The sequence below is a fragment of the Flavobacterium frigidum genome (genome assembly GCF_048286795.2).
Window position 1 is genome coordinate 1 of the sequence record NZ_JBLVPT020000002.1, and the last position, 57,671, is coordinate 57,671.

General features: G+C 34.6%; 48 protein-coding genes and 1 rRNA gene (1 of these 49 running past the window's edge). 15 read left to right on the forward strand and 34 right to left on the reverse strand.

Going from position 1 to position 57,671, the window contains the following annotated elements:
• Nucleotides 1–155 precede the first annotated feature (155 nt).
• Nucleotides 156–265: ribosomal RNA gene (gene rrf / locus ACNQGB_RS03590) — 5S ribosomal RNA — on the forward strand.
• Nucleotides 266–430: 165 nt separating this feature from the next.
• Here rrf and ACNQGB_RS03595 read toward each other — a convergent pair.
• From ACNQGB_RS03595 to ACNQGB_RS03610, 4 genes are all read right to left on the reverse strand, one after another.
• Entirely contained in the window at nt 431–976 is a 546-nt protein-coding gene (locus ACNQGB_RS03595) for an ISAon1 family transposase (protein ID WP_417948042.1), read from the reverse strand.
• Nucleotides 977–1,011: 35 nt separating this feature from the next.
• Entirely contained in the window at nt 1,012–1,209 is a 198-nt protein-coding gene (locus tag ACNQGB_RS03600; RefSeq protein WP_417948043.1) for a transposase, read from the reverse strand.
• Nucleotides 1,210–1,211: 2 nt separating this feature from the next.
• Nucleotides 1,212–1,379: a hypothetical protein gene (locus ACNQGB_RS03605; RefSeq protein WP_417948044.1), complete on the reverse strand. Its 168-nt coding sequence runs from the start codon at nt 1,377–1,379 to the stop codon at nt 1,212–1,214.
• Nucleotides 1,380–1,494: 115 nt separating this feature from the next.
• Nucleotides 1,495–1,812, reverse strand: a complete 318-nt coding sequence (locus ACNQGB_RS03610) for an ISAon1 family transposase N-terminal region protein (RefSeq protein WP_417948045.1) — start codon at nt 1,810–1,812, stop codon at nt 1,495–1,497.
• Between the two features lie 503 nt (nt 1,813–2,315).
• Between ACNQGB_RS03610 and pafA the strand changes: the two genes are divergently transcribed.
• Nucleotides 2,316–3,929, forward strand: a complete 1,614-nt coding sequence (gene pafA, locus ACNQGB_RS03615; protein ID WP_417944338.1) for an alkaline phosphatase PafA — start codon at nt 2,316–2,318, stop codon at nt 3,927–3,929.
• Nucleotides 3,930–3,994: 65 nt separating this feature from the next.
• Here pafA and lysA read toward each other — a convergent pair whose 3' ends face one another.
• From lysA to gltB, 3 genes are all read right to left on the reverse strand, one after another.
• The gene (lysA, locus tag ACNQGB_RS03620) at nt 3,995–5,215 is read right to left on the reverse strand and encodes a diaminopimelate decarboxylase (RefSeq protein ID WP_417944339.1); all 1,221 of its coding nucleotides are present in this window, start codon (nt 5,213–5,215) and stop codon (nt 3,995–3,997) included.
• A gap of 304 nt (nt 5,216–5,519) precedes the next feature.
• Complete coding sequence (locus tag ACNQGB_RS03625) at nt 5,520–6,974, reverse strand: glutamate synthase subunit beta (protein ID WP_417944340.1); 1,455 nt, start codon at nt 6,972–6,974, stop codon at nt 5,520–5,522.
• A gap of 2 nt (nt 6,975–6,976) precedes the next feature.
• On the reverse strand, nt 6,977–11,494 hold the full coding sequence (gene gltB, locus ACNQGB_RS03630) for a glutamate synthase large subunit (protein ID WP_417944341.1): 4,518 nt from the start codon (nt 11,492–11,494) through the stop codon (nt 6,977–6,979).
• Between the two features lie 405 nt (nt 11,495–11,899).
• Here gltB and sucC point away from each other — a divergent pair, with 405 nt between their 5' ends.
• Both sucC and ACNQGB_RS03640 read left to right on the forward strand, forming a co-directional pair.
• Nucleotides 11,900–13,093 (forward strand): ADP-forming succinate--CoA ligase subunit beta, encoded by a 1,194-nt coding sequence (gene sucC / locus ACNQGB_RS03635; RefSeq protein WP_417944342.1) that lies wholly within the window; start codon nt 11,900–11,902, stop codon nt 13,091–13,093.
• 163 nt (nt 13,094–13,256) lie between these two features.
• Nucleotides 13,257–14,822, forward strand: coding sequence for a protein adenylyltransferase SelO (locus ACNQGB_RS03640; protein ID WP_417944343.1), 1,566 nt, complete (start codon nt 13,257–13,259; stop codon nt 14,820–14,822).
• A 31-nt stretch (nt 14,823–14,853) separates the two neighbouring features.
• Here ACNQGB_RS03640 and ACNQGB_RS03645 read toward each other — a convergent pair whose 3' ends face one another.
• From ACNQGB_RS03645 to ACNQGB_RS03665, 5 genes are all read right to left on the reverse strand, one after another.
• Nucleotides 14,854–15,375: a hypothetical protein gene (locus ACNQGB_RS03645; protein WP_417944344.1), complete on the reverse strand. Its 522-nt coding sequence runs from the start codon at nt 15,373–15,375 to the stop codon at nt 14,854–14,856.
• Nucleotides 15,376–15,453: 78 nt separating this feature from the next.
• Nucleotides 15,454–16,110, reverse strand: a complete 657-nt coding sequence (locus ACNQGB_RS03650; protein ID WP_417944345.1) for an NAD-dependent epimerase/dehydratase family protein — start codon at nt 16,108–16,110, stop codon at nt 15,454–15,456.
• A 2-nt stretch (nt 16,111–16,112) separates the two neighbouring features.
• Nucleotides 16,113–16,580, reverse strand: coding sequence for a DUF1456 family protein (locus ACNQGB_RS03655; protein WP_417944346.1), 468 nt, complete (start codon nt 16,578–16,580; stop codon nt 16,113–16,115).
• Nucleotides 16,581–16,662: 82 nt separating this feature from the next.
• Nucleotides 16,663–17,673: a dipeptide epimerase gene (locus ACNQGB_RS03660; RefSeq protein ID WP_417944347.1), complete on the reverse strand. Its 1,011-nt coding sequence runs from the start codon at nt 17,671–17,673 to the stop codon at nt 16,663–16,665.
• Nucleotides 17,674–17,699: 26 nt separating this feature from the next.
• Nucleotides 17,700–18,521, reverse strand: coding sequence for an alpha/beta hydrolase (locus ACNQGB_RS03665; RefSeq protein WP_417944348.1), 822 nt, complete (start codon nt 18,519–18,521; stop codon nt 17,700–17,702).
• A gap of 56 nt (nt 18,522–18,577) precedes the next feature.
• Between ACNQGB_RS03665 and ACNQGB_RS03670 the strand changes: the two genes are divergently transcribed.
• Entirely contained in the window at nt 18,578–18,979 is a 402-nt protein-coding gene (locus ACNQGB_RS03670; protein ID WP_417944349.1) for an excinuclease ABC subunit B, read from the forward strand.
• On the opposite strand, the gene uvrB is transcribed toward ACNQGB_RS03670, so the two are convergent.
• From uvrB to rlmF, 5 genes are all read right to left on the reverse strand, one after another.
• Nucleotides 18,976–20,967: an excinuclease ABC subunit UvrB gene (gene uvrB / locus ACNQGB_RS03675; protein ID WP_417944350.1), complete on the reverse strand. Its 1,992-nt coding sequence runs from the start codon at nt 20,965–20,967 to the stop codon at nt 18,976–18,978. The two genes, ACNQGB_RS03670 and uvrB, sit on opposite strands and share 4 nt — an antisense overlap.
• A 127-nt stretch (nt 20,968–21,094) precedes the next feature.
• Nucleotides 21,095–24,532, reverse strand: coding sequence for a TonB-dependent receptor domain-containing protein (locus tag ACNQGB_RS03680; RefSeq protein WP_417944351.1), 3,438 nt, complete (start codon nt 24,530–24,532; stop codon nt 21,095–21,097).
• 161 nt (nt 24,533–24,693) lie between these two features.
• Nucleotides 24,694–25,803, reverse strand: a complete 1,110-nt coding sequence (locus ACNQGB_RS03685; RefSeq protein ID WP_417944352.1) for a FecR family protein — start codon at nt 25,801–25,803, stop codon at nt 24,694–24,696.
• An 87-nt stretch (nt 25,804–25,890) separates the two neighbouring features.
• Entirely contained in the window at nt 25,891–26,502 is a 612-nt protein-coding gene (locus ACNQGB_RS03690; RefSeq protein WP_417944353.1) for an RNA polymerase sigma factor, read from the reverse strand.
• Nucleotides 26,503–26,895: 393 nt separating this feature from the next.
• Nucleotides 26,896–27,855: a 23S rRNA (adenine(1618)-N(6))-methyltransferase RlmF gene (gene rlmF / locus ACNQGB_RS03695; protein WP_417944354.1), complete on the reverse strand. Its 960-nt coding sequence runs from the start codon at nt 27,853–27,855 to the stop codon at nt 26,896–26,898.
• 156 nt (nt 27,856–28,011) lie between these two features.
• Between rlmF and ACNQGB_RS03700 the strand changes: the two genes are divergently transcribed.
• Nucleotides 28,012–28,878, forward strand: a complete 867-nt coding sequence (locus tag ACNQGB_RS03700; RefSeq protein WP_417944355.1) for an alpha/beta fold hydrolase — start codon at nt 28,012–28,014, stop codon at nt 28,876–28,878.
• Nucleotides 28,879–28,881: 3 nt separating this feature from the next.
• Here ACNQGB_RS03700 and ACNQGB_RS03705 read toward each other — a convergent pair whose 3' ends face one another.
• The 6 genes from ACNQGB_RS03705 to trmD all read right to left on the reverse strand — a co-directional run bounded on the left by ACNQGB_RS03705 (nt 28,882) and on the right by trmD (nt 36,882).
• Complete coding sequence (locus ACNQGB_RS03705; protein WP_417944356.1) at nt 28,882–29,544, reverse strand: thiamine diphosphokinase; 663 nt, start codon at nt 29,542–29,544, stop codon at nt 28,882–28,884.
• A 258-nt stretch (nt 29,545–29,802) separates the two neighbouring features.
• Complete coding sequence (locus tag ACNQGB_RS03710; RefSeq protein WP_417944357.1) at nt 29,803–30,624, reverse strand: DUF4249 domain-containing protein; 822 nt, start codon at nt 30,622–30,624, stop codon at nt 29,803–29,805.
• A gap of 37 nt (nt 30,625–30,661) precedes the next feature.
• A complete protein-coding gene (locus tag ACNQGB_RS03715; RefSeq protein WP_417944358.1) occupies nt 30,662–33,043 on the reverse strand; it encodes a TonB-dependent receptor in 2,382 nt (793 codons plus the stop codon).
• 145 nt (nt 33,044–33,188) lie between these two features.
• Nucleotides 33,189–35,414 (reverse strand): NADP-dependent isocitrate dehydrogenase, encoded by a 2,226-nt coding sequence (locus ACNQGB_RS03720; protein WP_417944359.1) that lies wholly within the window; start codon nt 35,412–35,414, stop codon nt 33,189–33,191.
• A gap of 265 nt (nt 35,415–35,679) precedes the next feature.
• On the reverse strand, nt 35,680–36,030 hold the full coding sequence (gene rplS / locus ACNQGB_RS03725; RefSeq protein ID WP_073354306.1) for a 50S ribosomal protein L19: 351 nt from the start codon (nt 36,028–36,030) through the stop codon (nt 35,680–35,682).
• 174 nt (nt 36,031–36,204) lie between these two features.
• Nucleotides 36,205–36,882, reverse strand: a complete 678-nt coding sequence (gene trmD, locus ACNQGB_RS03730; RefSeq protein ID WP_417944395.1) for a tRNA (guanosine(37)-N1)-methyltransferase TrmD — start codon at nt 36,880–36,882, stop codon at nt 36,205–36,207.
• Between the two features lie 259 nt (nt 36,883–37,141).
• Here trmD and ACNQGB_RS03735 point away from each other — a divergent pair, with 259 nt between their 5' ends.
• The gene (locus ACNQGB_RS03735) at nt 37,142–39,214 is read left to right on the forward strand and encodes a M3 family metallopeptidase (protein ID WP_417944396.1); all 2,073 of its coding nucleotides are present in this window, start codon (nt 37,142–37,144) and stop codon (nt 39,212–39,214) included.
• Between the two features lie 162 nt (nt 39,215–39,376).
• On the opposite strand, the gene ACNQGB_RS03740 is transcribed toward ACNQGB_RS03735, so the two are convergent.
• The gene (locus ACNQGB_RS03740; protein WP_417944360.1) at nt 39,377–41,833 is read right to left on the reverse strand and encodes a M14 metallopeptidase family protein; all 2,457 of its coding nucleotides are present in this window, start codon (nt 41,831–41,833) and stop codon (nt 39,377–39,379) included.
• A 319-nt stretch (nt 41,834–42,152) separates the two neighbouring features.
• On the opposite strand from ACNQGB_RS03740, the gene ACNQGB_RS03745 reads away from it, so the two are divergent.
• Nucleotides 42,153–43,085 (forward strand): peptidylprolyl isomerase, encoded by a 933-nt coding sequence (locus tag ACNQGB_RS03745; protein WP_417944361.1) that lies wholly within the window; start codon nt 42,153–42,155, stop codon nt 43,083–43,085.
• 106 nt (nt 43,086–43,191) lie between these two features.
• Here ACNQGB_RS03745 and ACNQGB_RS03750 read toward each other — a convergent pair whose 3' ends face one another.
• Nucleotides 43,192–44,070 (reverse strand): alpha/beta fold hydrolase, encoded by an 879-nt coding sequence (locus tag ACNQGB_RS03750; protein WP_417944362.1) that lies wholly within the window; start codon nt 44,068–44,070, stop codon nt 43,192–43,194.
• 143 nt (nt 44,071–44,213) lie between these two features.
• On the opposite strand from ACNQGB_RS03750, the gene ACNQGB_RS03755 reads away from it, so the two are divergent.
• Nucleotides 44,214–44,552 carry a tRNA-binding protein gene (locus ACNQGB_RS03755; protein ID WP_417944363.1) on the forward strand — a complete coding sequence of 113 codons (339 nt, stop codon included), beginning with the start codon at nt 44,214–44,216 and terminating at the stop codon, nt 44,550–44,552.
• Between the two features lies 1 nt (nt 44,553).
• Here the strand turns inward: ACNQGB_RS03755 and ACNQGB_RS03760 are convergent, their stop codons facing one another.
• The 3 genes from ACNQGB_RS03760 to ACNQGB_RS03770 form a co-directional block, all read right to left on the reverse strand.
• Nucleotides 44,554–45,474, reverse strand: a complete 921-nt coding sequence (locus tag ACNQGB_RS03760; protein ID WP_417944365.1) for a hypothetical protein — start codon at nt 45,472–45,474, stop codon at nt 44,554–44,556.
• Nucleotides 45,475–45,569: 95 nt separating this feature from the next.
• Nucleotides 45,570–45,950 (reverse strand): PUR family DNA/RNA-binding protein, encoded by a 381-nt coding sequence (locus ACNQGB_RS03765; RefSeq protein WP_417944366.1) that lies wholly within the window; start codon nt 45,948–45,950, stop codon nt 45,570–45,572.
• Between the two features lie 71 nt (nt 45,951–46,021).
• Nucleotides 46,022–47,782, reverse strand: a complete 1,761-nt coding sequence (locus tag ACNQGB_RS03770; RefSeq protein ID WP_417944367.1) for an ABC transporter ATP-binding protein — start codon at nt 47,780–47,782, stop codon at nt 46,022–46,024.
• A 201-nt stretch (nt 47,783–47,983) separates the two neighbouring features.
• Here ACNQGB_RS03770 and ACNQGB_RS03775 point away from each other — a divergent pair, with 201 nt between their 5' ends.
• The 3 genes from ACNQGB_RS03775 (at nt 47,984) to yajC (ending at nt 50,483) form a co-directional block, all read left to right on the forward strand.
• Entirely contained in the window at nt 47,984–49,084 is a 1,101-nt protein-coding gene (locus tag ACNQGB_RS03775; RefSeq protein WP_417944368.1) for a Glu/Leu/Phe/Val family dehydrogenase, read from the forward strand.
• Nucleotides 49,085–49,271: 187 nt separating this feature from the next.
• The gene (nusB, locus tag ACNQGB_RS03780) at nt 49,272–50,183 is read left to right on the forward strand and encodes a transcription antitermination factor NusB (RefSeq protein WP_417944397.1); all 912 of its coding nucleotides are present in this window, start codon (nt 49,272–49,274) and stop codon (nt 50,181–50,183) included.
• Between the two features lie 27 nt (nt 50,184–50,210).
• Nucleotides 50,211–50,483, forward strand: a complete 273-nt coding sequence (yajC, locus tag ACNQGB_RS03785) for a preprotein translocase subunit YajC (RefSeq protein WP_417944369.1) — start codon at nt 50,211–50,213, stop codon at nt 50,481–50,483.
• Between the two features lie 74 nt (nt 50,484–50,557).
• On the opposite strand, the gene ACNQGB_RS03790 is transcribed toward yajC, so the two are convergent.
• From ACNQGB_RS03790 to ACNQGB_RS03805, 4 genes are all read right to left on the reverse strand, one after another.
• On the reverse strand, nt 50,558–51,013 hold the full coding sequence (locus ACNQGB_RS03790) for a hypothetical protein (RefSeq protein ID WP_417944370.1): 456 nt from the start codon (nt 51,011–51,013) through the stop codon (nt 50,558–50,560).
• A gap of 291 nt (nt 51,014–51,304) precedes the next feature.
• Complete coding sequence (locus ACNQGB_RS03795; RefSeq protein WP_417944398.1) at nt 51,305–51,499, reverse strand: YdeI/OmpD-associated family protein; 195 nt, start codon at nt 51,497–51,499, stop codon at nt 51,305–51,307.
• Between the two features lie 153 nt (nt 51,500–51,652).
• Nucleotides 51,653–52,906, reverse strand: a complete 1,254-nt coding sequence (pepT, locus tag ACNQGB_RS03800) for a peptidase T (RefSeq protein ID WP_417944371.1) — start codon at nt 52,904–52,906, stop codon at nt 51,653–51,655.
• 175 nt (nt 52,907–53,081) lie between these two features.
• A complete protein-coding gene (locus ACNQGB_RS03805) occupies nt 53,082–53,639 on the reverse strand; it encodes a hypothetical protein (protein WP_417944372.1) in 558 nt (185 codons plus the stop codon).
• A gap of 304 nt (nt 53,640–53,943) precedes the next feature.
• Between ACNQGB_RS03805 and ACNQGB_RS03810 the strand changes: the two genes are divergently transcribed.
• Nucleotides 53,944–54,966, forward strand: coding sequence for a quinone-dependent dihydroorotate dehydrogenase (locus tag ACNQGB_RS03810; RefSeq protein WP_417944373.1), 1,023 nt, complete (start codon nt 53,944–53,946; stop codon nt 54,964–54,966).
• Here the strand turns inward: ACNQGB_RS03810 and ACNQGB_RS03815 are convergent.
• A complete protein-coding gene (locus ACNQGB_RS03815) occupies nt 54,949–55,662 on the reverse strand; it encodes a DUF3307 domain-containing protein (protein WP_417944374.1) in 714 nt (237 codons plus the stop codon). The genes ACNQGB_RS03810 and ACNQGB_RS03815 overlap by 18 nt on opposite strands.
• On the reverse strand, nt 55,659–56,270 hold the full coding sequence (locus tag ACNQGB_RS03820) for a SatD family protein (RefSeq protein ID WP_417944375.1): 612 nt from the start codon (nt 56,268–56,270) through the stop codon (nt 55,659–55,661). The genes ACNQGB_RS03815 and ACNQGB_RS03820 overlap by 4 nt, the downstream gene beginning before the upstream one ends.
• A 193-nt stretch (nt 56,271–56,463) precedes the next feature.
• Here ACNQGB_RS03820 and ACNQGB_RS03825 point away from each other — a divergent pair, with 193 nt between their 5' ends.
• Nucleotides 56,464–57,327 (forward strand): hydroxymethylglutaryl-CoA lyase, encoded by an 864-nt coding sequence (locus ACNQGB_RS03825; RefSeq protein ID WP_417944399.1) that lies wholly within the window; start codon nt 56,464–56,466, stop codon nt 57,325–57,327.
• A 104-nt stretch (nt 57,328–57,431) separates the two neighbouring features.
• Nucleotides 57,432–57,671 carry the 5' portion of a hypothetical protein gene (locus ACNQGB_RS03830; RefSeq protein WP_417944376.1) on the forward strand. The gene runs 315 nt beyond the window's last position, so 240 of the gene's 555 nt are visible here — the first part of the coding sequence; the start codon lies at nt 57,432–57,434; the stop codon falls past the right edge of the window.

The window sequence follows — 57,671 nt, forward strand, 5'->3', positions numbered from 1 at the left end:
CTCCCGCTTCGGCGGGAGGAAGAAACTTTCTAGATCCTTTACAGGATGACAATTTAAATTTCTTTATCTCAGTATGTTAAGATATTACTATAATTATGAATTGTAAATTATCAATTGTTAATTATAGATAATTGCCCAAAGCAATTATAACCTCTTAAGGTGGTTATTGCGGCGGGGCTCACCTCTTCCCATACCGAACAGAGTAGTTAAGCCCGCCTGCGCAGATGGTACTGCAGTTATGTGGGAGAGTATGTCGTCGCCTTTCTTTGAAAAGCCTATCAGAAATGATAGGCTTTTTTGTATAATTTACTTTTTAAAAGTATGGTACCTTGGCTCAGATGGTAGAGCAATGGACTGAAAATGGATCAATCCTAAAACCTGTGGGGAAGCAAAAATTGGATCAATCCCAAAACCTGTGGGGAAGCAAAAATTAAGCATAAATATTAGTTAGTCTAAAAAGGAAGAATTCTATATTTCTAACTCCTCTGAATTGAGATCTAAATGCTTTTATTTTGGCATTGAAGGACTCTGCTGAAGCATTGGTGCTTCTGTTATCAAAATAGTTTAATATGGTTTGGTAGTGATTTATTATGGATCTTGAGATTGTATTGAAAGATTTAAACCCGGATTGATTTACTTTTTCATGCCATCTGGCTAGCCTTGAAAGTCCAATAATTTTATCAGTTGTTTTTTCAAAGATATTTCTCAAATCTTGTGCTAAATTGTACGCTTTTTCAATATCGGGATATAATTCAAATAATATAGAGGCTCGTTCTATTTGGTTTTCGGACCATTTAGATTTGTTTTTATATAGAAGATAGCGGCTACGGGCTAGTAATTGTTTAAGTGTATCTCCGTTAGATAGCACTTCTGATTCAAACTTTTTATTTCCTTTTTTAGCTTTTTCCATTGCTTCATTTTCCTGATCTATTGATTGCCAACGATATTTGATTCTGATTTCTTGTAAAGCTTCCAAGGCTAGTTTTTGAACATGAATTTAGCGAAGCGGTATCACGAATTCCAAAATTTTAATGAAAATTCATGAGTAAATCGGTCGGTAACCCGCGTAGCATTTGGAAAACATTTTTTAGCAACGAGTCCCATATTTGCAGCCATGTCTAGGGTAATCTCCGTGACTTGATTGCGCGCTTTGAGAGGGATTTTTTCAATTATAGCAGTTACAGTATCAGCTTTAGTTCCGGCAATCATAGCTACGATAGTCCTTTCTTTCCTTTGCCTGCTTTGTTGGTTAAGATAGTATAGAGTTCTCCATTCGAGAATGAAGTTTCATCAATCGATAAACGATTGCCTAAGTTTTTTGGAAAAATAAGCCATTGTTTGGCGTGTGATAGTTGATCCCACGTTTTGAAATCACTCAAGAAATCTTTGTATTGATGTTGTAGGTTTTTGCCGCTAACGCCATAAAAAGAAGCAATCGCATTACAATCATTAGGCTTGGAATCTATTGATCTCTTTTAAAAAAGACGCAAACTCCTATGTTAAACGAGTTCCGTCTGCTACTAAATTCCAATCTCTAAAAACTACTTGCCCAGTATCTTCGTCGAGCCATCTTCTGCGTGTGATATGCAGATATACTTGATGACCTCGAATTGGAAAATCTTGAACTGTTATCTCTTCAAAGAATCCTTTTGAGCTTAATTTATTCTGTCGGTACTCTTTGGGGACTGAATTAATTTCTTTTAAATATAAATGAAGTATCTCTTCTTCTTTTTCAAACGAAGTCAATTCAAAATAATCCACAACAATTTCAGGTAATAATAATTTGATTAGCTCACTAAAAGAATCTTGCATTTGTATCTATTTTTAAAATACAAATATCGAAATTTAATATTTCCCCACAGGTTTTAAGATTGATCCCTGAAAATCCATGTGTCCCTGGTTCGATCTCTGGAGGTACCACAATAGAGCTTGGATGGTGAAATTTGTAGATACGCTAGTCTTAAAATCTAGTTAGTGCCAATATTCGTTTGTGTTCAAGTCCCGCTCTGAGTACGAAATCCTTTTAAACTCACTATTATTTAGGAAGTTTTTTGTGTTTAAATTGCACCAAATTTAAATTTTGAGATCTCTAAAAAATATAATTGAATCTTCATAGGAAAAATCTATTTTATAACTTTCTCTATTACTTTTAAATAATTTTATTTTCATATTTCACAGTCTAATTTTAGATTCCATCTAATTAATTATTGTTTTTTTTCGGGGTTAACAATTTATTAATTATGCGTCATGAAGAAGTTGTGAAGATAGAGTTTGAACTTTATGTTGTATTTTTGTGTAAAATATAAATATACGATATGAAGAGAATTATTTTGTTTTTGGCAGTTATTATGTCTTTAAACTCACAAGCGCAGCAACGCCCCAAATTGGTAGTGGGCATAGTGGTAGACCAAATGAAAATGGAATACCTATATCGTTTTTCTGCAGATTTTTCTGCTAATGGATTTAAAAGATTGATGAATGATGGATATACTTTTCATAATATGCATTACAATTTTGTACCAACCTATACAGCTCCCGGCCATGCAAGTATTTATACGGGAACAACGCCATCTACGCATGGAATTGTTGGAAATGATTGGTTCAATAAAGCGACAGGAAAAGATATGTATTGTACTGACGATGCATCTGTTAAGACGTTAGGAGAAGGTACAGATAAAGAGGGTGCGATGTCACCAAAAAACCTTTTAAGTACTACTATTACAGATGAGTTGCGCATGGCAACCAATTTTAAAGGTAAAGTTATTGGATTGAGTATTAAAGACCGTGGTGCAATTTTACCGGCCGGACATTTTGCTAATTGGGCATTTTGGTACAGCTCAACAGGTTCATTTATCTCTAGTACTTTTTATGGTTCAAATTTGCCAAGTTGGGTAACGGAGTTCAACCAAGAAAAAAGGTACATGAACTATATAAATAAAGGTTGGAATTTACTAAAGCCACTATCTACCTACAATGAAAGTTTAGCAGATGATAATCCGTACGAGGGGAAATTAGATAAGGCGAAGGGTCCCGTTTTCCCTTATGATTTGGCTAAGATCTATAAAGAAAAAGGAGCTGATGTTTTACGTACTACACCCTTTGGTAATGATATTTTAGCAGATTTAGCGATGAAAGCTATTGAAAAAGAAGAGTTAGGAAAAGATGATGCAACAGATTTCCTAACGGTTAGTTTTTCTTCTACAGATTATGTTGGTCACACTTTTGGACCTCGTTCTATAGAACTTCAAGATACCTATTTACGACTTGATCAAAATATAGATCAATTTTTAAATTACTTAGACAAAACAGTTGGGAAAGATAATTATTTAGTTTTTTTGACTGCTGATCATGCTGGTGCTGAAAATCCAAATTATTTAAAGGATAATAAGTACAATGTGAAAAATGTACCTACAAAAGGTTTTGTGGAATCATTAAAGAAATTTTCAAATGAAACTTTTGGAGTAGATCTTATTCTGGATTATTCTAATTTCAATGTATTTTTCAATAAGGACTTGGTAAAACAAAAAGGTTTAGAATTGACAAAAGTAAAAGAGAGCTTTAAAGTTTTTTTGATGACGCAAGAGCACATCAAAAGAGTGTATACAGAGGAAGAAATTTTAGCTTCATCAGGGGATGATTATTTTTTAAGTTTTATAGCTAAAGGTTATGATCCTAAACAAAACGGTGAGTTAGTAATTCTAGATAAAACGGGCTATATGGAATATCAGGCTACAGGAACAACACATGGATCTCCAAATAGTTATGATACTCATGTGCCTCTTCTTTTTTATGGATGGCATGTGCCTAAAGGGGAGTTACACGCAAAAAAGTATATTACTCAAATTGCCCCTACACTATCTCAGATGTTAAAGATTCCGTTTCCTAATGGCACTGAGTCAGAAGTTTTAGAAACTTTGCTAGATAAGTAATAGTGTTTTGAATTTAAAAAATCCCATTTACAACTGATTGTCAGTGTAAATGGGATTTTTTTATTTTAAACCGTTTCTATTGCTTGTGGTAGTGGAATTTGATTTTTCAATAAGTCTTCAAAGGTTTCATGTGCTCTTATTAAATGTCCTTCGCCGTTCATCCATAATACTTCAGCTGGTTTGTATCTGGAGTTATAGTTTGATGCCATAGAGAAACAATAGGCTCCTGCATTTCTGAAAGATAAAATATCGCCTTCTTTTATTTCGGCAATTCTTCTGTTGTTTGCAAATGTGTCCGTTTCGCAAATATATCCAACTACAGAGTAAAAACGTTCTTTCCCTTTTGGGTTTGAGATGTTTTCTATATGGTGTTGTGAGCCGTAGAACATTGGACGGATTAAGTGATTGAAACCACTGTCTATTCCAGCAAAAACCGTTGATGTAGTTTGCTTCACGACATTAACTTTTGCTAAGAAATAACCAGCTTCACTTACAAGAAATTTCCCTGGTTCAAATATCAATGTTAATTCTTTTCCGTATTCAGTACAAAAAGCATTGAATCTTTTTGATAGTTTTTTACCTAATTCTTCAATGTCCGTTTCAATATCATCTTTTTTGTATGGCACTTTAAATCCGCTTCCGAAATCTAAGAATTCTAAGTTTTTGAAATTTCTAGCTGCATCAAATAATATTTCGGCAGCATATAAAAATACTTCAATATCCAAAATATCGGAGCCGGTGTGCATATGGATACCCACAATATTCATTTTTGTGTTTTCTACAATTCGGACCAAATGTGGTAATTGGTGAACTGAAATTCCAAATTTACTATCAATATGACCTACAGAAATATTAGCGTTTCCTCCAGCCATCACGTGAGGATTGATTCGGATGCAAACTGGTACATTTGGATATTTTGTTCCAAATTGTTCCAAAATTGATAAATTATCAATGTTTATTTGAACTCCCATAGCGTTGACTTCTTCAATTTCTTCAAGAGAAACACCATTTGGAGTATAAAATATTTTTTCAGGTTCGTAGCCTGCATGCAATCCTAATTGTACCTCTTGGATTGAAACGGTATCCAAACCTGACCCCATTTCTCTTAACAATTGAAGTATAGCTACGTTTGATAAGGCTTTCATAGCATAATTGATACGCAATTTATTTACCTTAGAAAAAGCTTTGGATAATCTGTTGTATTGAGATTGTATTTTTTCGGCATCATATACGTATAATGGACTACCAAATTGTTTTGCTAATTGTACTAAGTCTTTTGATTGCATAATTATTAATTTTGAGCAAATTTATTACTCTTTATTTAGTCCTACAAGGGAAGATACGAATTCTAACAAATTGTAACAAAAAGTTATATTTTAAACAAATTAGTGTTTTAGATGCTAAATTTCAATTTGGGTGAGGGATGGCAGCGGATAGCCCACAGGCGCTGTAGTTTTTACGAAAGCGACGCGGACTTGAAGCGTACAGCCCGACACTACCGAAACGATAGTGGAGGTGTGGCACCTCCTAAAAAATCAAATGACTACCCATAAACGATTTGGCAGTCATTTTTTGATTGTTTAAAACTATTTAAAGGTTAGGCAAATCGCCATTTCCTTTGGTAGGCAAGTTGGTATAACACATCAAGTATTTATCTACCATTCTGGCGGCTTCGCGACCTTCTGAAATGGCCCAAACGATTAAGGATTGCCCTCTACGCATATCGCCTGCGGTAAAAATATGAGGAATATTGGTTTGGTAATTGGTAGCTTGATAGTTGTTGCGAGTGTCTATTTTTATGCCCAACTGCTCGCTTAGTGTTTTTTCGGGACCTATAAAACCGAGTGCTAAAAGTGCTAGATCACATGGCCAGATTTTTTCGGAACCTTCTTTTTCAATTAGTTCAGGTCGTTGACCAGTTGTCATTTTCCAAGCTACTTCAATGGTTTTTAATCCAACCAATTCGCCAGCATCATTGGCTATAAATTCTTTGGTGTTTATGAGCCAGTTTCTTTCACAGCCTTCTTCATGAGAGCTAGAAGTTTTTAATTGCAGGGGCCAGAAAGGCCATGGAGTGGACTCGCTTCGGCTTACTGGAGGTTTTGGTAAAATTTCAAAATTTGTGACTGATTTGGCACCATGACGGTTTGACGTTCCTACACAGTCTGAGCCGGTATCACCGCCACCAATAACGATAACATTTTTATCCGTTGCTTTTATTTGATGTGGAATAGATTCACCGTATAATGCTTTGGTTTGTTGCGTCAAAAAGTCCATTGCCTGTACCACACCTGTACTTTCAATTCCTTTTGTTGGTAAACTACGACGCTCCGTAGCACCACCACATAACACGATTGAATCAAATTTATTGAGTTCTGAAATTTCATAATTAACTCCCACGTTGACATTGGTTTTAAAAGTAATTCCCTCCGCTTCTAAAACTTTAACACGTCTGTCGATGATTCCTTTTTCTAGTTTAAAATTTGGAATCCCATAACGCAATAATCCACCAATGGCATTGTCCCGTTCAAATACGGTAACGGTATGCCCAGCACGATTTAATTGTTGTGCTGCTGCCAAACCAGCAGGTCCAGAGCCAATTACGGCGACTGTTTTTCCTGTTCTAACCTCTGGAGGTTGTGGTTTGATCCAACCTTCGGCAAAGCCTCTTTCTATAATATTTTTTTCAATATTTTCGATAGCAACTGGCTTGCTAATGATTCCTAATACACATGATTTTTCGCAAGGAGCTGGGCAAAGTCTTCCTGTAAATTCAGGAAAATTATTGGTAGATAGTAATATTTTCAGTGCACTTTCCCATTCTTCCTGATGCACCATATCGTTAAAATCAGGAATTAAGTTTCCTAACGGACACGAGCTATGGCAAAATGGAATGCCGCAATCCATGCACCTGGAGCCTTGTTCTTTGATTTTATCTTTTGTTAACGGAATTGTAAACTCCTTATAATTTGATACTCTTTCTGGAACTGCAACATTACTTTCGTCGGTTCTAGAATATTCTTTAAATCCTCCTAATTTCCCCATGACTATGATGCTATAAGTTCTTTAATTTCTTTTTCTTCGGCTAAGCGCTGCAATGCTTTTTTGTAATCAGTAGGCATTACTTTTACAAAATGCTGCTGTTGATTTTCCCAATCCTCTAGAATCCTTTTTGCCAACGGACTACTCGTATAGAGCGAGTGATTTTTTATCAAACGTCTCAGTTTAGTAAAGTCATCATTTTCCAATAATTCAAAAGCAACCATTTCCATATTACATAAGGTAGCGTCGAATTTTTTATTTGGATCAAAAACATACGCAATACCACCGCTCATTCCGGCTGCAAAATTCCTTCCTGTTTTTCCTAAAACCACTACAATTCCGCCTGTCATGTACTCGCAGCCATGATCTCCAATTCCTTCTACCACAGCTGTCGCTCCAGAATTTCGAACACAAAAACGTTCCCCCGCCATACCATTGATGTAGGCTTCGCCAGTAATAGCACCGTATAGAGCCACGTTACCAGTAATGATGTTTTCTTCGGGTTTGAAAGTAGCAGTAGGAGGAACTTTAATGATTAGTTTTCCGCCAGAAAGCCCTTTGCCTAGATAATCATTACAGTTTCCATGAATTTTAAATGATAAACCATTTGTTGCAAAAGCCCCAAAACTTTGCCCTGCAGATCCAGTAAAATCTACTAAAATAGTGTCTTCGGGTAATCCTTGTGCGCCATAAATTTTTGAAATTTCATTACTTAGAATTGCTCCTACAGAACGATCGGTGTTTTTGATATCGAAGGTGACTCTTGTTTTTTCTTTTCTGTAAATTGATGGAATAGCCGCTTTTATAATTTCAAAATCAAGTACATGTTCTAAAGCATGATCTTGAGTAGTTGTATTGTGATTGGGAACTTCTTTTGCTTTTTCAGGTTTGTATAATATGGAAGATAAATCTAATCCACTTGCTTTATAATGCTTGATGGCTTTGTTCACATTCAGTTTTTGTGATTGCCCCACCATTTCTTTCAAGGTTCTAAAGCCTAATTTTGCCATTATCTCGCGCAATTCTTCGGCAATAAAATACATGAAGTTGATAATGTGTTCTGGAGTTCCTTTGAAATTTTTTCTCAATTCAGGATCTTGAGTTGCTATACCTACAGGACATGTATTCAAGTGACACGCTCGCATCATGATACAACCAGAAGCTACTAATGGCGCTGTTGCGAAACCAAATTCCTCAGCTCCAAGTAATGCAGCAATAGCCACATCGCGACCCGTTTTTAATTGTCCATCACATTCTAAAACGATTCGGCTTCTCAAATCGTTCAAAATCAATGTCTGTTGTGCTTCGGCAAGTCCAAGTTCCCAAGGAATGCCGGTGTGTTGTAATGAAGTTAATGGTGCAGCTCCAGTTCCTCCGTCGTATCCTGAAATCAAAATCACATCGGCTTTTGCTTTAGCAACTCCTGCCGCGATGGTACCAACACCAACTTCAGAAACTAATTTGACATTAATTCTAGCTTCGCGATTGGCATTTTTTAAGTCAAAAATTAACTGCGATAAATCTTCAATAGAGTAAATATCATGGTGTGGTGGTGGTGAAATCAACCCTACATACGGTGTTGAATTTCTGGTTTCGGCAATCCAAGGCACTACTTTTTCACCGGGTAATTGACCACCTTCTCCGGGTTTTGCACCTTGGGCCATTTTGATTTGTATCTCGCGCGCATTGGTCAAATAGTTGATTGAAACCCCAAAACGGCCAGAGGCAACTTGTTTGATGGCGCTATTTCTAGAGTCTCCATTCAAGTCTTTTTGAAAACGTTTTGGATTTTCTCCGCCTTCTCCTGAGTTGCTTTTACCACCAATTCTGTTCATGGCAATCGCAAGGTTTTCATGTGCTTCTTGGCTGATGGATCCATAGGACATGGCACCTGTTTTGAATTTTTTTACAATTTCTGTCCAAGGCTCCACTTCGTCAATTGAAATAGGATCTAAGTTATTGAATTCAAATAAACCTCTAATAGTCATTAAGTTTTCACTTTGGTCATTAACCATTTTAGAGTACTCTTTATAACTTTCAGGACTGTTTAAGCGAACTGCTTGTTGTAATTTAGAGATTGTTGTTGGATTAAACATATGCTTTTCGCCTGATCTTCTCCATCTGTAAACACCACCAATTTCGAGTGGAAGTAAATTACTGACTTTAGAATTCGGAAAGGCTTTTTGATATCTTTTTTTGATTTCTTTTTCGACTTCCATTAAACCAATGCCTTCAATTCGTGATGGCGTGTAAGGAAAATATTTAGAAGTAAAAGTTTTGTTCAATCCTAAGATTTCAAAAATTTGCGCTGCTCTGTACGAATGCAAAGTAGAAATTCCTATCTTATTCATGATTTTCAGAATCCCTTTTGCGATGGCTTTGTTGTAGTTTTTGATGGCATAATCCGCTTTTACACCAGTGATAAATCCTGCATTTACCTGGTTGTGGATGATTTCATTGACCATATATGGATTTATGGCACTTGCTCCGTAACCAAATAATAGCGCAAAATGATGGGGTTCGCGTGGTTCTGCCGATTCGATTAGAATACCAAATTTTGATCGAACTTTTAGTATGTTTAGCGAATGATGAATATACGAACACGCTAATAACATTGGAATAGGGGCCATTTTTTCGCTTACACCTCTGTCTGATAAAATCACAATATTGCAGCCTTCTGAAACAGCTTTGTAGGTAGCTTGTACTGCTTTTTCAAGAGCGCGTTCTAGTCCGTTTACTCCTTTTTTTATTTCATATAAAGTAGAAATGGTGACCGACTTGAAATCGGTATGATCAATGTTTCGAATTTTGTCCAAATCTTCGTTGGAAATGACCGGATTTTGGATTTTTAGTTTTTTACAATGCTTGGGTACAATTTCAAAAATATTATAATCTCCGCCAATTGCTAAACTAATATCCGTAATGATTTCTTCACGAATACCATCCAAAGGCGGGTTTGTAACTTGAGCAAATAACTGTTTGAAATAATTATACAAAAGTTGTGGCTGATCTGATAAAACGGCAAGTGGTGTGTCATTGCCCATCGAACTTAGCGCTTCGGCTCCTTCGGCACCCATCGGGTTGATGATTGTTTTTAAATCTTCAATCGTATATCCAAACAAGCGCTGTCTGGTTTCAAAATCAACATTTTCAACCGGAATGAGATTATCAGTGTATGGAATTTGCGCTAGCGAAAGTAAGTTTTCGTCAAGCCATTGTTTATAAGGATGTTTGGTTACAATTGCATTTTTGATTTCGTCATCTTCGATAATTCGGCCTTCATTCATATCAACCAAAAACATTTTCCCCGGTTCTAATCGGCCGTGTTGAATGACATCTTCTGGTTTGATATCTAATACTCCAATTTCTGAAGACATAATTACGAAACCACTTTTGGTTAAAGTGTATCGAGAAGGACGCAATCCATTTCTATCCAATAGCGCTCCAATGACGTTACCATCTGTAAAAGGAATAGAGGCTGGACCATCCCAAGGTTCCATAATACAAGCGTTGTATTCGTAAAAGGCTTTTTTATCCTCCGACATCGTTTGGTGTTTTTCCCAAGCTTCTGGGACTACCATCATCATAGCTTCGGGTAAGGAACGGCCCGTCATCAGTAACAATTCTATTACCATATCCATTGAAGCTGAATCTGATTTTCCTTCTAAAATAATTGGGAATAATTTTTTGATATCATCGCCAAAAACATCACTTTTCATCAACTCTTCACGTGCACGCATACGGCTTATATTTCCGCGAAGTGTATTGATTTCTCCGTTGTGGCACATATAGCGAAACGGTTGTGCGAGTTCCCAAGATGGGAATGTATTGGTCGAAAATCGTTGGTGAACCAATGCCAATCGGGTTACCAAGTCGTCATCGAGTAAATCGGTGTAATATCTGCTAATATCTTCTGGCATCAATAAACCTTTATATATTATGGTAGTTGTAGAAAAACTAGAGAAATAAAAACGATAGCTTTCTGAAATTCTTGAATTTATGATAGCGTGCTCTGCAATTTTTCTAGCGGCAAACAGTTTAGCATTAAATTGTTGTTCTGTCAAATCCAATCCATTTTTACCTACAAATACTTGTTGCACCGTGGGCTCTTTCTCAGCTGCGATTTGACCTAAATTTGATGCGTCAACTGGAACTGTTCTCCATCCTAAAATTTCTAACTTTTGATCTTTTATAGATGCTTCAAAAGTGGTTTTGCAAAAAGCGACTTGGTTGGGACTTTTGGGCATGAACACCATTCCCACGGCATATTGTTTTGCTGCTGGGATTTCAAAATCACATACTTTTTTAAAAAAATCATGAGGGATATCAAATAATATTCCCGCACCATCTCCAGTTCGCCCATCTGCACTTACTGCACCACGATGTTCTAGTTTAATTAATATGTCGAGTGCTTTGTGTATAATATCATTGGACTTAATTCCGTTTAGATTACAAATGAACCCAGCTCCGCAATTGTCGTGTTCAAATTCGGGTAAGTATAGGCCTTGTTCTTTAACTTTCATACTTTTTATTTTTATGTAAAATTAAATATTTAGTATCATATAGTTAGTGAATTGGTTAAAATGGACTTGTTTTTATATTTATAATAGAAATTTGTTAGATAAATATCAATATTGTTATTTAAACATTGCTGATTTGATTTTTCGATAAAAAGTGAAGCAATTGGATGGTGCTAGACACTTGATTTTGAAAAAAATAGTTCGGTAAAACAGAATTGCTACTATTTATAACAAATTTGTGATTAATTATTATAATTTATCGTTTGGTGAGAATGGTTTCATATCCGTCAGGTTGGTCTCATTTTGACCTATATTTAATTGAAAAAAAAATAACAGTTACATTTAATTTTGCTATTTTTGTGCCACTTTTAAACTGAAAAAATTCAGAAGCCAGACAAATTCTATATTATGAACATACACGAATATCAAGGAAAAGAGATTTTAGCTAGCTACGGAGTTCGCATTCAACGCGGAATCGTTGCTAATAGTCCTGTAGAAGCGGTTGCTGCTGCAAAACAATTAACAACCGAAACGGGTACAAGTTGGTATGTTGTAAAAGCCCAAGTTCATGCCGGTGGACGTGGAAAAGGTGGTGGAGTAAAACTTGCCAAAAACTTACAACAAGTAGAAGAGATTTCAGAGCAAATCATCGGAATGCAATTGATTACTCCTCAAACTTCTGCTGAAGGTAAAAAAGTACACAAAGTTTTAATTGCTGAGGATGTTTATTACCCTGGTGAAAGTGAAACTTCTGAGTTTTATGTTTCTGTTTTATTGAATAGAGCTACAGGTCGTAACATGATTATGTATTCTACTGAAGGTGGAATGGATATTGAAGAAGTTGCAGAACATACTCCACATTTAATCTTTACGGAAGAAATTGATCCTTCTGTTGGATTACAAGGTTTTCAAGCAAGAAGAATTGCTTTTAACCTAGGTCTTTCTGGAAATGCTTTCAAAGAAATGGTGAAGTTCATCGACTCTTTGTACAATGCATACATTGGATCTGATGCTTCGATGTTTGAAATCAATCCGGTTTTAAAAACATCCGATAATAAAATTATGGCTGTAGATGCTAAAGTAAATATCGATGATAATGCTTTATACAGACAAAAGAAATATGCTGACATGCGCGACGTTCGTGAGGAAAATCCAATCGAAGTAGAAGCAAAAGAAGTAGGATTAAACTACGTGGATCTTGACGGAACTGTAGGATGTATGGTAAACGGAGCTGGATTAGCAATGGCAACCATGGATTTAATCAAGTATGCTGGTTTTGAGCCTGCTAACTTCCTTGACGTAGGTGGAACTGCTGATGCAAAACGTGTTGAAACTGCTTTTCGTATAATCTTAAAAGATCAAAACGTAAAAGCAATTTTGATTAATATTTTTGGTGGAATCGTTCGTTGTGACCGTGTGGCACAAGGAGTTGTTGATGCTTATAAAAATATGGGCGACGCAATCAAAGTGCCAATTATTGTTCGTTTACAAGGTACTAATGCAGCAATCGCAAAAGAATTAATAGATAATTCAGGAATGCCAATTTTATCTGCAGTTGAATTTCAAGAAGCAGCAGATCAAGTAAAAGCAGCACTTTCTTAATTAATAAAATTTTTATATTTCAAAAACCTGTTTGAGTAATCAAACAGGTTTTTTTAGTTTAAAGCAGTTCCTATTACTAAGGAGAACAAATCATAATATTACTTGAAAGTGTAAAGTTTTATTGTAAGCAACGGTTATCTTTGTTTTCTAATTGCAACAACTCATGAAACTTAAGATACAAAATAATTTTATAACTAATTTACCCGCTGATCCTGATCTTGAAAATAGTCCAAGACAAGTAAAAAAAACATGTTATTCCTATGTTGCTCCGACCAAGCCTTCTAATCCGAGTTTAATTCATGCGAATGGTGACATGGCTACTACACTCGGACTTTCGGATGAAGATGTACTTTCTTCTGATTTTTTAAATACGTTTTCAGGAACTACAATTTATCCCAATACCCAACCTTTTGCCTTGTGTTATGCTGGACATCAATTTGGGAATTGGGCTGGACAATTGGGTGATGGCCGCGCTATAAATCTTACTGAAGTAGTTCATGAAGATGCGACATTCACTTTACAACTAAAAGGTGCTGGGCCTACACCATATTCTAGAACTGCGGATGGTTTTGCGGTATTGCGCTCCTCCATCAGAGAATATTTATGTGCCGAAGCCATGCATTATTTAGGTGTTCCTACGACACGTTCGCTGTCGCTAATGCTATCAGGCGATCCTGTGTTGCGCGATGTGTTGTACAACGGAAATCCAGCGTATGAAAAAGGTGCCATCGTTTGTAGAGTAGCGCCATCGTTTATTCGTTTTGGAAGTTTTGAAATATTGGCTTCGCAAAATGATCTTGTTAATCTCAAATTACTTACTGATTTTACTATCAAACACCATTTTCCAGCTATTACAAGCGAAGGAGCCGAAAAATATCTTGCGTTTTTTGCTGCAGTTGCTGAATCTACAAGAAAAATGATTATCGAATGGCAACGCGTAGGCTTTGTTCATGGTGTAATGAATACCGATAATATGTCAATTCACGGCATTACGATTGATTATGGACCGTACGGCTGGTTAGAAGATTACAATGCTGGCTGGACGCCAAATACTACCGACAGACAACATAAAAGATACCGCTTTGGCAACCAACCTGAAATTGCTTTGTGGAATTTGTACCAATTAGCTAATGCTTTGTATCCACTGATTGAGGATGCAAAACCACTAGAAACTATTCTAGATAAGTTTAGCGTTGATTACGAACGCGAATATTTGATAATGATGCAAAATAAACTTGGTCTTCAAGACAAGAAAGAAAGTGACTTGCTTTTAGTTGGCGTTTTGGTAGAATTATTGGAAAGAGTAGAAACAGATATGACGATTTTCTTTAGAAATTTAAGTACTGTTTCAAAAGATGATTCCGTTACAATCGCTTTCAATGCTGTCAAAGAAGCTTTTTACAATGAAAAGGATTTAAATGAAAATGCAATGAAGGAATGGTACGATTGGTTGGAGCGGTACAGCATTCGAATTAATGAAGAAAAACTTTTAGATACAGAAAGAAAAGAGCTGATGAATTTAGTTAATCCAAAATACGTGCTGCGAAATTACATGGCGCAGTTGTGTATAGATGACGCGGATAAAGGAGATTATGACTTATTGAAAGAATTATTCGAAATGCTCAAAAATCCATATGACGAACAACCCCAGTTTCAAAAATGGTTTGCCAAAAGACCCGATTGGGCTAGAGATAAAGTGGGATGTTCGATGTTAAGTTGTAGTTCTTAAAATGGGATTTAAAAATTATTTAAAACACAATCTATTTAACTCCTATGGCTTCATGACCTCTTAATAAAATCTTATTTTTATCATCTAAATTTTCTTTGGTTTTTCCTAATATGTTGATAATGTCAAATTTGGCGGTACTCTCTCTTATGTTATAAAATTCTTCTGAATTAGTAACTTCAACTTTTAAAATATAGTTTCGGTCTAATTTGAAAGTATCAATATTGTCTTTTATAAATGCTCCATTTACCATGTAAATGACGTCGTTACTTTTAATTTTTGTAAATTCAGTTTTGATTTTTTCTAAAGTTAGAAAGTCGTATTTCTTAGGGTTTTTAGAAGTAATGTAAAGCTGACCATGAAACAAAACAGCATTTATTATGGTGTCCTTTTTGATAACATTCACGGATTCAATTTCATTTGGGTTGATATATTCAATTGCATTTCTTGCAATTAAGTTAGAATCAATAAACACCGCTGGTTGTTCAATTTTATTCTTTTGTCCAAAAAATAGTGTTGTAAAAAATAATGTGTAAAGGGTAAAGAGGCATTTCATATTGGAAGGTGTAAATTCATTGATGCAAACTAAATGTACAAAAAATCCTGAGCTCTCATTCAGGATTTTGCAATTGTATTACATTCCAATTTGTTGAATCGCATCCGATTCATATATTTTGAAACCTGTGTCGTTTCTTTGAGCTATTTTAAACATTGCTTTTGCAACAGTTTTACCTTCAATCGCCTTATATTTTTTCAAGTTGCCTTGAAACACAAATGAAAACGTTTTCATGAAAAAGGCACCTACTTTTTCACCGAATCTAAATTCTGTTCGGTTTCCTAAAAGAAGAGAAGGCTGCAGTACAGCAACGCTTTCGAATTCGCAATTTTTGAGAAAATCTTGAATGTCTCCTTTGGTTTTCAAATAGAAATTACTTGATTTTGCATTGGCATTTAAAGAGGAAATTATTAGAAAATTTTTGACCTTGTTTTGTCTTGCAAAACTGGCAAACTGTCGCGGATATTCATAATCTACTTTGATGAATGCGCTTTTACTTCCTGCTTTTTTGATCGTTGTGCCAATCGTGCAAAAGAAATCGTCCCCTACAACAAGATTTTCATAAGTTTCTGGCTTATCAAAATCAATACCGTGTTGTGTTAATTTGGGATGACGGATTCCTAAATCTCTTTTTACAAAAGTCACCACCTGAGTATACTCTGGACTCTCTAAAAGAATTTTCAATAGTTCAGAGCCTATTAGACCAGTGCTTCCAATTACTAACGCCGTTTTCACGATTAGGATTTGCTGCCTTTACCGAAATTAAATTTCACTTTCTCTACAACTTGTATTTTAGAATTACCTTTGGGATATTGTTTTTTTGAATTATTCTTGGTTGCAGGTTTTTTCTTGGAAGGCGCTTCATCAGCTCGAGAACGCTCTTCATCTCTTGGTTTAGCTTTAAATTCTGGTCGCTCTTTTACACTGTCTTTCGCTGGAATTTGTGCTTTGTGCTTGGCTAAAACATCATTTGGATTTTTTGGATTTTCTTTGGTTCCACGCAAGTGAATTACCAATCCATTCAGAAAGTTACGCAGTACTTGGTCACCACATTCCATATAGTTTTCGTGTTTCTCATCCCGAAAAAAAGCACCTAACTCTGATTTGGTTATTCTAAAATCTACCAATTCTAATATTTCAACTATTTGATCGTCACGCAACATAAGTGCAACGCGAAGTTTTTTAAAGATATCGTTATTTGTCATCATCATAATTTTTTACAAAGGTACGTTTTAAAAGCAATTACAACACAATTTTAGTTTTAGAATTGGTTTGATGATAAAATATTTAAAGTAAAATTACGCCGGTCCCTTTGTGTTCAGAATAGGTAGTTTTTCCATATTCGAGCGTGATTCCTGTAGCAATATCTTCGGCTAAAAGCAATGCGCCGTCCATATCAACGTAATCTAATTGTGGTAATAGGTGTGCTATTGCTGATATCCCCACCGTAGATTCCGTCATGCATCCTACCATAGTTTTCATACCTAGTTGTTTTGCTTCTTGAATCATGCGTCTGCCTGGAGTTAAGCCTCCACATTTGGCTAATTTTAAATTCACTCCATGAAAATGATGTTGACACTTTGCGACATCCGTTTCAATGATACAGCTTTCATCAGCGATGATTGGTAAAACAGTATGCTTGTATACTTCTTTGTGTCCTGCCCAATCATCAGCTTTTAATGGTTGTTCTAAAAATTCGACACCTAATTTTTTTAATTCGATGGCGTTAGTGATAGTCTCATCAACAGTCCAGCCGCAATTTGCGTCTATGCGAAAAACAGCAGTAGTATGTTTTCTAAGAGCAGTAACAATAGCAATATCCTCTGGCGTTCCTAGTTTTATTTTATAAATTGGCCACGGCAGTTCTTTCATTTTTGAAATCATTTTTTCGATAGAATCAATGCCAATGGTATAATCTGACAATGGATTTTTATCGATGGTATAATTCCACAATTCGTATAGTTTTTTTCCTTTTTTACGGGCATACCAGTCATTGTATGCTACGTCTAGAGCGCATAGAGCAAACATATTATTCTGCAAATAGGGATGAATTTTTGTCCAAAATTCTTCTGGAGTTTCGGTGGTACTCACTTCAATTAATGGTCGAATTTTTTCTAAATCAGCACGCATCATTGTAACGGTAGTGTGGTAATAAGGGTTGGATGTGGCTTCGCCGAAACCAGAAAACCCATCGCTCTTTAATTCAACAATTAAAGATGGCTGAAAGTCGATTGATTTTCTCGAAATCGTGAAGGTATGTTTTAATTTTAGGTTGTACTCTCTTAAAATCAGTTCCATAAAACATCTGTATTACGTTGATGTCATTAATAACCAAGCCATAAAATCGCTTGAACAAATCCATCGCGCCATAGTTTTTCATTGTGTTGACCTTCTTTTACAATTTTTTTATGGTTCAAGTTCAAACAATAGCATCTGTTGGAATTCAGCAGGTATTCCATTTTGTTCAAATCAGAAACCATATCGTCACTTTCCTTGTCACCGCAAAGAAAATAGATTTTTGCTTTTGTCTTTTTTGATTGGTCCATTAGGGTATAAATGTCTTTGGAGAACCAAAAAGAAGGCGAAAACACGCCTGCTTTGCCAAATATTTCGGGGTATTTTAAAACCGCATAAAAAGAATTCAAACCACCAAGCGAACTTCCCATGATTAGTGTATGCTTTTTGTCGGGTTTGGTTTTGTAGTTTTTGTCTACGTATGGTTTTAACGTTTTTACGATAAAAGCTAAATAATCATCTGCTTTTCCACCGCCATATTTTTCATTCTTGAAAGGCGTTAATTCCTCCATACGGGTATCATTTCCATGCTCGATTCCTATAATAATAACGGGTGCATTTAGACTGTCTAATTTTTCATCAACGTTCCATTCGCCAGCATACGATGTTTTGGCATCAAATAAATTTTGCGCGTCATGCATATAAATGACCGAGAATTTCTTTTTTGAATTGGCATAATTTTTAGGCAAATACACCCAAATTTTCTTTGTACCATTCAATTGTGGAGCGTCAATTGTAAAATTGGAAACTTGCTTTGTAGCAGTGCTCCCAATATTTTGCAGTGCCTCTTGTGCATTTATTATTACGGGTATTAAAATAAAGAATAGGAGTAGGAACGTATTTCGGATCATTATTAGTTTTTGTATTTTAAATTAAAAACAATATTTTAGCTAAAAATAACAATTTGATGAATACATTCGAAGAAAAGAGAAGTTTACTTTTAGAGATGATTGCGTTTTCTACTGTTGATGGACAATTGCACAAACGAGAATATGATTTCTTAGCCAGTATTGCTCAAGAATTGCAGATAAATAAAGACAAATTTAATCAGTTTTTTCATGAAGAGGCACCACAAATACCTATTAAAACAGAGTTTTTGCGTATTCAACAATTTTACAGACTAGCATTATTAATGTACTGTGACGGAATTTTGCATGAAAAAGAAATGATTACTCTTCAGCAAATTGCAATAAATATGGGATTGAATCCGACAGCAACAAAAAGAGTTCTTAAATTGATGCAAAACGCACCAAACGCAATTATTGACGGAGCCGTTTTGTTGAATGTTTTTCAGGAGCAGTATAATTAAGTCAATTGTCCTTGCAACGCTTTTATTTCATCACGTAATTTAGCCGCTTGCATAAAGTCTAATTCTTTAGCAGATTTTTCCATTGATTTTCTTTTTTCACGAATCAGTTTTTCAATTTCAGGTTTAGATAGGTACAGGTTTTCTGGTTCTGCGGCAGCGTTCAAGGAGTTTCCTAGCTCGTAGTCCACTAGCGGGTTTTTTGTAAAGGCACTTTCTATCTTTTTGTTTAAAGCCTGCGGAGTTAAATTATTTGCAGTATTGTAATTAATCTGTTTGGTTCTGCGATAGGTAGTTTCATCAATCGTTTTTTGCATACTGTTGGTAATTTTATCAGCATACATTATTGCTTTTCCATTCAAATTTCTCGCAGCACGGCCAATGGTTTGTGTAAGCGAACGATGACTTCTTAGAAATCCTTCTTTATCCGCATCTAAAATTGCTACCAACGAAACCTCAGGTAAATCTAATCCTTCACGAAGTAAATTCACACCAATTAATACATCAAAAATCCCTTTTCGCAAATCTTGCATAATTTCTATTCGTTCCAAAGTATCTACTTCAGAGTGAATGTAACGACAACGAATATTGACTTTAGTTAAATATTTGGCTAGTTCTTCGGCCATTCTTTTGGTTAAAGTCGTCACTAAAACACGCTCGTCAATTTCGGCTCGAACCTGAATTTCTTCAATTAAATCATCTATTTGGTTTAAACTTGGTCGGATTTCAATAATGGGATCTAATAAACCTGTCGGACGAATTACCTGTTCGACAACCACTCCTTCGGTTTTCTGTAATTCATAATCAGCTGGCGTTGCGGATACGTATATGACTTGATTCTGCATGGCTTCGAACTCTTCAAACTTCAACGGACGATTGTCCATCGCAGCAGGAAGTCGAAAACCATATTCAACTAAATTTTCTTTTCGGCTTCTGTCTCCGCCATACATAGCGCTTACTTGTGAAAGCGTGACGTGACTTTCATCGACCACCATCAAATAATCTTTGGGGAAATAATCCAGTAAGCAAAAGGGTCTGGTTCCGGGCAGTCGGCCATCAAGATAACGCGAGTAATTTTCGATTCCAGAACAATACCCTAATTCTCGGATCATTTCTAAATCAAAATTGGTGCGTTCTTCCAAACGTTTTGCTTCTAAATGTTTTCCTATTTCCTTGAAATAATCAACTTGTTTGACTAAATCTTGTTGGATTTCCCAAATTGCATTTTGCAATACATCTGGCGAAGTCACAAACATATTAGCGGGATAAATAGTAAGTCTTTCAAATTTTTCAAGTACTTGAGAATTCTTGGTGTCAAAGCTTTCGATCTCCTCGATTTCATCACCAAAAAAATGAATGCGGTAGGCTTCATCAGCGTAACTAGGGTACACATCAACAGTGTCTCCTTTAATCCTGAAACTTCCGGGATTAAAATCAGCTTCAGTTCTAGAATATAAACTTTGCACCAATTGATGCAATAATTTGGTACGAGAAATAATCTGGCCTTTCTCAATTGGAATTAGATTTTTTTGAAACTCTATCGGGTTTCCAATACCGTACAAACAAGAAACTGATGCTACCACTAAAATATCTCTACGTCCAGAAAGTAGTGAAGCGGTGGTTGACATTCGCATTTTTTCCAGTTCTTCATTGATGGACAAATCTTTTTCAATGAAAACGCCTGTAACGGGCATAAAAGCTTCGGGTTGGTAATAGTCGTAGTATGAAACAAAATATTCGACAGCATTATTCGGGAAAAATTGCTTGAATTCCGAGTATAATTGCGCTGCCAAAGTTTTGTTATGTGCCAAAACTAATGTTGGTCTTTGTACTTCCTGAATCACATTAGCCACCGTAAATGTTTTTCCGGATCCTGTAACTCCTAAAAGCGTTTGGAACTGATCTCCATCAACTATTCCTTGTGCTAATTTGGAGATGGCTTGCGGTTGGTCGCCTTTTGGCTGGTAATCAGATACTACTTGGAAATTCATTTAAAACAAGGGACAAAGGTTAAGAGAGACAAAGGTACAAAGTTTGGATTCTTTTTTTTCTAAACTTTTTGCCAAAAAAAAACCATCCCGATGTGACAGGATGGTTTTATTAGAGAAATATAAATTATTAAAAACTGAAGCTTAACCTAGCAAAAAGGAAACGACCATTTTGACCAAATTGAGAGGTACGTCTTGAGTAAGTGAATTGATTACCTGTAGTCTGATCAATAGTATTATTCGCTGCAGTAGTTGGAGAATAAATTATATTACCACTTGCATCTACACCAGATGCACGTAAAGCGACAGTTTGTGTTTTGAAGTTTACAGTTGGGTAAATATCTAATAGGTTATTGGCTCCAATTACTAATCTAGCATTTTTAGTAAAATTGTAACCAACGGATATATCAGTAATTATTTTTGCATCTAATATTAAATGTTCATTTTCTACATGTCGTCCATTTACAACAATGGCATTAATTTTACCATCACCATTTGCATCAACAATTTCACCATCGGTTACTTGGCCAAAATATACGTTTCTCAAAAAGAAATCGAATTTTTTGTATGACAGACTATTGGTTAAGTTGAATTTAACTCTTGGTACCGCCTCTTCTAGGTACACTCTGTTAATTTCTGAATAGTATCTGTTTATTTGTCCGTTATCGACCAAGATTTGAGAAGCGTGAATATCGCCCACTTTTCTTGTTTGAGAAAAAGTTCCAGCTAAATCATTAGTCAATGTAATAGCTTCGTTTAATTCAATTTTATGACTAATTACGATGTCTAGTCCTTTTGATCTAGTATCGATAGAGTTGCCAAAAAATTGTGCAGCTGTTGCTCCGGCAGCGTCAAAAAAACCTTGTAAAGTTGCTCCTGTAGAACCAGGTGTTTGTATACCAGCCGGTCTGGCAAATTGATCTGTTAATACTACTCTATCTTTAATATATATGCTGTAAGCATCTGCAGTAAAGGTTAGCTTTGCCGACGGAATTTTTGCAGTAAAACCAATGCTAGCACTCTGAGATTCCTCTTGTTTTAATTGTGGAATTCCAAATAATTTGGCTGGGGATAGCTCTTTTTGGTCATTATTAAATGTAGCAACCTGCACAGCGAAACCTCCAGCAAATTGAGTAGACGTATTATTAAAATAAATTTGGTGTAAGGATGGCGCTCTAAATCCGGTTGCAACAGCACCTCTTAAATTAAAGTTTGGTGCAATTTTATAACGAGTTGCTAGTTTATAATTTAAAGTATTCCCAAAATCAGAATAATTTTCAAAACGTACAGCTCCATTCACCATCCATTTATCAGTGATTTCATACTCTAAATCAGCATAAAGCGCTGCACTATTACGGCTTTTATTAACAGCATTTTTTGGACTAAAACCAGGAAAAACTTGTGCCCCAACTCCACGACTAGTACCATAAAAATCAGTAACTTGTAAATTGGTAGCCGTTGTTGGTGTTACTATTGCACCATTAATATCATATCCAGCATATGATTTTTCTTCTCCTGCTGCAATTATATAATTTTCATTACGAAATTCTGCTCCGAAAGCTACATTTAATTTGTCGAATTTTTTGCTTACATCAAAATTGGTTGTGTTTTGTGCAAAAGATAATTTACCAGAATCAAATGTGCTTGGCGATAATTTTCCTAAAGTTGCATTTATCGAATTTTCTACGTTGAAACCAAATGAGTTTTTACCATAAGTATTACTCAAATCATAATTCCAAGTTTCAAAAACTTTACCTCTTAAACCTACAGCTGCAGATATATCGCTAATTTCCGAATGAATTTCTGGTAAAAAACCATTAGGATAAACAGCAGTAGTAGCATTGGCTGTAAAGGGTCTTCTGTAGTTACCAGCTGCGGCACCGTTTCGGTTACTATAACCACCGAAAGCATATAATTCAGAATTTTTGGATATTGGATAAGCTGCATTTACAAATATTTGGCTACTTGCTAAAGAAGATTGCCCTACTTTTTGATTAAAGTCTCTTCTAGTCAAACCCCTTGCAGCAATTTCTTGGTCGGTATTATTAAAATTCAATGCAGTTCTAAGTGCTGCAAGAGTTGTAGCACTACTTATTTCCGACTGTTTTGCTGGAGTGAAATAGCTTACTTGTGGTGCATAAGTTTTTATTGCCGAAATTAAGGCAGTTTGATTAGCAGCGGTCATATTGTTACTATTTCCAAAATAAGAATTGACATCAATTCCGTTGGCTGATGCTACACGTTCGATTGCATTATAACCGGTAAATTCTTGTCTTGTGTCTCCCTCAAGTCCTGCTCTTCCTGTTTGGTCTCTTAATTGAAAACTTCCTGTAAAGTTTATAAAACTTTTCTCTTTACCAAGACCAGTTCCATAGTTTAAATCCAGCTGAAGATTGTTTCCATCATTTCCGCCAGCATGGTCGTTTGCTCCCTTAGAAAAATGACTTCCCGCAAAAAGTGCTACCTCTAATTTGTTTGTGTTTTTCTTCACATTTAAGTTGATTACACCCGCAATAGCGTCAGAACCATATTGTGCGGAAGCTCCATCTCGTAATACTTCAATTTTTTCGATAGCAAAAGCAGGAATAGCATTTAAATCGGTTCCTACAGCACCTCTACCAGGTGAACCATTAACGTTTACTAGAGATGATGTATGACGTCTTTTTCCATTCACTAACACCAGTACTTGATCCGGACCTAAACCTCTTAATTGAGCTGGGTCAATATGATCCGTTCCATCAGCTACAGTTTGAGTGGCAGATGTAAAGGATGGTGCTACCATATTCATTATTTGGTTCAAATTTACTTGAGGTCCTTTAGAATTAATTTCTTTCATAGAAATCACATCAATAGGCACTGCAGATTCTGTTACTGTTCTGGCGGGATTCCGGGAACCGATTACGACAACATCTTGTAACGTTTCTCCACTTCCCGTCAAAGTAACATTTAATGTTGTTCCAGTTACGGTTACGGATTTAGTTTCTAATCCCACATAAGAAAATTGCAAAACGTCTCCAATTTCAGCATTGATGGTATAACTCCCATCGATATCTGTTGTTGTGCCTTTTTTAGTTCCTTTTACAAGAACCGTTACGCCAGGTAAAGATTCTCCTTTTTCATCAACAACGCGGCCTTTAATGATTTCAACCAATGCGTTTTGATTTAGAATTGAGATAAATTCTCCATTACTTCCTGTTTTAGCAATTTCTTCTTTTTGTAAAATAATTTGATTGCTAACTTCAGTATAATTAATTTTTAATGGTGTTAAAATGCGATTCAGTACACTTGATAATGCTTCATTATTAGCATAAACACTCACTTTTTGGTTCAATTGTGAAATTCTCGAATTATACGAAAATTTCACATGTGCTAATTTTTCAAGTTTAGTCAATGCAGTATCTAAGTTCAAATCGGTCACGGTAATAGTTACCTTTGTGTCCAGTTTTTTTTGACCTCTGATATTGTTCGCTATTGTTACACTTGAAAAGACAAGCGCTAAAACAAATTGAAATAAGGTTATTTTCATAATTCGAATTAGTAGTCGTTGTTTAAGGACGGTTTTTTTCATAGTTTTGGTCTGTTTTTATTAATATTTGTTAGTTAGGGTATTGATAGAACACAGCAGTTACTCTTTACGGAGAGTGAATTGCATTTATTCAAGGCGTCGAGAATGTTACAGCATTTTCGGCGCTTTTTTATTGTATGTTTTACTTCATTGGCGAGTTACTGTTAGTTACATCCATCTGATATAATTATAATTTGGTTTCCATTCATTTCATAACTCGTATTGTTACCAAGGCTTTTGCAAATAATTTTTAATTTTTCTGGTAAAGGCTGATCGCTTAAAGAGGTAGTGAGGTAGCAATTATTTAATTTTGTTTGAGGAAAATCAATTTTAACTAAATACGCCTGCTCGATAGTTTTGAAAATTTGTGCAACAGGAATGTCTGTAAATTCAAATCCTAATTGCTCTATATTACTGGTGGAACGACTCAATGATTCATCCTGTGTGATATCAGTAATCTTATTAAAAAGTAAGCTTTTTCGGACAAATCGCAAAGCTTGATTCGGTAACAAAACAATCAGTTGGTCTTTTGGGTTGGAGATTAATTCATTAGATCTTACTTTTACTTTTCCAGTTCGAACCACCACTTCCACATTCGGCTCATTAGCGTATGCTTTTATTTTAAAACTGGTACCTACTACTTTTGTAACTATTTCATTCGCAAAGACGAAAAATGGTTTTTTAGGGTCTTTACTGATTTCGAAAAAGCCTTCACCAGAGAGGTACACTTTTCTTTCATTGCCCACAAATATTTTAGGATAACTTAACTTACTGTTGGGTTGAAGTAAAACAGAACTACCATCAGATAATGTTATAATTTGTGGTTTGTCTGAATTGTTAGTTTGCTCAACTAAACCTTCGTCATTTTCGTTTATAAGTTCACTATATGTCAGTGCAGCGTTTTCAGAAGTGTTGCTTTGATTGTAAAGCCAGCCAGTTAAAAGGCTTATAATCAAAACGGCAGCTACTCCGTTAAACCATCTTTTTCTCAAAAGTTTAAGAACTGGTTTATCCTTTTTATTTCCTTCTGTTTTTTCAATTTTTCCCCAAGTAGCTTCTAGGGCATGTTGAATGTTGTCTGCAGCTAAATCATCATTAGGAACCTTCATCGCTAAAAGCCATAATCTGGATTCTTCAACCAATTTAGCACGACTGGAATTTTCTAAAGTCCATTTTTCCCATTCTAGTTGGTCGTCTTTGAAACACACCCATAATCGGAATGATTCATCAGCTAAAAAGTGTTCTATCTCGGTATAATTATTTCGGTGTTGCATCAAAAAAGGGGTTACAATTATATAGAGGACAATTTTTTTAATTGATACTCACTAAATGGTATTTTTTTTTGATTTATTTTTGGAAGACTACAATACCAATGAAAATAGTATTAAAATGCAACAGATAGTTCCTTTCCAATCTTTGCGCAAGCATAACAGCGCTCGATGCAAAAGATTGTTTGCTGATTGATAATTAATGTTAAGTGTATCAGCAATTTGGTCTACAGTAAGTTCTTGGGTGTAACGAAGATATAAAGCCTCTTTTTGTCGAGAAGGCAAATCATTAATCAGTTGATTGAGATGTGACACTTTAGAAGCTGTAGTTTCATCAGAAATAAGTTCGTGTTCTATTGAAAAATCAAATAAAAATTCAATCGTATCTATAGAGGAGCTTAGCCTAAAAATACGATCCCGTTCTTGTGATCGGGTAATCCGCTTGCGAACACAGGCTAATAAGTAGGCTTTTACAACTACTTTGTCACTCAATTTGTCTCTGTAAATCCATAGATCTGTAAAAACATCTTGCACACAGTCTTGTACTTTTTCAGGATAAGGAAATAAGGAGTTTCCATAACGGACTAAATGAGAATAATGTCTTTTAAAAAGTACTGAAAAAGCACTTTCATTCCCTTCTTTCAGACTGTTCCAAAGTGCGGAGTCTTCAAGTATGTCGGTATGTAAGGGCTGCTTTTTTACCATTTAGTTTGAATTAGCTCATTATTTTAAAAGTAAATTATCTTAAAAAGAGTATTTAATTTTTTTTTGGATTTAATAGTAAGGTTTTTAATTCTCTTTTTGATGAATCGTCAAAAAAATGTATTTGTAACTATTTTAAATAGTTATTTATCAAAACTAATTAAAATTATGTTAATAATTAATTTTTGTTCAATATTTTATAAAAAAAAATAACTATTAAGGAATATTTATTTTTTTGGAAAAATAAATTTTGGAAAATTTAATTATAGATTTAAAATAGAAGTTTTTAAAGGGCTTAATTTTAAATGAATAATTGGCAAATGTTTAGTTACAGATTGATTGTCAAGTCTATCAAATATGATTGGTGTGATGAAATATTCAGGTGAAAAGGAGTTTTTATTCGAATTTCCAAGCTTTTTGCTGTGCCGCACTTAAAAAAGTCCAAGCTACAATTCGGCTTGTTTTTTGGCCTTGAGCCATATCAATGGTTTTAATTTCGACAGCGCTGACTTTGTTTAATGTTTTGTATAGACTAGAGAGATTTTCTTTTTTCGAGACTAAAGTCGTAAACCACAAACATTGCATTGGATATTTTGCACTTTCATATATCATCTGAGTCACGAAACCCAATTCGCCACCTTCACACCACAATTCGGCATTATGACCACCAAAATTTAAAATAGGTTTAGTTGTTTTAGTAGCAGCAGTCTGGGATTCTAAATTATTTATTTTTCGCAATGTACTTTTGGTAGCCTCATCTTGTGACGCATGAAAAGGCGGGTTACAAATCGTGAAGGTAAATTTATCCTCGGGCGTAATTATATTTTTGAAAATAAAACGAGCTTCCGTTTGTTGCTGCAAACTGATTGCATCAATTAATTTTGGATTTTCTTCAATGATCGCGCTACAGTTTTCTATAGCAAGCACATCAATGTCGGTTCCCACAAAACTCCAACCGTACGCTGAATTTCCTATAATAGGATAAATGCAATTGGCACCTACACCAATATCTAATCCTTGAACGGTTTCGCCTTCAGGAATATTTCCGTTGTTGCTTGAAGCCAATAAATCTGCTAAGTAGTGAATGTAATCAGCTCTTCCTGGAATTGGCGGACACAAATAGTTCTTAGGGATATCCCAATTTTTAATATTGTAATGGTACAAAAGCAAGGCTTTGTTCAGTGCTTTTACAGCATCAGGATTACTGAAATTGATGGTTTCTATTTGGTGCTCATTTACAGCGACAAAAGTTTTTAATTCAGGTGATTTTATAATTAATTGCTCAAAATCATATCCAAATTTATCAAGATTTCTTGGGTGTAAATTTGTCTTTTCGGTAATCGTTTTCGCTTTCATTTTCTTTATTTCGATGCAAATATAGGGATTCCAAAGTTGTAAATGCTTAAAGGCTACATTGACACGATAAATAGCTCAGAAATAAATCATAAAATAAAACAACGTGGTTTTTTTGAAGCCTAAAAACGATTACTTTTATAAAAAATATCAGTAAAGATGGTTTTTATTCCTGCAAAATTTCGTTTCAAGAAACGCTACATCGTTTATAGTTTTTTGGTCTTTTATATCATAATGTGTCAAGCTTGTATGACGATGCGCTATTCCAGTAAGGAAACGATTGCCTTTTTTGGAGCTTCGAAAACCGTTTTTCAAGATAAAAATCTTCTATTTGACGGACACAATCTACATTATGTAGAAACGGGTAATGCTCAAAACCCCACGTTGATTTTTGTACACGGCTCGCCAGGAAGTTGGAATGCTTTTAAAGAATATTTACAGGACACCACATTGTTGAAGAAATACCGTATGATTGCTATTGATCGGCCGGGTTTTGGGAATAGTGATTTTGGGGATGCTCAAAATTTAACGGTCCAATCTCAAATAATAGGATCCTTTATCAAACAAATCGATAATAAACAACCGATGATTCTGGTAGGGCATAGCTATGGCGGTCCTATGGTGGCAAAGCTAGCTGCTGATCATCCCTCATGGTATAAACATGTTGTGATACTCTCTGGATCATTAGACCCTAAGGCCGAAAACCCAGAGCAATGGCGCACGGTCGTGAAATCAGTTCCGCTGCGATATTTAATTCCTGGTGCTTTGCGCCCTTCAAATGATGAATTGTGGTGGTTAAAAAAAGATTTATTTAGCTTAGCGCTGGAGTTGAAAAAAATAACAAGTGCTGTCACAATTATTCATGGAACCAAAGATGCTTTAGTACCGTTTAGCAATGTAGCTTTTATGAAAAAAAGCTTTGTAGCAGCCCAGTCAATTGATACCATAGTTATTGATGAGGCCAATCATTTTATTCCGTGGAGTCATTATGAAATAGTGAGAAATGCATTATTGAAACTAGAGTAGGTGCTAATCCAGACATTCCATCATCAATAAATCTCCTTCATCATGTGATATGGTAACGAGTCCATCTTGTGCAACGTGGTTGCTGCTTCCTGTGCGATATCCTATAGTTAGGCTGTCGTTTTTTAATGGATAAAATAAATTTTCAGAATGAATGCCTGTCACACTACCGATTGGAATTAACGAAATAGGCGTATTGGCAGTATACCATTTTTCGAATTTTTTGGGTAATAGAAAAACCTTAGAATGATCGTCTAGAATGACAATTTTTAATAGATTTCTATATCTGGTAATATTGGTGAGATTTGTAATCGTGTGATCTGCTCTTCGGCCAGTTGCCCAAACTACATTTACTGCCGGGATTTTTCTTTCTATTAAATAATCAAATGCCTTTTCTAAGTCGGTTTTGTTTTGATCAGGCGTATGAATAATTTCAATAGGATATTGCGATGTTTTGTAAATTTCAGGATCAAATCCTCTGTCAAAATCGCCTAAAAGAACATCGACTTTTATGTCTAATTCCATCACGCGAACCATTGCTGAATCTAAAACGATAACAAGTGGAGACCATTCTAAAAGCTGCCCTAATAATTCTGGATTACAGGAAGCACCATTGGCAATAATTAATGCAGGTTCTTGATCGTCGCGTACGATATGGTGTGAAGACATGAGGATTTATATTTTATGAATTTTGAATTTAGATTTTCTGGTACGTTTACACGATAAATTTTTGACTTTAAAGTTAGTTAAAAAATGTAAACAGGAAACGGCAATTTCACTTTAGCCCAGATGGGAATGAAAACCAAAACAGGTTATAAACTTTAGTTTTTTGACTGTAGAAGAGCGACCAAAGGAAGCTCCTTATACGGACTAAAAAACTGTTTAAAACCTGTTTTTGTTGAAGTGAACAGCTGGATAAGCTCCCAATTATTCAACAGTATAATTTCTAACATCGACTTCACTTAGGGAAAAATAGCCCAGTGGATAATTAGCTGAATCTGTAGTGTTGACAATATTTCCTCTAACTGTTGCAGGTGGAGATTGAAAGGGTCCGCCGCCGCTATTACCAGCAATGCTTACTAAAATACTCATGTAATTATAGTAGGCTTTTGAAATTCCAAAGTGGCTCACTTCGATAGTATCATCTTTTTTTAGCTCGTCATTTTGTGATATACTAAAGAATTCATTTCCGTTAAAAAACTCATCTTCATCTACGTAAAAATCAGATTTTTTTCTATTGGAATAGGCATATTTATAAAGGTAATAATTGCTTATACCAGCGGGATCTTGATAATATGTTTTGATTTCTTTATTAGTTCCTGTAAAACCTCCTTGATTGTTTTGAACGATTTTAGTAATACTAGCAACAGTTTGCAAGCTTTCTGATGCAGTGTAAGTATTGCCTTTACTGATAATCGTGAGTGTGTATTTCTCGTTAATCGTTGGTACAAAATTCGAACAAACATATTCGCCTGTATTTGGAATTTCAACAAAGTTAAAAACAATATTGGCGCTATTTTTTATAGATACAGTTGCGCCTGATACTTTTGGGATTTCAGTACTGTAAAATCCAGAAGTAGTTGTTAGTTTTATTTTTTGTTGGTTTCCAGCAGTGCCTTTTCTCCAGTTGATAGCCGCCTCAATAACCAGTTTTGGTGCTGCATTTTCTAAATTTACGTCGATCACATCTTCACAACTTGTTGTAAAAAATGCGATGATTGCTATCAGATAAAGTGTTATTTTTTTCATGATGTTTTATTTATTTCCTCTCTTTAAGATAAAAGGTTTAAAATTTAAAGTTGTAACTCACCGCAGGAACCACACCAAAAATGGAAGTCTTAACTGCTTCGTTACTGCCTGTATCATTGTTTTGTCTAAAACTGATAGAAGCAGCGTTTTTTCGATTGTACACATTGTAAATACTAAAAACCCATTCGCCTTGCCAAGTTCTAGTTTTGTTTTTTGTGGGTGTTAATGTTGCTGCTAGATCTAAGTGATGGTAGGTAGGAAGACGATTTTCGTTTCGCAGTCCGTAACTAGGAACACTAATTTCTAAATATTCATATTTACCCACTGGATAGGTAACGGGTTGACCAGTTTGTAAAGCAAAATTAGCACCAAACGACCACTTTTCATTTAGATTATACGAACTTGTAATGGCAATATTATGCAATTTATCATATACAGAATTGTACCATTGACCATTGTTAATTCCTGATTCTTGTGCCGTTCTTCCGGGAGTTTGTTGCTCAGATTTGGATAATGTATAGGAAATCCAACCATTCAATTTTCCTTCGTTTTTTCGGAGAAGTATTTCTAATCCATAGGAACGCAATTGGCCGTTTAGAATGATTTGCTCAATGGCTTTGTTGGCTATTAAATTTGCACCATCAATATAATCCAATCGGTTCTGGACTTCTTTGTAGTACGTTTCTATTTCCAGGGAATACATATCGTCTTTAAAGTTTTTGAAATATCCCAAAGCCACCTGATCTGCAATTTGTGGTTTAATAAAACGGTCACTTGGCGTCCAGATATCAAGCGGAGTGGGCGATGAGGTATTTGAAATCAGTTGTAAATACTGCACCATTCTGTTATAGCTCGCTTTTATAGATTGATCATCGTTGATTTGGTAGGCAACGGATAGGCGAGGTTCTAGATAGTTGTAGCTTTTCATCACTTTGTTTCGGTCGTAAAACTTGGTGTCTATGGGAGTTGCTTTTTCGTAAATCTGTAAATCTGAATTGAAAAGCACTGGATTATCATTTTCATAAATATTTACTGTAGATTGTCCTAAGCGGTAAAACATACTATACCGTAATCCGTAAGAAAGCGCTATTTTATTGGATATATCATGATCGGCATTGATGTACAGTGCCGATTCAAAAGCATATTTTTTATCCAATTGATCAAAGTTGATACCGGAATTTTCATCAGATGGCTTGATAGTACCCGGATTGAACTCATAGTAAATTCCGTTTACCCCATAATTTAGTTTGAATTTGTCTGAAATATAATTTTTAAAATCGTACTTAATATTGTAATTTTTTATACCAGAATCCCATTTGAACCCTACAAAATCTAAATCTAAACCGTAATAATAATCACTGTAGATCAGTGATAAATTCGTAAATAATTTTTCTGAAAACAAGTGGTTCCAGCGTAAATTCACAATAGCATTACCATATATATTAGTAAAGCTTTTGCTTAGGCTAAAAACGTCTCGGCCAAAATAACCGGATAAGTACAAACTATTGTTGGTGTCTAATTTATAACTCAGCTTGGTGTTTAAATCATAAAAATATGCCGAATTGTCTTTTTGTTCCTCTGAAAGTTTTAGGAATAAATGCGCATACGAACTACGACCACCAATAAGGAACGATCCTTTGTCTTTTACTAGCGGACCTTCGGCTAAAATTCTACTGGAAATTAATCCGATTCCACCATTGACATGAAATTCTTTACTGTTACCGTCTTTTTGATAAATATCTAAAACTGAAGAGGCACGACCGCCGTAACGCGCTGGTATTCCGCCTTTGTACAATTTCAAATCTTTGATAGCATCAGGATTGAAAACGGAGAAAAAACCAAAAACGTGTGAGGAATTAAAAATGGTTGCCTCGTCTAGTAATATTAAGTTCTGGTCTGCTCCACCACCCCGTACATTAAATCCGGAAGCTCCCTCGCCAGCATTGGTCACACCAGGAAGTAATAGAATTGATTTTAAAACATCGACTTCACCCAAGACTACAGGCATTTTTTTTATGGTTGAAATAGAGAGTTTGTTGACACTCATTTCTGGTTTTCGGATATCGGTTTTGGTTTTATTATCGGTGATAACAACTTCTTTTAAGGCAGTTTCATTACTGAATAATTTAAAGTTGTTTTTTACATTTTGATCCAATGTTATGGATTCTTGTAAAGTTTGATACCCCAAATAACTGATTTGCACGGTGTACACGCCTTTTGGAAGCGTTATGGAATAAAACCCATATTCATTTGTGGTTACACCGGTTTTTAGTTCTGGTAGTACCACATTTACACCAATTAAGGTTTCGTTGCTATTGGCGTCAATGATAGTTCCACTGAGTGTGAATTTTTCTTGTGCAAAGAGTGTTATTGAACAAAAAAATAGGATTAAAATAGGAATAACTTTTTTTGAATTCATGGATTACAGTTTATCAAAATAAAAACGTGCAAAGTACTTCAAATTGAATGGTTAATGACTTACAACAGATGTTAAGGTATTGCTAAGATAAAAAAAAGACAACGGATGAAGGTTGTCTTTTAGTATTCATTATGTTGCAGTTGATCTAAGCATTGATTTTCGCAAGGATTGCATTGAAAGTTTTACTTGGACGCATGGCGCTGCTTGTTAATTTTGGATCAGGTTGGTAATGACCATTGATATGCTGTGGTTTCCCTTGCGCAGCGATCAATTCAGTATTAATTATTGCTTCATTTGCTAATAATTCAGCTGCTATTGGAGTAAAAATGGTTTTCAAAGCTACTTCTTTATGCTGTGCTGCCAATGCTTCTGCCCAATACATGGCCAAATAAAATTGGGAACCACGATTGTCTATTCCGCCTAGTTTACGTGCTGGTGATTTATCTGTTGCTAAGAATTTCTCGGTAGCTACATCAAGAGTTTCAGCCAAAACCATTGCTTTAGGATTTTTTAGGGTTTGTCCTAAATGCTCTAAAGATGCTCCAAGAGCTAAGAATTCTCCAAGAGAATCCCAACGCAAGTAACCTTCTGCGATAAATTGCTCCACGTGTTTTGGAGCTGATCCGCCAGCACCGGTTTCAAACAAACCTCCACCATTCATTAACGGAACTATAGATAACATTTTTGCTGATGTTCCTACTTCAAGAATTGGAAACAAATCCGTAAGATAATCACGCAAAACATTTCCTGTTACAGAAATGGTATCTAGTCCTTTCACAATTCTATCAAGCGTGAAGTTGGTAGCTTCAACAGGATTTAAAATTTGAATATTTAAACCAGTAGTGTCGTAATTTTTTAAATATGTAGTGACTTTCAAAATTAGTTCTCTATCGTGTGCTCTGTTGTTATCCAGCCAGAAAATAGCAGGTGTATTAGACAAACGTGCTCTGTTTACTGCTAATTTTACCCAGTCTTGAATGGGAGCATCTTTTGCTTGACACATTCTAAAAATATCATTTGTCTCAACGGCTTGTTCCATCAAAACAGTTCCTTTAGCATCTATTACACGAACAATTCCTTCAGCAGCTATTTGAAATGTCTTGTCATGCGAACCGTATTCTTCGGCTTTTTGAGCCATCAAACCTACGTTTGGAACACTTCCCATTGTAGTCGGGTCAAAAGCACCGTGTTTTTTACAAAAATCAATAGTTGCAGTGTACACACCGGCATAACATCTGTCCGGAATCATGGCTACTGTATCGTGTTGTTTACCGTCTTTATCGTACATCTGTCCTGAGGTACGAATCATAGCAGGCATCGATGCATCTACAATAACATCCGAAGGAACATGAAGGTTTGTAATTCCTTTTTCTGAATTGACCATGGCCAATGCAGGTCCGTTTGCAATGGCTTCATTTAATGCTGATTCCACTTCAGTTTGCATAGGGTGTCCAGCAATTTTAGCATACACATCACCTAAACCATTTCTGGTGTCAATATTCAATTCATTGAATAAGACAGCATACTTTTCGAAAACGGTTGCAAAATATACTTCGACAATAGCTCCAAAAATAATTGGATCCGATACTTTCATCATTGTCGCTTTCAGGTGAACAGAAAGTAGGACATTTAATTTCTTAGCTTCTGCAATTGTTTTAGCGACAAACGTTTTTAAAGATTTTAAGTTCATGACAGAACTGTCAATGATCTCACCTTCTTTTAGAGGTGTACTTTCTTTTAAAACAGTAGTTGTTCCATCTTTTGCTATGAATTCGATTTTAACATCAGTGGGTTCAGTAACAGTAAAGGATATTTCACTTCCGTAAAAATCGCCACTTTCCATAGAAGCTACGTGTGTTTTTGAATCAGCTGACCACGCGCCCATAGAATGCGGGTTTGCTTTAGCATAATTTTTAACCGCTTTTGGTGCTCTTCGATCGGAGTTTCCTTCGCGTAGAACAGGATTTACAGCTGAACCTAAAATTTTAGAATATTTTGCTTTTATAGTTGTTTCTGCATCGTTTTGAGGTTCTTCTGGAAAGTTTGGTAAGTTGTAACCATGCGATTGTAACTCAGCAATTGCTGCTTTTAATTGGGGAACAGATGCTGAAACGTTTGGTAATTTTATAATATTAGCTTCTGGTGTTGTTGCTAATTGTCCCAGTTCAAGTAACGAATCTCCAGTTTTTTGCTCTTCTGTCAAAAATTCTGGAAAATTGGATAAGATTCTTCCGGCTAAAGAAATGTCTCTAGTTTCAATTTCAATGTCAGAAGTTCCTGTAAATGCTTGTACAATAGGTAAAAATGAATAGGTTGCTAATAAAGGTGCTTCATCAGTAAGCGTGTAAAAAATTTTTGATTTCTGTGTCATTTTTTTATTTTTATAATCGAATCGCGTTAAATGTAGCTTATTCAAGGCTTTTTTTCCTGAAATAAGGCGGGCAAATATATGAAAATCAGATGTAAAAGAAGGTGGATTTAACAGAGAAAAGCGCTAATTTTAGGATTCTGAACTTCTTATTTCTAAATTGTTAGTTTTAAGGGGTCAATACTGTTGAATAATGAATTTATAAGTAAAAATACAAACAAAAAAAGTCCCAACATTGTTGGGACTTTTGTGATAAAAAGATAGTGAACTACCTTCTTTTATCTTTAATCTTAGCTTTTTTACCAGTAAGTTCTCTAAAGTAGAAAATTCTAGCTCTACGAACTGCACCTTTTTTGTTGATTTCAATTTTCTGTAAAGCTGGCAAGTTTACTGGAAAGATACGCTCTACTCCAATTGCACCAGACATTTTACGGATTGTAAAAGTTTCTGTGTTAGCAGAACCTCTTCTTTGGATTACAACTCCTTTGAAAAACTGAGTTCTCGTTTTTTCACCTTCTCTAATTTCGTAGTAAACAGTGATTGTGTCTCCAGCTGCAAAAACTGGGAATTCTTTTCTTGTTACGAATTCGTCTTGAACGAATTTCATTAAATCTGCCATGATATATTTTAATTATGGTTTGTATTAAATCAACATTCACGGATCTCGCCAGAGGTTAACTCAATGTGGGCGCAAAAGTATGTAATTATTTTGAATTATAAATTATAAATTATGAATTATTTGATGGCTTATACTGAGTCATTTAAAATTTAAAATTCAACATTTATAATAACTTTACTCCTCCAGTAAATCAGGTCTTCTATTCTTAGTGTGCTCGTATGCCATATCCTCGCGCCATTTATCTATTTTGGCAAAATTTCCACTCGTTAAAACTTCAGGAACTTTCCAACCGTTATAATCTGCTGGACGGGTGTATATGGGACCCGATAATAATCCATCTTGAAAACTGTCTGTTAACGCAGAAGTTTCGTCACTCAAAACGCCAGGAATCAATCGGATTAAAGCATCTGATAAAACCAATGCACCCAGTTCTCCACCACTTAAAACATAGTCTCCAATAGAGATTTCTTTGGTAATAAAATGATCGCGTACCCGTTGATCTACACCTTTGTAATGTCCGCAAAGGATAATGATATTTTCATACATCGACATCGTATTTGCCATTTTCTGGTTCAAAGTTTCCCCGTCAGGCGACATGTAAATAATTTCATCATAGGATCTTTCACTTTTCAGATGGGTAATGCAAGCGTCAATAGGTTGTACGGTCATGACCATGCCAGCCCCGCCCCCATACGGATAATCGTCTACGCTTTTCTGTCTGTTGGTCGTATAATCACGCAGGTTATGAAAATGAACCTCCACCAATCCTTTGTCGATAGCACGTTTCATAATTGAAGCTTCAAAGGGGCTTCGCAATAATTCTGGGAGAACGGTAACAATATCGATGCGCATAATTTCTTTTATAAGTTTCAATCCCAAGGATTCGGGAGCAAAGGTACAAAGTTGATTCCGTTTTTAAATAAGTTAATCTTGGATAAAAACTTTTTTTGGATTTGTAGTGTCGAATTATGTTTCAGAAGCATTACTAATTTTAGATACTTTTTTATACCACACTTTTTTCGACTACTTTTATCCCTCAAAAATAAATCACATTACTATGCAAATTTTTTCGAAAATAATCGTTGCTAGTTCGCTGTTTTTAGTAGCTGGTATGCAAACTCAAACAGGATATGCACAAAATAAATCGGTTAAGATGACAAATCCGCTTCTACAAAAAAGTACGCTGCAATATCAGGCGCCCAATTTCAACTTGATTAAAGACGAACATTTTAAGCCTGCTTTTGAATATGGTTTAAAAGTGCACGATCAAGAAATAGACAAGATTGCCAATAATCCTTCTAAACCTACTTTCCAAAATACAGTTTTGGCATTAGAGACAAGCGGAGTGGATTTTAATAGAGCTGTAGGTATTTTTTACAATTTAACTGGGTCGAATACCAATCCAACCTTGCAAGCTATTGACGAAGAGTATGCGCCAATTTTTTCAGGACACAACGATAAAATTTACTTGAATAGTAAACTTTACAATCGTTTTAAAGCAATTAATTTATCAACTTTGAAAGGAGAAGATAAGAAATTGACACAGTATTACTTACAGCAGTTTGAGTTGGCTGGAGCCAATTTATCTGCAATGGATAAAGTAAAAATGAAGAAAATTAATGAAGAGTTGGCAACTTTAAGCACGCTTTTTGGAAATAAACTTTTAATTGCTCGAAAAAATGGAGCTGTTTTTTTTGATAATGCAAATGATTTAGCTGGTTTGAATGCTGCCGAACTTGCTGCTGCTAAAGCAAAAGCTACAGAGGCAGGTCAAGATGGAAAATATGTAATAGGATTGCAAAACACTACTCAGCAGCCCGTATTAAAAAGCCTTACAAATAGGGCTAGCAGAGAAAAAATATTTAAAGCATCCTGGTACCGCGCAGAAAAAAATGACGATGGAGATACTCGAGACGTAATTGAGCGAATGGCAAAATTGCGTTTGCAAAAAGCAAATTTGATGGGTAAAAAGAGTTTTGCAGAATGGAAGTTGCAAGATCAAATGGCTCAATCACCAGCACCTGCAATGGATTTGTTGGCGAAAATTGCTACACCAGCGGTGGCAAAAGCTAAAGTAGAAGCTAAAGAAATTCAAGACCTTGTCGATTCTCAAAATGGAGGGTTTAAATTAGAACCTTGGGATTGGGATTTTTATTCAGAACAAGTTCGCAAAGCCAAGTATGATTTAGATGAGACTCAAATAAAACCGTATTTCGAAATTTCCACTGTATTGGAAAAAGGCGTATTTTTTGCTGCAAAGCAAATGTATGGACTAACATTTAAAGAGAGAAATGATTTACCGGTTTATCATCCTGATGTAAAAGCGTATGAAGTATATGACAATGATGGAAAATCAATTGCAATTTATTATTTGGATTTTTACACGCGAGACAACAAAAATGGAGGCGCTTGGATGAGTAATTTTGTCAGTCAGTCGCACTACTTAAAACAAAAACCAGTGATCGTAAATGTGTATAATTTTGCAAAACCAACTTCGGGAAACCCGTCTTTGATCAGTTTTGATGATGTAACGACACTTTTTCATGAGTTTGGTCATACGTTACACGGATTATTTGCAAACCAACAATACGTTACGCTTTCAGGTACAGCCGTGCCTAGAGATTATGTGGAGTTTCCTTCGCAAATCAACGAGCACGCGGCTTTAGATCCTACAGTATTAAAAAATTATGCCATACATTATCAAACCAAACAGGCCATCCCACAAGAATTGATTGATAAAATTAAAAAAGCAGACACTTTTAATAAAGGATATGTTGTAACAGAATTATTGGCTGCAGCAACACTTGATATGGCTTGGCATAGTGTTACTAAGGAATCTGATTTCAAACCTGTTTTAGAGTTTGAAAAAGAAGCACTTACTAAATACGGATTATTAGTAAATGAAGTTCTAACACGATACCACACGCCTTATTTTGCTCACATTTGGGGCGGAGGATATTCTGCTGGATATTATGCGTATACTTGGTCTAAAACTTTAGATTATAACGCATTTGATTGGATGCAAGCCAATGGTGGTATGACAAGAGCCAATTGTGAACGTTTTAAAAAATACATTTTATCAGTGGGTAACAGTGTGGATTTGAACAAAGCTTTCCAAGATTTCATTGGGCATGACATGCAGATTGAACCGTACTTGAGAAACGCTGGCTTGCTAGAAAAATAATAAAGTTTGATTCTATTTAAAAAAAAATGACATTCGAAAGAATGTCATTTTTTTTAATACTGATTCTATTCTAGATTTTTTATGAACACCTGTCCGTTCGAGCGAAGCCGAAAACCATTATTTGTTCTCGACCTTAACCTGCTCTAGAAAAATAATCACTTTTTACATCAATTTACTGAAGAAAATAGCATTCCACAATAGCTTTTCAGTTCCCAACCAAAATGCTCTAAAATTGGTGTTGTCTGTAAATACAATTATGTTTCCATCACCTTTTTTAATGGATTGAAAAGGTACTGTTTCTTTTAAAAGTGCGAGTTTTTCTTTAGAAATATAACCACTAATCAGTGGTGTTTTCGTGTATTGAATAGGGTTGTTGTAACTATTTTTGTTGGGTTCAATCATGATTGAAGTGTTTCTAAAAATAGGCAATGTATTGCGAGGCATTCCAAAATTGATAGGATGCGATAAGTCCAATTTAGTTTCAAATATGGCTCCTGCAATTTCTTGCGCTCCTTTATAGTCATCTGTTTGCTCGAATGTAATTTCCTTAGCTTCCAGCTTAAAATCTTTAAGAGTCAATGCGGTTAACTCATTTTTATTCAGCCATTTAATTGCATCTTGATAAGCAATTAAAGTCCCGCCGTTTTGCACCCATTGTCCGATTTTAGTTGCTGTTTTATCTGAAATTTTAGAATAAGAACCATTTACTAAAATTAAAGTAGTGTACTTACTTAAGGTAACACCCTCAAGTTGTTCCATATCAATTTTGGTCAATGGTATCGCGGCTTTTTGGTCAAACATGTGCCAAATTTCTCCAGCATCAGCGGGATCGACACCTTGCCCCACAATCATGGCGACTTTAGGTTGTGTTAAAGTAACAAAATTTGGATTTCCTAAATTGACACCGTCCGTAAAACCAGTTTCAACGGCTGTAATTTCGATAGCATAATCGGGAATAATTTGATTCAAATAATTAAAAATTTCCTCGCTACTTAATTCTTGATTTTGAACTGGAATAAATAAAGAACCATATGAAAATGTTTTTCCATTGTGCGTAAATGGTTTTTTTGTAGTTCTTACACGCAAGCCCTTATCTAGTAATTGGTATAATAATTTTGGAGCTTTATAATCTGTCCACTCCATCAAATAGCCGATGTAACTTTTCTTGGAAACAAAACCTTTTTTCAGATTTGGTTCGTAATCATTACCTGCATTGTCTAGTGTATTTACGCTTTCAAAGTTGAGGTTGAAAGCTAGATCAAAACTCCATGCCGAAATATCATAAAACAAACTGTCTTTAAATTGTAGTTGGCGGTCAAATATCGCATTTATCAATTTGGTATTTTGTTGTGCAACAGGTATAAAATAACTTAAATTTTTTGAAAATTTCTTATTGTTTATGATGACATCCTCTTTTAATTCTTGCATTTTTATTTTATGCTGACTTAGAATTTTAGCTAATTCATGTACTCTTGAAGCGTCTTTTTCGTCACCAAAAACATAGCCTTTCACTTTGCTTTTATTACTTTCTGTCTTAGCATTTTTATAAAAATCTCTCTGGTAAGCCAGCAGTTCTTCACGCATTTCAGTTGTTGCTTGCAAGGTTGATAAACTGGTTGTAAATTGATTTCGGATGGTAAATGGAAACGTCAAAATACCATTTGCACTTTCCTGGGCATGTCCTCTAGAGCTGGCTTGTTCAAATAAAATTCCAATAGTTCCATTGATGTCAGGGTAAGAGGATCCTTTGCCGTAATAAAAATCGTCATAGTTTTCTTCAACAAAATAGGAACTACCTATTTTATCCAGTGCTTTAGCGTGGAATCCTGCAATTTTACGCGTTAGCACTTGATTTAGTTCTGGAGTTAGCGGATTCGTTCGAGTGGGTTCACCTGGCTGGAAAAAGTAGGTAGAATTTGTTCCCATTTCATGAAAGTCACACAGGACATTTGGCATCCACTTTCTAAAAGTTTTTATTCGAGCCTGACTTTCTGGAAGTTGTACCGGCAACCAATCTCTATTCATGTCAAACCAGTAATGATTAAAACGACCTCTTGGCCAGGCTTCATTGAACTCGCGATCGTTAGGGTCAGTTACTAAGTTGGCACTTTTATTACTGTTAACCCAAGTCGAAAAACGATGCAAGCCATCTGGATTAAAGGATGGGTCCAATAATATTATCGTTTTATCTAATGTTTTCATTAGTTCAGGACTATCATTTGCTGCAAGATAATAAGTCAAAGCGATTGCAGCACCTGTACCGCTAGACTCATTTCCGTGAATGGAATACCCTAAATAAACTACTATCGGTAAGTCTGATAAATCACTATTATTAGCATTAACATCAGTAATGGCGGCATGTCTTTTAAGAATTTCGTCAATGTTAGCCAAGTTTTTTGGACTAGAAATGGTCAATAATTGCAACGGGCGATTTTCAAAAGTATAACCAGTGGTTTCAATTTGAATCCTATCCGATGCTTTTGCAACTTCCATCATATAATTGACAACTTGCGTATGATCGGTATGCATTTCACCCAATTCAAAATTAAGGATACTTTTTGGTGTGGGGATTTTTGTATTGTAACTACCGTTTTGAGGTAAATAATAATCTAATGACATTTTTTGCCCAATACTCAAAAAAGGAATACATAGCAAAAGGGAATACAACAATTTCATGTGGTTTGGTATTAGTTTGAACTGTAAATATAAAAAGTATTGTATTGCCATTTTAGTATTTTGGTGTTAAAAATTGGATGCTATTTTATTAAATTGTTCTTTTTTTTGATATTTCTGTTGCTATAAATGGAAATTTGATTATTGTCTGCCTGGCTGTAAACTGTATACTTATTTAACTTTTCATTTGCAAATCAAAAGTTTGATGCAATAGGTTGAAATAAATTTAATTTGTAAATTTGCAATTCAATAAAAATTAAAAAACATGGAAAACGGAATATATGCTAAATTCAATACTGCAAAAGGTGCTATTTTAGTAAAACTTACACACGATTTGACGCCGGGAACGGTTGGGAATTTTGTAGGATTAGCAGAAGGGAATATAGAGAATAAAGTAAAACCTCAAGGAACAAAATTTTATAACGGTCTAAAATTTCACAGAGTAATTCCTGATTTTATGATTCAAGGTGGTTGTCCACAAGGAACAGGAACTGGTGATCCTGGATATAAATTTGATGATGAATTTCATCCAAGTTTAAAACACAATCGTCCGGGAGTTTTAGCAATGGCTAATTCAGGGCCTGGAACAAATGGCTCACAATTCTACATCACACATATTCCTACGGATTGGTTGGATAATAAGCATACTGTTTTTGGTCACGTAGTAGAAGGACAAGATATTGTTGATTCAGTAGAGCAAGGAGATATTTTAGAATCTATTGAAATTATTAGAGAAGGAGAAGAAGCTGCAAATTGGAATGCAATTGAAGCTTTTATCACTTTCAAAGGAGCGCGAAACAAACGTGATATTGCACTAAAAGCCGACGCCGAAGCAGCAATGGAAAAGTTAGCTGCTGGATTTGAAAAAACAGAAAGTGGTTTGCGTTACCAATTCATTCAAAGAGGTGAAGGTAAAAAGGCAGAAAGCGGAAAAACAGTGGCTGTTCACTATGAAGGTTCATTAGAAAACGGTAAAGTTTTTGATTCCTCTTACCCAAGAAAAAAACCTATCGAATTTAGATTAGGTCAAGGTCAAGTTATTGAAGGTTGGGATGAAGGAATTGCATTGCTACAAGTTGGTGATAAAGCACGTTTTGTGATTCCCTCTCACTTAGGATATGGATCTCGTGGTGCAGGAGGAGCAATTCCACCAAATGCCACTTTGATTTTTGACGTAGAATTGATGGAGGTTAAATAGTCTAGAACTAGTTGTAGAACCAATAAAATTTAAAAATCCCAAAACGAAAGTTTTGGGATTTTTTGTATAGAATAAATTGTGACTTATAAAGGTGTTAATTTCGAATTTATGAATGTAAGAATTCAAGCAAATCCTTGTTTAATTTATCTTTTTCAATGTAAAATAAACCGTGAGGAGCTCCTTCATAAACAATAAATTTATTATCCGGAATTAATTTAGCTGATATCTCAGAAGCGATTCCAATAGGAACCGTTTTATCTTCGTCTCCATGAATAATTAATGTAGGAACATTTACTGAAGCCATTTCACTTCGAAAATCGGTTGACGAAAATGATGTGGCACATTCTAATGTGGCACGTGGTGATGCAAAAGAGCACAGCATTCTGTAATAGTCTAATAAAGGAGTACTTATAGGTTTGCTGATAAAGCTCACGCCGAAAAACGTTTTTCCAAAATTATCCAAAAAACTGATACGGTCTTCTTTAATTAGCTTTGCCATACCATCATACTTTTCTTGCGGGACGCCTTGAGGATTGGAGTCTGTTTGCAATTGAAATGGCGTAACTGAAGCAATAAGAATCGCTTTAGAAACTCCTTTTCCGCCATGACGACTGAAATAGCGAACCACTTCCCCGCCACCCATTGAAAATCCAACAAGTGTAGCTTCCTTTAAATCCAATTGGTCAATAATAGCCTTCAAGTCGTCTGTTAAAGTGTCATAATCATAGCCATCCCAAGGTTGTGAAGATTTACCAAAACCACGACGATCATACGCAATGACTCTAAAATTATTTTGTACTAAAGTATCAATTTGGTACTCCCACATTTCATTAGATAGTGGCCATCCATGAATTAGAATTACAGGTTTTCCTTCGCCATAATCTTTAACATATAATTTGACATTTGGTGCTGTTTCAATGTACAGGTCCAATCCTGCGTTGTTTTCCTTTCTCGATTCGTTGCTGTTTTTCTGATTCATTTCCATAATAGTACTATTTTAAAGATGAATTTAATATTCCTCTTTTGTAAAATTAGCTGCATAAACTAAAAATAGTATTATAGAATTAGTTTAAATATTTGTATAATTTAGAGGTCTGTTATTCAATACTTTATTTAACAAAACTAATTATGGAAAACCTTACCTGGACTGAATTTGAAAAAGTAGAAATGCGAGTAGGAACGATACTTGAAGTTAATGATTTCCCGGAAGCTAGAAAACCCGCCTATCAATTGACAATCGATTTTGGCGTTGCAATTGGAATTCTAAAAACATCTGCGCAAATAACAAAACGGTATCAAAAAGAAGATTTACGCTATAGGCAAATTGTTGCTGTTGTAAATTTTCCAAAAAAACAAATCGGTAAATTTATGAGCGAATGCCTAGTCCTTGGCGCAGTAGGAGCTGAAGGGGATGTCATTTTATTGGCGCCGGATTTTAAAATCGAAAACGGATTGCGAATTGGATAAATTAGGGCACTAAAGAACTTTCTTTTTTTACTTCTAAAGTTTCATATTTATTGTGAATTGCTAAAATGATAACGCCAAATAAAACAGCAGTTACAATAAGGATTGTATTCATTAATCCTTCGGTTCCAAAAGAAAGTTTAATCAATATTGTAGAAATTATAAATCCGGAGTTACGAATTACTCTGTTGAATTTATCCGATAGAAAGAAGGAAAATAAAAGCAAAAGTACTTCTATCAATATTAAAATCGTAAAAAACTGTTCGAAAAAAATCTTGTTTATATCCTTAATATTATCAACTATTTCTTTCAATGAAAAGAAACTTTCGTAAATCCAGTGACCCAAACTGTATATCGATAATACCAGAAATATTGGGATGAGTACAATTGCAAAAATATTTTTAAGATTTATGAATTTAGTAACTTCGATGTGTTTTTGAGTTTTAGCTTGATTGATTTCATTTTGTCTGTTGAGCTTATAAAATAAAAAAATCAGGAAAAATAAAATGACCGTAGCCAAAATGTCAAGTGTGAAATTTACATTGGTCTTAATATCAAACCAATTGGAATTAATTTCTAATTTTGTTAGGTCTTTGAAAATTCTCCTAATAATTATCAGCGTGATGATTTCATATTGTTTTCCAATGTATATGGTGGTTGATTTTGGTAAATAGTACACTAGAAGATACACTTCATAAATCAAAATGAAGGAAAAAGGAGTGTAAATGGCAGATATTGGGTCGTTCAATAATTTAGAGTAATCATTGATTAGAATTATTTTGAGGTCAACTAATGTAATGATCAGTAAATGCAATACGAAACTTATTATAGCTAACGATATAAAAAATATTTCAGTTTTCTTTTTTGTTTTTTCAGATAAAAGTTTGTCGTAAACAGTGTCTGTTAATGATTTAGTTTCTGTCATATTTTTGATATTGAATCTAAAAATAATGAAAAAAGCCTAAAAGTCATTTGAATTTTAGGCTTTTAACTTTCGTTTAAGTCGATTGTTGTACGACTTTAAATATCGTCAAACTCTATATCTGTAAATGTTGAGGTTTGTGGGATCTCATCATCTTCAAATTTTTCAGTTGCATATTCTTTTTTGAAGTCTTTTTGGTGACGTTCCGAAATTACTTCTTCACCTTTGTGATTCAATACATAAGAGGTCATTTCCCCTAAAATCTCTGCAAAAGCTACAAAATCCTCTTTGTATAAATAAATTTTATGCTTTTTAAAATGAAAAGAGCCATCTTCTTCTGTGAATTTTTTACTTTCAGTAATGGTAATATAGTAATCATCTGCCTTGGTTGCTCTTACATCAAAGAAATAGGTTCTTCTTCCAGCTCTTAAAACTTTCGAAAAAATCTCTTCTTTTTCTAACATGTCATGTTCTCTCATAATCCTTTCATTCAATTTATGGTTGTTAACTAGTACTCAAAAATCTATAAAAAATATCTATTTTCCAACATTTAAAGCATTTCTTTTTCTGAAAGTTGTTTTAAGTATAAAGCAGCATAGTAGCCCTTTTCATTTATCAATTGATTATGAGAACCTTGTTGTATAATTTGACCATTTTCTATGATAATAATTCGATCAGCATTTTTAGCAGACGAGACACGATGACTTACAATTATAGTGGTTTTATCTTTACAAATTTCAAATAAGTTATTCAATATAGTTTCTTCGGTTTCAGTATCTACTGCTGATAAACAATCGTCAAAAAGTAAAATAGGAGGGTTTTTGATGATGGCTCTTGCAATAGAAACGCGTTGTTTTTGACCTCCAGAAAGTGTGATTCCTCTTTCTCCTAAAATCGTTTCATACTGTTTGTTGAAGCCCATAATATTATCATGAACAACGGCACTTTTCGCGGCTGCTTCCACTTCTTGAGTGGTTGCATTTTCTTTACCAAACATGATATTGTTTTTTATACTATCCGAAAACAAGAAGGCATCTTGTGGCACTATTCCAATGCTATTTCGTAAATCAAAAAGATTGACCGAGCTTATTTCGTTCCCATCAATGGTGATTTTTCCTTCGGTTACATCATACATTCTCGATATCAAAGATAAAATCGTTGATTTTCCGGAACCTGTTTTTCCTAAAATGGCTAGAGTCTCTCCTTTTTTTACGGTAAAAGAAATGTTTTGTAAGGCGGTAATATTCGTGTCTTCATAGGTATACCTAACATTTTCGAAAGAAATAGAGCCTTCAATGACTGATTTGTTTTGGTTTTGATTTTTTATCTCCGGTTCAATTTTAAGGAATTCATTTAGTCTTTTTTGAGAAGCTTCGGCCTCCTGAACCATAGACGAAACCCAACCTAAAGAGGCAACAGGCCACGTGAGCATATTAACGTACAAAATAAATTCAGCAATTGTTCCAATGCTTTTTATAGAGCCGTTAATGTACATTATACCACCAAAATAAATTACCACTAAGTTGCTAATCCCTATCAAGGCAAGCATTAAAGGTCCAAATAAAGATTGTATTTTAGCTAAATTTAAGCTTTTACTTTTGCTTTCATTGGCCAAAGTAACCATGTTGTTTTGATGTTGATTTTCTAGTGAATAGGCTTTTATTACTCGAATTCCAGAAAATATCTCTTGTGAAAAACTAGATACTTTAGATAAATATTGCTGAAAAATAGTACTCCTTACATTGATTTCTGTGCTTAATTTAAAAATGGCATAAGATAAAATAGGAAGCGGTAGCAGCGTATACAAAGTCAATATTGGCGAGACATTATACATGTATACGATTACGATTGCAAATCGAATGACAGTATTTATGGTATACATCACCGCAGGACCTACATACATTCTTACTTTTGAAACGTCTTCACTAATACGGTTCATCAAATCACCGGTGCGATTTTGTTTGTAGAAATTTTGAGATAAATTTTCATATTGACGAAATACTTCGTTTTTCAAATCAAATTCAATGTGGCGTGACATTACGATTAAAGTTTGTCGCATCAAAAAAGTTAGAAACCCTGCAATTATAGTGGTGGCAATAACCAACAAGATATTTGATAGTAATTCTTCGTGAATAACAGCTTTGGATACTGTTTTGTCTATGGCGAAAGCCTCAATAACTTTGAACGATTTGCTGATCAATTTTGGCGTGAAAAGCATAAATATTTGAGCGATAATTGTAAAAATAATTCCTAATAGAAAACTGTATTTATATTTGACGAAATATTTATTTAAATAACGTAATTCTTTCATTTTGTTAGAGATATGCTGTGTTGAACTATTTTTATTTTAAGATAAAACTTTAATTTTGATAATTTGAATACTAAATCTGTGAGTACGTATTTTATTGATTTAATGAATTTTATACAAATCATTAGTACATATTTATATTTTATGTAAATTTGAATTGTCTTTTTGACAAATTCATAATTAAACACTATAAAAACTTACACTATGAATGCAGCTTTCACAACTGGAAAGGAACTTCAAAAAATGGATCCCGTTTTTGGTCAATTATCATTTGATGATCACGAACAAATTGTATTTTGCAACGACAAAGATACAGGTTTAAAAGCAATTATTGGTATTCATAATTCGGTAATGGGGCCAGCTTTAGGTGGTACACGAATGTTTAATTATGCCAATGAATGGGAAGCATTAAATGATGTTTTGCGTCTTTCTAGGGGTATGACTTATAAGGCGGCAATTACTGGATTAAACATTGGTGGAGGTAAAGCGGTAATCATTGGTGATGCTAAAACACAAAAAACACCAGAGTTGATGCGCAAGTTTGGTGAATTTGTACATTCGTTAAGTGGAAGATATATTACCGCTGAAGATGTGGGAATGGAAACCGCAGACATGGACATTGTAAGAGATGTTACCCCTTATGTTACTGGAATTTCAGAGGAAAGAGGTGGAGCTGGAAACCCATCACCTGTAACAGCGTATGGTGTGTACGTAGGCATGAAAGCTGCTGCAAAACAACAATTTGGTTCGGATGTTTTAAGTGGAAAAAAAGTATTGGTACAAGGAATAGGTCACGTGGGCGAAACGTTAGTCGATTATTTGACTAAAGAAGGTGCGCTAGTCACTATCGCTGATATCAATGAGGAGAAATTGAATGAAGTAGGTACTAAATACAATGCCCAAATTTTTAGAGGGGACGATTTGTACAGTGCTGATGTTGATATTTATGCGCCTTGCGCTATGGGGGCTACCATCAATAATGATACTGTTTACAAATTAAAAGCAAAGGTAATAGCTGGTGCTGCTAATAATCAATTGGCAGATGAAAATGTTCACGGTGCCATTCTACAAGAAAGAGGCATACTTTATGCACCTGATTTCTTGATTAATGCGGGAGGGATTATAAATGTTTATGCTGAATTAGCGCATTATGACAGAGCAGAAATCATGCGTAAAACAGAAAATATTTACAATACAACTTTAGAAATTTTTGATTTTGCACTTGCCAATAAAATAACAACACATCAGGCAGCTTTGACGATAGCTCAAAACAGAATTGATCAAAGAAAATTAGAGAATAAATAAAAAATAGTTGGTATTCAGTATTCAGTCGAAGGGCTCAGCTAGTGCTGAAAACTCAGGCTGAATACTGATAACTTTTTAAAATAAGCATTTATATATTTTATTTTAAAAAATGAAATTCTTATTTTTGCGCCCTAATTAAAAAAGTTCTTACAAGGTGGTAAATAGAAGACACATTCGCGTTAAAGTTATGCAGTCCATTTATGCAATGCATCAAAGTGGTTCAGATAATCTGGAAAAAGAAGAAAAATTCCTTTTTTACAGCATCGATAACATTCAAGATTTATACCTTATTATGCTCTCGTCTTTGATTGAAATATGTAAAACAGAGACTATCTTTTTGCACAAATCAAGTTTAAAGCATCTTGCAACTCCTGAGGAACGTAAACCCAACGAAAAGTTTATCAAAAATCAAATTTTTCAAATTCTTTCCGAAAACAATTCATTAAGTATTGCGCTTGAAAATCGTAAAATCAATAATTGGTCCTTAAACGATGATTATATTTTATTGCTTTTGAATGATGTGAAAGCGAGTGATTTGTATGCAAATTACATTAGCAATTCAGTAAATACATTTGAAGAAGACAGACAATTCATCGTTGATTTATTCATGGAAGTAATTGTTCCTAATGAAAAATTATACGAATATTTAGAGGACGATAAATTGACTTGGGTAGATGATATTCCAGTTGTGAATACGCACATCATCAAGCAATTGAAAGCCATTAAATCTGGAGAGAATGATAATTTTAGAGTACCAAAGTTGTACAAAGACAATGAGGACAAGGATTTTGTTAAGGATTTGTTCCGAAAAACGGTTTTAAACGAAGCAGATTTGGCCAAGGAATATTTGGATAAAACACCCAATTGGGATACAGAACGTATTGCTGAGATTGATACTATAATCCTAAAAATGGCAATCTGTGAATTTTTAAAATTCCCATCCATTCCCGTAAAAGTAACGCTTAACGAGTATTTAGAAGTTGCCAAAGAATATTCTACGCCTAAAAGCAGTATTTTTATCAACGGAATTTTAGATAATTTAGTAAAAGAATTAGAGGCCAACAAAAGAATCATTAAAGCCGGTCGTGGTTTAATGTAATAACCAATTAAAAAAATAAATTAAATCATGGAACAATTAACTCAATTTGCACCGTTTTTATTAATGTTTGTAGTCATCTATTTTTTTATGATTAGACCACAACAGAAAAAAGCTAAAAATGAAAAAGAATTTGAAAGCGCTTTGAAAGTAGGTGATAAAATCATCACAAAAAGTGGTCTTCACGGAAAAGTTTCTGAACTAGCAGAGACTACTGTGGTGGTAGAAACCATGTCAGGTAAATTAAAAATGGAGCGTTCTGCTATTTCAATGGAAATGAGTGCAGCCTTGAATAAAAAATAATTTAATTTTTTCAGTATAAAAAAAGTCCCAACTTGTAATTTTCAAGTTGGGACTTTTTCATAAAAATAGGATTTCTATTTTTTATTTTTTTTATTCTTCTTTGCTTTTTTTGATTTCGCTTTGGCTTTTTTTGCTTTTATCTTTGTTTTTAATTTTTCTTTCTTCGCTTTATCTTTTTTGGCTTTTTTAGCCTTTTTGGCTTTTGCTTTTGCTTTTTGTTTCGCTTTTTCTTTTGCATCGGCTTTTTTAGCCTTTTTCTTGTCTTTGTCTTTCATTTTTACTTTGTTTTTAGTTTCCTTTTTACTTTTTTTCTGTATTAAGTCGGCATTGTCATCACTGTTGTTATCTAACGTAAAAGTCGCTATTTCTATAGTTTCGAGTAGTACTTCTTCCATTACGGGTGGTGTTATTTCCACTGGTTCCGAAACCGTTGGTTTTGCCACTACTGTTCTTTTAGCTCGTGTGGGCTTCTTGATCTCAGGTTGTAGCGGAGCCGATGGTGTTGTGTCTTGTTCTTCATTTAGTGCCATAAGATGTATTTTTAGTGTAGTTTTTATAGATATTTAATTTGTATTTTTTTTAATGTTATGAAATTGTTATTTCATTGTAAGTAAATGTAGTGATTTTATCAATCGGCCAATGTTAAGTTTTTTAATGTATTAAATAATTATTTGTTAAAACGGATGTAATTTTGATAACACTTTAAATAAATTATTAAATACTTCTAGATAAAACGAAGTTAAATTTGATTGAAGTAAGAAGCATTTTGCCAAGATTTTTTACATAAAAAAAGTCCCAAATCTGGGTGTTAGAGTTGGGACTTAATTATATCGGTATTTATCATTTAAACCAATGCTTTCTTTAATCATTGGTTTAATTTTCTCAATCTGAGAGAGTTTGGTTTCTTTCAGTTTAGCAGTTTCAATATATTCTAAGAATTCATATTGTTTATAAGGAGAGAATTTTTCAAATGCTTGTGCTAAATTAGGATCTGTATTGAATTCTTCTTGAAGCAGTTGATTAACTAAGCCTCATTTTCTGAGGCTTAGTCTTCTTTCAAGCCTTTTCATTGGCAATCGCTGCTAAAATATAATTTTAGAAACCCTATTTCTTCCAATCAATTGTTGTTTATCTCCCAAGAATGGCTTGGTTTGATGGATTCCAATGTACTATTTTATTAATGTATCTTCTATCGCAGTTAATTCGGCAATTTTCACAATTACTTCAATTGCTTTTTGCATGCTTTCTACGGGAACGTATTCATATTTGCCATGAAAATTATGTCCACCAGCAAAAATATTTGGGCATGGCAATCCTTTGTAGGATAATTGAGAACCGTCTGTGCCGCCACGAATAGGTTTTATTAGCGGTTTAATTCCGAGTTCTTTCATTGCGTTTTCGGCAATATCAACAATATGTTTTACAGGAAGTACCTTTTCTTTCATATTGTAATACTGATCTTTAATTTCCGTAATAACAATATCTTCACCAAATTGTTTCGCAAACTTCTTATTGATTTTACGAGTAATTTTTTCGATTAGTTCTTTGCGTTTCTCAAATTTTTTCTTGTTATGATCACGAATGATTAATTCCAAAATAGTTTCTTCTATACTTCCAGTTAGGTGGTGTACATGAAAGAAACCTTCATATCCTTTGGTTTCTTCTGGAGTTTCGCCAGCCGGTAATTCATTTATAAAGTCATTAGCAATTAACATAGAATTGATCATTTTTCCTTTGGCATAGCCAGGATGTACGCTTTTTCCTTTGAAAGTAATTTTGGCTCCAGCCGCATTAAAATTTTCATATTCTAATTCGCCGATCTGGCTGCCATCCATAGTGTACGCCCAGTCTGTTCCAAATTTAGCCACATCAAAATGATGCGCACCACGTCCAATTTCTTCATCGGGTGTAAAGCCAATTCTGATTTTCCCGTGCTTGATATCGGGATTGTTTACAAGAAATTCCATTGCAGTAACAATCTCGGTAATGCCTGCTTTATCATCGGCACCTAGGAGTGTAGTTCCGTCAGTTGTAATTAAGGTTTGCCCTTTGTACTGTAATAAATCTTTGAAATAACTTGGAGATAGAATAATATTTTTCTCGGCATTTAATACAATATCATTCCCGTCATAGTTGGAGACGATTTGAGGTTTTACATTGGCTCCGGTAAAATCTGGAGTGGTATCAAAATGCGAAATAAACCCAATTACTGGAACTTCATGACTGACATTACTGGGTAAAGTTGCCATGATATAGGCTTTGTCATCTATAGTAACGTCTTGTAATCCTATTGTTTTAAGTTCTTCAACTAATTTATTGGCTAAATCCCATTGTTTTTTTGTGCTAGGTGTAGTTTCTGAACTAGCATCAGATTCTGTATCAATTGTTACGTAACTTATGAAACGGTCTATTATATGTTGCATTTTGATTTGTTTTGATGCAAATATAAACTTTTTTTTAGGAGGTTTTATGAAATAGAGCAGCAACTAAATGACCGTCAATTTGTTTTTTTATATGGGGTTTAATTGGCTTGACTTTTATTTGAATACTTTGATATCGTCTCTTTTAAATAAAAAAACCACCCGAAGGTGGTTTGCATTAATCTCTTGCTTTTGCTAGCTTTGCTTCGGCTTTATTTAGATCTTCTTCTAGTCTATTTAATTTTATTTGACTTTTGCTGATTTTGATATTTTCTTTTTCAATCTGTATCGGACTTATTTTTCCTTTTGCTTTTTTTCCTTCAAATCGTTCTTTAAGTTTTATTAAACTTTTTTCCTCGTTGGATATTTTTGTTTTGATCTTGCTTACTGATTTTTCACCAGAAAGGATTTTATCTTGGCGCTTGTTGAACGCTTTTTGTTTTTTTTCAAAATCCTTTTTTTCTTTTTCGGTTTCTTTAGCTTCTTTCAATGCTTTTTTCTCTTGCCTCATTTTATCCCGTAGTGCCTTAGACTCATTTGCCAGTGCATCTTTTTCTGCAGCTGTGGCTATTTTAGGAGTGACTTTAGCGGCAACTTGAACAGTGTCTTTAATTATTGTAACTGTAGTAATTGTTGTTTTCGTGGCAACTTTTGTAGAGTCTGATTTAGTTTCTTGTGCATAGAAAAGTTGAAAATTGCAAAGTAATACTGCGGTAAAAATTAATTTATTCTTCATGATCATAGATTTAAGATTTGTATGTAGTGCTTTTTACACTTAATCATTTTGTACAAGGTACTAAAAATGATTGAGAAAAGCATCTTCTATTATTGTAGATGAAGTTTTAAAGTAGGATTTGAAAATCATAAAAACCTATAAAACAGTGTAATGTATTTTATTTTTTTGTTTTTTTAAAGTTTTATTTAGCAACTGTTTATCTACCTTTTTAGTGGTTACCCAGTTAAAAATATTGTGTATTTTTTTTATAAGTATTTAATTATTGTTGAGATAGTTCTATTTTTGCAACAACAACACAACAACTATGTACAAATCACTTATTCGTCCTTTCCTTTTTTTGTTTGATCCAGAGAAAGTTCATTATTTTACTTTTTCTTTAATTCGCTTTTTTTCAAAAATCCCAGGATTTACATTCCTTTTCAAATTTTTATATGAATGCAATGATCCCCGTTTAGAGACTGAAATCTTCGGATTAAAATTTAAAAATCCGGTAGGTCTAGCTGCTGGGTTTGATAAGGATGCTAAGTTGTATAAAGAACTGTCCAATTTTGGTTTTGGTTTTATCGAAATAGGAACATTAACACCAAAAAGTCAAGACGGGAATCCGAAAAAGCGATTGTTTCGCTTAAAATCAGATAGCGCTATCATTAACCGAATGGGATTCAATAACGGCGGAGTTACAGCAGCTGTTGAGCGTTTGAAAAAAAACAATGGCGTATTGATAGGTGGCAACATTGGAAAAAATAAGTTGACACCAAACGAAGAGGCCACTTCAGATTATGAAATATGTTTTGATGCCTTGTATGATTATGTTGATTATTTTGTGGTAAATGTCAGCTCTCCAAACACACCAAATCTGCGCGCCTTACAGGATAAAGAACCGCTAACACAATTGCTTCAAACGTTGCAGAATAAAAATTTAGCCAAGTCAAAGCAAAAGCCAATTTTGTTAAAAATTGCTCCAGATTTGACTAATGAGCAACTGTTAGACATTATTGATATTATTAAGGAAACTAAAATCGCGGGCATTATTGCTACAAATACGACTATTTCTCGTGAAGGCTTGCAGTCTGAAAACAAGACAGAAATGGGTGGATTATCCGGGAAACCATTAGCAAAACGAGCTACTGAGGTTATTCGGTTCCTGTCTGAAAAGAGTAATAAAGCCTTTCCTATAATTGGAGTGGGTGGTATTCATTCTGCTGATGATGCGATTGAAAAGTTAGAGGCAGGCGCTTGTTTAGTGCAGCTTTACACAGGGTTTATTTATGAAGGTCCCGCTTTGGTGAAAGCCATAAATAAAAAGATTTTAGCTAAAATGCAGTAATCCATATTGCACTAAAAAGCCAGTCAAAAGTGCGATTCCAAAACTCAACAGTGTACCGATAAGTACGTATTCAGTTAGTTTTCTGTCTTTCGCTTCTTTCAAATCTCCAAAACGGAAGATGGATTTGGCGGCCAATAAAAAGCCAATGGCTTCGAAATGTGCTGTAAGTATGAAGCAAAAAACAAATAGGCGTTCCAGAATACCAATATAATTTCCAGCATTTTCAAGCGAATCGTCGTTGTTGTTTTTGCTCTCTGGTGTCCAAATCGAAATGACATTTTTGATTACTATGGAAGTTGGTTTTGTTAGCAATAAAATTCCGGTCACCAGTACCCAAAATTGATTGTTGAAAGCGGTAAAGTCAACAGACAAGTTTTTATAAAGTCCAACAATTATGGCAATGGATATTAAATGCAAAATTTGATCGAGCACAAACCACGCGCGTTTTGTTTTGTTGTTTTGGAATTGCAATTTCATCAAATCGATGCCTCCGTGTGTTAAGGCTAATGCCAATGCAAACCATCCAAATGCCATTTCGCCAACGAAAATCCAAGCTAATATTCCGTGTAAAAAAGTATGGATGTATAGGTATTTGCTCTTGTGTTTTTTACTTTCTTTATCTAAAACCCATAAAGTAGGTTGCAATAAAAAATCACCTAACAAATGCGCCAAAAGCAATTTTACAAAAATAATCATGTGTTGATGGTTTTGATTTTATTTCTGAAATAACGTTCCATTTCCATCACCAAATGAAATTGAGCACGTTTTTGTCTTTTACTAACGGCTGCTTGATTAATCCCTAATTTTATGCCAATTTCCTCTTGTGAAAGTGATGGGTTTTCTATAGATATTAATACTAATTCTGCTTGTTGCACTAACCAATTGTCCATAAAACTTAGACTCAATCGCAACATCATATTGATTTCGGCATTAAACGCTTCATCACTAGAATTTATGGCTAAATTGATTTTTTGTTTCTTTAAAGTTTCAAAAACTTCGCCCGAGCGCAAAAAAGCAGTTCCGTTACTTTCAGAAATTTTATTTGCTGCATATGTTTTGTCTCCAAAACCAATACTCATTCGAGCATCGAGTTTCAAAGTTTTAAAATAGGCTTTTATTCGCAAAGCAATTCGCAGCGCGTCTTCTGGATTTTTAATTTCTAATTGAAATTCATCTCCTCTGTAAATCTCCCATTCGGTTGGGTTTTCTCCAAAAACATTCAATAATTCCTTCAAACCATCCATCCATATTTCGGATGACAGTTTCCTAGAATTGACGATATCTCCTGTAAGTATGCCTATCATATCCCAAATATAATTAAAAAATGAATCAGAAAATAATTTTCACTTAAATATTCCATAAAAGTGGAATATTTTAATTTATTCCATAAATATGGAATAATTTTATTTATTCCTAAAAAGTGGAATGTTTTTTGGGTATGAAAAATTATTAAAAAACGATTTCGTGAAATCTGATTTTACCTATCTTTGGACTTCTATGGAAGCAATAAAAATTATCGAATGCCCACGAGATGCCATGCAAGGCATAAAACCTTTTATTCCTACAGCAAGAAAAGTAGCATATATCCAATCTTTATTGCGTGTAGGCTTTGATTCTATCGATTTTGGAAGTTTCGTTTCTCCCAAAGCAATTCCGCAGATGCAGGATACCGCGGAAGTTTTAGCACAACTTGATTTATCACAAACAACAAGTAAATTGTTAGCTGTTATTGCAAATACACAAGGAGCTACTTTGGCTTCAAAACATGCTGAAATACAATATTTAGGTTTTCCATTTTCGATTTCTGAAAATTTTCAAATGCGGAATACACATAAAACAATTGCAGAGTCGTTGCTAACGTTGCAAGAAATTTTAGAAATAGCTGATACAAGTAATAAAGAAGTTGTGGCCTATCTTTCAATGGGTTTCGGCAATCCTTATGGCGATTTGTGGAGTACAGAAATCGTAGGAGAATGGACAGAGAAATTAGCTTCTATGGGAGTGAAAATTTTATCACTTTCGGATACTGTAGGGACTTCAGCACCGGAGGTAATCTCTTATTTGTTTTCAAATTTGATTCCGAAGTACCCAGAAATTGAATTTGGCGCTCACCTGCATACCACACCTGATAAGTGGTTTGAAAAAATTGATGCAGCATATAAAGCCGGTTGTCGCCGATTTGATGGTGCAGTCCAAGGTTTTGGCGGATGCCCAATGGCGACAGATCATTTAACAGGGAATATGCCCACTGAGAAGTTATTATCGTATTTTACTGCACAAAAAGAAAAGACAGATATGAGTCCGATGAGTTTTGAAAGTGCTTATAATGAGGCTTCTAAATTATTTGGGGAATTTCATTAAAATTAATACGTAATAATTGATGCGCTATTCAACTTGAAAATAATAAATTTATGATTAGAACGTTAACTATAAACTGTCACTAATTCTCCTATAAACTACTTTTTATGCATAAAAAACAACCTATTTACAGCATTTTAGGTTCAATTTTTCTGGTCTTAATTTCGTTTTCATGTGCGAGTGATTTGGATTATGATCAAGTGAATAATGTGAAATTAGAACCTGTATTAGTATCGAATTTGGCGTATTTTGATGTCCCAGCCAATCAATTTGTAACTGGAGGAATAGAAGAGCCCGTTTTTTTTGATGTATCAACTACAAACATATTTACTGAAAAATTTTTCACA

Coding starts and splice junctions, on each gene's coding strand:
- ACNQGB_RS03600 (WP_417948043.1), bottom strand. CDS start 1,209: ATGATTGCCGGAACTAAAGCTGATACTGTAACTGCTATAATTGAAAAA.
- ACNQGB_RS03610 (WP_417948045.1), bottom strand. CDS start 1,812: ATGCAAGATTCTTTTAGTGAGCTAATCAAATTATTATTACCTGAAATT.
- pafA (WP_417944338.1), top strand. CDS start 2,316: ATGAAGAGAATTATTTTGTTTTTGGCAGTTATTATGTCTTTAAACTCA.
- lysA (WP_417944339.1), bottom strand. CDS start 5,215: ATGCAATCAAAAGACTTAGTACAATTAGCAAAACAATTTGGTAGTCCA.
- ACNQGB_RS03625 (WP_417944340.1), bottom strand. CDS start 6,974: ATGGGGAAATTAGGAGGATTTAAAGAATATTCTAGAACCGACGAAAGT.
- gltB (WP_417944341.1), bottom strand. CDS start 11,494: ATGAAAGTTAAAGAACAAGGCCTATACTTACCCGAATTTGAACACGAC.
- sucC (WP_417944342.1), top strand. CDS start 11,900: ATGAACATACACGAATATCAAGGAAAAGAGATTTTAGCTAGCTACGGA.
- ACNQGB_RS03640 (WP_417944343.1), top strand. CDS start 13,257: ATGAAACTTAAGATACAAAATAATTTTATAACTAATTTACCCGCTGAT.
- ACNQGB_RS03645 (WP_417944344.1), bottom strand. CDS start 15,375: ATGAAATGCCTCTTTACCCTTTACACATTATTTTTTACAACACTATTT.
- ACNQGB_RS03655 (WP_417944346.1), bottom strand. CDS start 16,580: ATGACAAATAACGATATCTTTAAAAAACTTCGCGTTGCACTTATGTTG.
- ACNQGB_RS03660 (WP_417944347.1), bottom strand. CDS start 17,673: ATGGAACTGATTTTAAGAGAGTACAACCTAAAATTAAAACATACCTTC.
- ACNQGB_RS03665 (WP_417944348.1), bottom strand. CDS start 18,521: ATGATCCGAAATACGTTCCTACTCCTATTCTTTATTTTAATACCCGTA.
- ACNQGB_RS03670 (WP_417944349.1), top strand. CDS start 18,578: ATGAATACATTCGAAGAAAAGAGAAGTTTACTTTTAGAGATGATTGCG.
- uvrB (WP_417944350.1), bottom strand. CDS start 20,967: ATGAATTTCCAAGTAGTATCTGATTACCAGCCAAAAGGCGACCAACCG.
- ACNQGB_RS03680 (WP_417944351.1), bottom strand. CDS start 24,532: ATGAAAAAAACCGTCCTTAAACAACGACTACTAATTCGAATTATGAAA.
- ACNQGB_RS03685 (WP_417944352.1), bottom strand. CDS start 25,803: ATGCAACACCGAAATAATTATACCGAGATAGAACACTTTTTAGCTGAT.
- ACNQGB_RS03690 (WP_417944353.1), bottom strand. CDS start 26,502: ATGGTAAAAAAGCAGCCCTTACATACCGACATACTTGAAGACTCCGCA.
- rlmF (WP_417944354.1), bottom strand. CDS start 27,855: ATGAAAGCGAAAACGATTACCGAAAAGACAAATTTACACCCAAGAAAT.
- ACNQGB_RS03700 (WP_417944355.1), top strand. CDS start 28,012: ATGGTTTTTATTCCTGCAAAATTTCGTTTCAAGAAACGCTACATCGTT.
- ACNQGB_RS03705 (WP_417944356.1), bottom strand. CDS start 29,544: ATGTCTTCACACCATATCGTACGCGACGATCAAGAACCTGCATTAATT.
- ACNQGB_RS03710 (WP_417944357.1), bottom strand. CDS start 30,624: ATGAAAAAAATAACACTTTATCTGATAGCAATCATCGCATTTTTTACA.
- ACNQGB_RS03715 (WP_417944358.1), bottom strand. CDS start 33,043: ATGAATTCAAAAAAAGTTATTCCTATTTTAATCCTATTTTTTTGTTCA.
- ACNQGB_RS03720 (WP_417944359.1), bottom strand. CDS start 35,414: ATGACACAGAAATCAAAAATTTTTTACACGCTTACTGATGAAGCACCT.
- rplS (WP_073354306.1), bottom strand. CDS start 36,030: ATGGCAGATTTAATGAAATTCGTTCAAGACGAATTCGTAACAAGAAAA.
- trmD (WP_417944395.1), bottom strand. CDS start 36,882: ATGCGCATCGATATTGTTACCGTTCTCCCAGAATTATTGCGAAGCCCC.
- ACNQGB_RS03735 (WP_417944396.1), top strand. CDS start 37,142: ATGCAAACTCAAACAGGATATGCACAAAATAAATCGGTTAAGATGACA.
- ACNQGB_RS03740 (WP_417944360.1), bottom strand. CDS start 41,833: ATGTCATTAGATTATTATTTACCTCAAAACGGTAGTTACAATACAAAA.
- ACNQGB_RS03745 (WP_417944361.1), top strand. CDS start 42,153: ATGGAAAACGGAATATATGCTAAATTCAATACTGCAAAAGGTGCTATT.
- ACNQGB_RS03750 (WP_417944362.1), bottom strand. CDS start 44,070: ATGGAAATGAATCAGAAAAACAGCAACGAATCGAGAAAGGAAAACAAC.
- ACNQGB_RS03755 (WP_417944363.1), top strand. CDS start 44,214: ATGGAAAACCTTACCTGGACTGAATTTGAAAAAGTAGAAATGCGAGTA.
- ACNQGB_RS03760 (WP_417944365.1), bottom strand. CDS start 45,474: ATGACAGAAACTAAATCATTAACAGACACTGTTTACGACAAACTTTTA.
- ACNQGB_RS03765 (WP_417944366.1), bottom strand. CDS start 45,950: ATGAGAGAACATGACATGTTAGAAAAAGAAGAGATTTTTTCGAAAGTT.
- ACNQGB_RS03770 (WP_417944367.1), bottom strand. CDS start 47,782: ATGAAAGAATTACGTTATTTAAATAAATATTTCGTCAAATATAAATAC.
- ACNQGB_RS03775 (WP_417944368.1), top strand. CDS start 47,984: ATGAATGCAGCTTTCACAACTGGAAAGGAACTTCAAAAAATGGATCCC.
- nusB (WP_417944397.1), top strand. CDS start 49,272: ATGCAGTCCATTTATGCAATGCATCAAAGTGGTTCAGATAATCTGGAA.
- yajC (WP_417944369.1), top strand. CDS start 50,211: ATGGAACAATTAACTCAATTTGCACCGTTTTTATTAATGTTTGTAGTC.
- ACNQGB_RS03790 (WP_417944370.1), bottom strand. CDS start 51,013: ATGGCACTAAATGAAGAACAAGACACAACACCATCGGCTCCGCTACAA.
- pepT (WP_417944371.1), bottom strand. CDS start 52,906: ATGCAACATATAATAGACCGTTTCATAAGTTACGTAACAATTGATACA.
- ACNQGB_RS03805 (WP_417944372.1), bottom strand. CDS start 53,639: ATGAAGAATAAATTAATTTTTACCGCAGTATTACTTTGCAATTTTCAA.
- ACNQGB_RS03810 (WP_417944373.1), top strand. CDS start 53,944: ATGTACAAATCACTTATTCGTCCTTTCCTTTTTTTGTTTGATCCAGAG.
- ACNQGB_RS03815 (WP_417944374.1), bottom strand. CDS start 55,662: ATGATTATTTTTGTAAAATTGCTTTTGGCGCATTTGTTAGGTGATTTT.
- ACNQGB_RS03820 (WP_417944375.1), bottom strand. CDS start 56,270: ATGATAGGCATACTTACAGGAGATATCGTCAATTCTAGGAAACTGTCA.
- ACNQGB_RS03825 (WP_417944399.1), top strand. CDS start 56,464: ATGGAAGCAATAAAAATTATCGAATGCCCACGAGATGCCATGCAAGGC.